Source organism: Pseudocitrobacter sp. CD920760, from assembly GCF_057782505.1.
On record NZ_CM173490.1, the window covers coordinates 2,575,105 to 2,630,787 of the forward strand.

Genomic DNA, 55,683 nt, shown 5'->3' on the forward strand with positions numbered 1-55,683 from the left:
ACTACTTGCTTTACTTCTCCATTGCACAATACTGTATGCATGACCAGTATTTATTGCGAGTGAATCAACATGTCTCTTTGGAGTGGAATTTTTATATTTAACAATATAATCATATTGTTAAATGACTTTTTGACGTATGAAAACTATAGAATACAAGATCCTGTATTTTGTCCTTTTTCTGCTCATGAAGACCTATGATCATGGGTGTATTTCCATCCCCAGCACAGGATTACGTCGAAAATGAACTGGATTTAAATGAGCTCTGTATACGTCGACGAGCCTCTACTTTTTTTGTACGCGCCAGCGGTTGCAGTATGCAGGAACCAGGTCTTTGTGATGGCGACATTCTGGTGGTTGATCGCGCTGAGGAAGCCATTCATGGCGATATTGTTGTCGTGGAAGTCGATGGCGAGTTTACCGTTAAACGTCTTCAACTGAAGCCCTGCCTTGCGCTTTTGCCTATGAGTCCAGCATTTCCAATTATTTATCCCGATGAATTGCAATTACTTGGTGTTGTTACGTGGTTTCTCAACTGCACTCGTACTCGACGGAGGTAACGATGCCAATGTTTGGTCTTGCGGATGTAAACTCATTTTATGCCAGTTGTGAGGCGTTGTTTCGCCCAGATTTGCGAGGCAAACCGATTGTTGTTCTTAGTAACAACGACGGATGTGTTATCGCACGCAATGCTGGTGCAAAAGCGTTAGGAATAAAAATGGGTGTGCCCTGGTTCCAGATTAAAAATCAGAGTTATAGGGAAAAGGTGCACGTTTTCAGTTCAAACTATGCGCTTTATCATAGCCTTAGTCAGAGAGTCATGAGCGCTCTTGAGGAGATTACACCGCGAGTTGAACAGTACAGCATCGATGAAATGTTTCTCGATTTGACGGGCATTGATAGTTGCGAAGATTTTGAACATTTTGGCCGACGCCTCAAAGCGCATGCCCTGAATACCGTTGGGCTACCCATTGGCGTTGGTATTGGGCAGACCAAAACCCTGGCCAAATCGGCCCAATGGGCCAGCAAGGAGTGGAAACAGTTTCGCGGCGTCCTGGCGCTCACACCGGATAATTCGAAACGCACCATGACGCTGCTGGAAAATCAGCCCGTAGAAGAGGTTTGGGGCGTGGGCAGGAAAATAGGCAAACGCCTTAATCTGATGGGTATTAAAAATGCTTTACAGCTTGCTCAATCCAGTCCGAGATTTATCCGGGAAAATTTTTCAGTTGTCCTGGAGCGTACCGTACGGGAACTGAATGGAGAGTCCTGCATTCCTCTTGAGGAGCTTCCGCCATCAAAACAGCAGATTATTTGCTCACGCTCCTTCGGTGAGCGCATCACGTCAAAAGCAGCCATGCAGCAGGCACTGTGTCTGTACGCGACACGTGCTGCCGAAAAGCTGAGAGGTGAACGCCAGTTTTGTCGACACATCGGCATATTTATAAGAACCTCACCCCACGCCATTAACGAAGTGTATTACGCCAATAGCGCTGGAGAAAAACTTGCCCTGCCGACCCAGGATACGCGAGACATTATTGAAGTTGCACTGCGTTCACTAGATCGCATTTGGCTGGATGGTCGGCGCTATATGAAAGCCGGTATCGCGCTTGATGATTTTACGCCGAATGGCGTAGCTCAGTTCAACCTTTTTGACGAGAACAAACCCAGAGAGAAAAGCGCCCAACTGATGAAGGTACTGGACGGCATCAATAAGTCCGGGTTGGGCAGTGTGTGGTTTGCGGGTCAAGGCGTAGATACAGCGTGGAAGATGAAGCGAGAAATGCTCAGCCCGGCGTGGACTACCTGCTGGAATGATATTCCGATAGCGCAAATAAAATGAAGAAACTCTCTATTAAAGAAAAGGTTAATAAAATCTTGCTTTTCTATTCCACATAAACGCGGATATGTCAGAACGCGTGATGACGACCCTGGAAGCGCTGGCCCCGAGAGTGGAAATCTACAGTATCGACGAAGCGTTTTGCGATCTTACCGGTGTCAGAAATTGTCGTGATTTAACCGATTTTGGTCGTGAAATTCGCGAAACAATCAGTAAGGGTATGCATTTGACTGTTGGTGTGGGGATCGCGCAAACCAAAACCCTCGCCAAGCTGGCGAATCATGCGGCAAAAAAATGGCAGCATCAAACGGGCGGCGTGGTTGATCTCTCCAGTCTCGAACGGCAGCGTAAACTGATGGCGGCATTTCCGGTCAGTGAAGTGTGGGGTATCGGGCGGCGGATTAGCAAAAAACTGGAAGCAATGGGCATTCACAGCGTACTGGATCTCGCGGATACAGACATCCGCTTTATTCGTAAACATTTTAGCGTAGTACTCGAACGCACGGTGCGCGAGCTGCGCGGCGAAGCGTGTCTTGAACTGGAAGAGTTCGCTCCGGATAAACAGGAAATTATCAGCTCCCGTTCCTTTGGCGCGCCGGTAACGGATTACGAAGATATGCGTCAGGCTATCTGCGAGTACGCCTGCCGGGCGGCAGAGAAGCTGCGTCTGGAACATCAGTATTGCCGGTTTATTTCGGCATTTATTAAAACATCGCCGTTTGCCGCCGGGCAGCCCTATTACGGCAACAGCGCATCGGTAAAATTGCTGACGCCGACGCAGGATAGTCGCGACATCATTAATGCCGCGACGCGCTGTCTGGAGGTTATCTGGAAAGAAGGGCGACGTTATCAGAAAGCGGGCGTAATGCTGGGGGATTTTTTCAGCCAGGGCGTTGCGCAGCTGAATCTGTTTGATGACAATGCGCCGCGCGCGGACAGCGAAGCGTTAATGAGCGTGTTGGATGCCATTAATCACAAGACCGGGCGCGGGACGCTCTATTTTGCCGGGCAGGGTATCGCGCAGCCGTGGCAGATGAAACGGGAATTGCTCTCGCCGCGCTATACCACGCGCATGTCAGATATTGTGTGTGTGCGGTAGTGAAAACAGCTCCAGGGCGATCGCTGCGTCCACATGCTGGTTAAAGGCGTCGTCATTAATATCCGTCATGCCCAGTGCGTACATGCCATCCAGACCGCAAACCAGCGCAATCAGCCGCCAGGCGATGTGCTCGGGGCTATCGCGCAGGGTAAACTCCTGCGCCGCGTGGCCCTGGCGGATAATCGCCGTGGTTTCGTCATGCCAGATATGCATGGTGAGAATATAGGCCGCCTTGATATCGGGATCTTTCGCCGCAATCAGCTGCGCTTCCCGCCAGAGGCGAATATAGGGCTCAAACCCGCCGTCATCGCTGCCAAGCATTGAGCATAAGCGTTCACGCCACGTGGCGTTTTCCGGCAACGGATTAGCATCCAGCAGGGTACGGGTTAAGCGAATAAACGCCTGGGCTTTGAGTTCGCCTGCCGAGGCAAAATGGTGATGGACCTGGCCTGTGGCAACGTTGGCTTCCGTAGCGATCCGCCTGACGGTCATTGCGGGGAAACCTTCGGCCAGCGCCACGCGCATCGCCGCCTGCATAATTTCTTCCCGTCGTTCGTCCTTACTCAGATAACCCATAATTTTTCATCCTCAATAACCGCGCAACGAGTTTAACAAAAAGCTGGACAGTTGTTCAACTTTCCGTAGGATCGCGTTCTGGACGGATGTCCAACTTTAATAAATGAGGGAGAGTTATGTTTCGTCAGTGGTTAGCGTTAGTGATTATCGTGCTGGTCTATATTCCGGTCGCCATCGATGCGACGGTGCTGCATGTGGCGGCACCGACGTTGAGTATGACGCTTGGGGCAAGCGGCAACGAGTTACTGTGGATCATTGATATCTACTCGCTGGTGATGGCGGGAATGGTACTGCCGATGGGGGCGCTGGGCGACCGCATCGGTTTTAAACGCCTGCTGTTGCTCGGCAGCGGATTGTTTGGCCTGGCGTCGCTGGCAGCAGCGTTTGCGCCCGATGCCGGTTGGCTGATTGCGGCGCGCGCCGTGCTGGCGATTGGCGCGGCGATGATCGTCCCGGCGACACTTGCCGGGATCCGCACGCTGTTTATCGATGCGCGTCATCGCAACATTGCGCTTGGCGTCTGGGCTGCGGTCGGTTCCGGCGGGGCAGCCTTTGGCCCATTGATTGGCGGCATGTTGCTGGAGCACTTCTACTGGGGCTCGGTGTTCCTGATTAACGTCCCTATCGTGTTGCTGGTGATGGCGCTTTCCGCGCGCTTCGTGCCGCAGCAGCCGGGCCGACGCGATCAGCCATTGAACCTGAGTCACGCCATTATGCTGATTGTGGCGATCCTGCTGCTGGTGTATAGCGCCAAGACCGCGATGAAAGGGCTGGTTACGCCGTGGGTTATCGGCGGGGCGTTCGTGACCGGCGCGCTGTTATTAACGATGTTTGTTCGTATCCAGCTTCGTGCGGTGAAGCCGATGATCGATATGCGTCTGTTCAGCCACCGCATTATTCTCAGTGGCGTGGTGATGGCGATGACGGCAATGATTGCGCTGGTCGGTTTTGAGCTGCTGATGGCGCAGGAACTGCAGTTTGTACATGGTTTCACACCGTTCGAGGCCGGGAAATTTATGCTGCCGCTGATGGTGGCCAGTGGTTTCAGCGGCCCGATTGCCGGTGTGCTGGTCGCGCGTCTTGGCCTGCGCACTGTGGCAACGAGCGGCATGGCACTGAGTGCACTGAGCTTCCTCGGGCTGTCGATGCTGGATTTCAGCACCCAACAGTGGCAGGCGTGGGGGTTGATGGTCTTACTCGGGTTTAGCGCCGCCAGCGCCTTGCTGGCGTCAACGGCGGCGATTATGGCCGCAGCGCCGAAGGAAAAAGCAGCGGCTGCCGGAGCGATTGAAACCATGGCGTATGAACTGGGCGCGGGGTTAGGCATTGCCGTCTTTGGCTTACTGCTGAGCCGCAGCTTTTCCGCGTCCATTATTCTACCGGAAGGGCTGACGGGCGATATCGCGGCGCGCGCCTCGTCATCGATTGGCGAAGCGGTTAAAGCGGCGCAAATCCTGACGCCGACGCTTGCCGAGGCCACGATTAATGCCGCACGTACCGCGTTTACCTTCTCGCACAGCGTCGCGTTAAGCAGTGCCGGGATGATGCTATTACTGCTGGCGGTTGGGATGTGGTTTAGTCTGGCAAAAGCAGGTAAATCGTAAGAGAAGAAGAGGCTGCCGACGAGATGTCGGCAGCTTTGCGTGACGCTGTCACTTATCGCTGAGATCGCTCAACAGCACGGCAATACTCCTGCCGCCAATGGTTTGCTCAAGGGCAATCTTGACCACAATGGTGAGTGGTACCGAAAGCAGCATCCCCACGGGCCCAAGCAACCATCCCCAGAAGATCAACGACAGAAAGACCACCAGCGTTGACAGCCCCAGCCCGCGTCCCATGATGCGTGGTTCGAGGATATTACCGAACAGCAGGTTGATCAGCAGATATCCTGCCAGCACAATCAGCGCCTGATAAAATCCGCCAAAAACCAGCACCTGTAAAATCGGCGGGATCGCCGCCAGCACGGAACCGATGTTAGGGATATAGTTCAGCGCGAAAGCGAGCAGCCCCCAGACAAACGCGAAACGTACGCCCAGCGCTTCCAGCATGCCCCACGCCACCAGGCCGGTCACCAGGCTTATTGCCGTTTTAAGCACCAGATAATGTGACACGCTGTCGATCGCCCGCTGGATCGCCGCCATTCCTTCTGTCGGTTTGACCATCAGTTGCTGGAGTTTGGCCGGAAGCTGCGGCACTTCCAGTAGCATAAACACCACGGTTAACAACAGAAGAAAAATCGACGACATCGCATTAGAGAGCTGCGTCAACAGGCTGGTGACAAAGGTCATCGCGGCATTGGGGTCGATATATTTAATCAACTCATCTGCTGAGACCGTCACGCCAAAGCGCTCCAGCCAGGGCTGAATATTTTGCAGCGGCACATGTAAAGAGGAGCGGTACTGTGGCAACGTGCGCGCCAGCTCGTTAAGCGAGGTGCCGAGTGACGCCAGCAGCAGGACGGCAACCATAATAATCAGGCAGATCAGTAAAGAGATAGCCAGCACGCGGGGAATGCGCCAGCGGGTCATCAGCTGTACGACCGGGTTAAGCACCACGGCGATAAACAGCGCCAGCACGAAGGGAACGATGATATCCGCCGCAAAACGAATACCCGTCAAAATGATGACCAACATGCCCAGCATGATGACAATTTTTAATCCATTAAGCGTAATGATGGGCTTGGCCATAAGGGTTCCTGAAAAAAGTGTACAACAAGCCTGAATATCATAATTGCGAACGGTCTGAGAAGGAACTCACTTAGATCTAATATTTATGGTAAAGATCTGAAAATATTTTGAGTTAATCAGAAGGTTGTGCTAAAAATTAGCTGTGTTTAACTACCGAGGACAATTTTTTTCCGCAACGAAGAGAAGCAATACCGCGGATAATTGTATTTTTATGGACAATCAGTTCAAAACTTTCATTTCCACTCACACCGCTGTTTTACCTACCTCCAGCTCGCTCTGTGCAGAGCAGCACTGGCGCAACGCGCTTTAGTCTATTTCTTCTGCCTGAACTGACGCCCGCCGTCAGGACTCATTACAACCTGGATTTTACGGTTTGCACTTCGCTGTGAGCCGCAACGGAATATATTCTCAAGCAGGAGAAATAACATGTTTTACTGGATTCTTTTATCCCTTGCGATCGTCGCTGAAATTATCGGCACGCTGTCTATGAAATGGGCTGCTGTCGGTCACGGTTCTGCTGGCTTTATTTTGATGCTGGTAATGATTGCCATCTCTTATATTTTCCTTGCCTTCGCGGTTAAAAAAATCGCGCTGGGTGTGGCCTATGCCTTGTGGGAAGGCATCGGTATTTTGCTCATCACGCTGTTCAGCGTCATGTTGTTTGATGAAGCCCTGTCGGCGATGAAGATTGCCGGTCTGGCGACGCTGGTCGCCGGGATTGTGTTGATTAAATCCGGTACCCGCAAAGTGAAATCTCAGCCGGTGGAGGCTCACCATGCAACAGTTTGAGTGGGTTCACGCCGCCTGGCTGGGGCTGGCAATCGTGCTGGAAATTATCGCGAATATCTTTTTGAAGTTCTCAGATGGTTTTCGCCGCAAATTCTATGGTGTGCTTTCGATCTCCGCAGTACTGGCCGCGTTTAGCGCGCTGTCGCAGGCGGTAAAAGGTATCGATTTATCCGTGGCCTATGCGTTATGGGGTGCCTTCGGGATTATGGCTACGCTGGCAGCGGGCTGGATCCTGTTTGGTCAACGCCTGAATAACAAAGGCTGGATGGGGCTTGGCCTGCTGATAATCGGCATGGTACTGATTAAAATGGCCTGATGGATGGGCGCTGCGTTTGCCAGGCCTACGAAATGCAAAAGTGTTGTAGGCCAGGTAAGCGTAGCGCCACCTGGCACAAAGATTACTCTGTCGCCAGCGCTTCCAGCTTGTCGCGAAAACCCGTCACCGAAATGGCACGGTTATCCGCGCGCCAGCGATCTTTCGGCCCCGGAGCGGAACTCTGTACCGCAATCAATTGCCAGCCATTATCTGTCTTTAACATTAATGGCGAACCGCTATCGCCCGGTAGCGTATCGCACTGGTGCGACAGCACCGACGTTTGCGCCCATCCGGTGACCACGCAGTTTTGATGGCTGTAGAGCGAATCAAGGTGATCTTCCGGGTAGCCAGATTGCGTCACTTTACGGTCCGCTGCCTTTAATGCGGCGGTGAGGGCGGCTTTATCACCCTCAAACAGCGGCAGCGGCGTAATTCCCCCCGGCGGATAACGCAAAATAATTAAGCCAAAATCCCACGGCGCGGCGGCAGACGGAACAATCCAGCCATCGCCATCGGGCTTCAGACGCTTGCCAAGCGAAGGATCAACGCGACCTTCAATACCGTGAATTTCATAACGCCAGACGCCTTTCTGGGACACAAAGCGTAGCGCGACAGCTTTATCCGGCTTGCCATTGGGGGGCGTCAGTAAACAATGTCCGGCGGTTAACGCCAGATGGGGCGAAATGAGGGTGGCGGTGCACAGGTTACCACTGACGGTTTCCAGTTGACCGATAGCATCCCAGGGGGAATCTGTTGCATCGGTCACAAGGGTGCGATCGTCCTGACCGAAAAACAGCATTTTGACATCTTTCGCGCTCATGCCGCTATCGCCGTCATCCGCATGTACAGCCATCGACAGCGCGCTCAACGATCCCAGTAAAACGAAAACAGCTCTACGCATATCACTCTCTGGTGGGGTAATTATGATTATAAAAAGTTAAACCCAATGTGATTACTATAGACGGGACAAATGAAAAGGGGGAGCAAAATCAGCGAACTACGCTCAGTAAAGGAAAAACCTTGTCGCAATCAGTGCGCAGACGATGAGTAAAGCCAGGATGAGCTCGAAACGATAGCGCCGCAACATCATTGCTCTCCAGGAAAAAATCGGCGCTGAAACAGCGCCGATTTGTCATCGGAACGATACGAACGGTGACGATTATGCAGCAGGCTGAGCGGCTGGTTTAGCGGCTTCGTGTTTTACTGCTTTTTTATGATGTTTTTTTGCTGCCTGCGCTTTCTGCTCAGCAGCAGCCGGTTTTGCGGCTTCATGTTTTTTGTGTTTCTTAGCGGCTTGCGCTTTTTGTTCTACCGGTTTGGTTGCTTCAGTTTTAGCGGCTTTTTTGTGGTGTTTTTTTGCAGCCTGCGCTTTTTGTTCAGTGGCGGCTTTCTGGTGTTTTTTGTGATGCATGGTTTTTGCCGGTGCAGCTTTAGCGGTTGCGGTAGCAGCCGGTGCCGGAGCGGCGGTAGTTTCAGCAGCGAATGCAGCAGATGACAGACCCATAGCAGCGGCAACAACCAGAGCTAATACTTTTTTCATTCTCATACCCTCGAATTGGTTTTTTCATTCAACCCCACTGCGGGGCCGTTGAAAGAACTATATCCCTGAGTTATCAGGCTTTCCGTGAGTGATTGGTATCGGCGTGTAACGGAATGTACAACGCCGGAGGAGAGCCCTCCGGCGTGAGGAGAATTACAGATAGCGGGCGGTTAAATGTTCGCGGAAATAGCGGCTGTTCAGGTCTTCGCCAGTCGCCTGCTGAATAAGCTGCGAGGTACCGAAGCGGCTACCGTGCTGCCAGATATTCTGGCGCAGCCACTCGAACAACGTGCTGAAATCACCGCTGGCAATACGTGATTCGAGATCTGGCATTGCATTACGCGCGGCGTGCATCAACTGTGCAGCGTACATCGCCCCCAGCGTGTAGGACGGGAAATAACCGAAGCCGCCGTCGGTCCAGTGAATATCCTGCATACAACCATCGCGGTAGTTGCCTTCCGTCGAGAGCCCCAGCCAGTGACGCATTTTTTCATCCCACAGGGCGGGAATATCATCCACTTCAATTTCGCCATCAATCAATGCGCGTTCAATTTCGTAACGCAGGATCACGTGCGCCGGGTAACTCACTTCGTCGGCATCAATACGAATAAAGCCCGGTTTCACGCGCTGATTCCAGGCAACAAAGTTTGAGGCCTCAAACGCGGGCTGCGGGCCAAACTGTTCAACAACCGCCGGAAGCAAATGCTGAAGGAAGGCATCGCTGCGCGCCAGTTGCATCTCAAAGAACAGACTTTGCGATTCGTGGATGGCGGTAGAACGTGCATACGATACCGGCTGCCCCAGCCAGTTACGCGGCAGATTCTGCTCATAGCGCGCATGCCCGGTTTCGTGAATCACGCCGAACAGCGCGCTTAACAGGTCATGCTCATTATAACGGGTGGTGATGCGGACATCTTCCGGCACGCCGCCGCAGAAAGGATGCGCGCTGACGTCCAGACGACCGGCGTTAAAATCGAAGCCGAGGCGCTTCATCGCTTCCAGCCCTAACTGGCGCTGATTTTCAACCGGAAACGGGCCTTGCGGGGCGATCAGCGTTTTGCTGGCCTGTTTTTTTACCGCGCTGATTAACAGTTTTGGCAGCCAGGATTTAAGATCGCCAAACAACACGTCCAGACGAGCGCTGGTCATGTCGGGCTCAAAAATATCCAGCAGCGCATCATAAGGTGAGCAGCCTTTGGACTGCGCACGGATACGCGCTTCTTCCCGGCTGAGTTTGACCACTTCTTTTAAATTTTCCGCGAAGCCCTGCCAGTCGTTGTTCGGGCGCTGTGTCCGCCAGGCGTGCTCGCAGCGGCTACCTGCCAGCGATTTGGCTTCTACCAGGCTTTCCGGCAACAGGGCGGCCTGCTGATAATGACGCGCCATTTCACGCAGGTTTGCCTGTTCGAGATCGTTAAGATTTTCCTGTTCCGCGTTGCGCAGCCACTCAGCAACCTGTTTATCGGTCAGAATCTGGTGCTGTAACACGCCAAGTTCAGCCAGCGCTTCGCTACGCGCGTTGCTGCCGCCTGGCGGCATCATGGCAAACATATCCCAGCCAGCGATGGCGGAAAGGTGTGAAAAACGGGAGAGACGCTGGAAGGTGCGGGTGAGGTGTTGGTAGTTTTTGTTTTCCATAGTGCCCTGTTTTCTATGAAGGAGAAGGCGGCAGGCGCCGATAGATTCAGATCTATCACAGGGCGGTAAGCGGGCGCAAAAAATTCGCGCCCGTCGCCATCAATGCAATCGTTTATGCAGCAACGTTCCGACCAGTAGCGCCGCGACCAGCAGCAGAGCGATAAACGCGCCGACGCCATTCCAGCCGTAACGATGCCAGAACACGCCGCCGAGCGTCCCGGCGATGCTGGAACCCAGGTAGTAGCTGAAGAGATAAAGCGATGAGGCCTGGCCTCTGGCGCGACGCGCGCGCGGGCCAATCCAGCTGCTGGCGACCGAGTGCGCGGCAAAGAAGCCGGCGGAAAACAGCAACATGCCGGGGAAGATGACCCACAGCGGCGAGAAGAGCGTCAGCAGCAGGCCGAGCAGCATAACGCCGGTGAAGAAGATCATCACCGGGCCGCGACCGTAGCGGGCGGTCATCATGCCGGCTTTCGGTGAGCTCCAGGTCCCCGTGAGATAAGCGACGGAGAGCAGGCCAACCACGGCCTGATTCAGCGACCAAGGGGAGAGCATCAGGCGGTAGCCAATATAGTTAAACAGGGTGACGAACGCGCCCATCAGCAGGAAGCCTTCGACAAACAGCAGCGGCAGGCCGCGATCGTGCCAGTGCAGACGGAAATTAAGCAGCAGCGTTTTCGGACGCAGGGAGGAAGGGCGGAAATGGCGCGATTCCGGGAGGATCTTCCAGAACATAATTGCCGAGGCCAGCGCGAAGGCGCTGATCACCGCCAGAGCGATACGCCAGCCGAAGAAATCGGTGAAAACCCCGGTGAGCAGGCGTCCGCTCATTCCGCCAATTGAGTTACCGCTAATATAGAGGCCCATTGAGAAGGCGACGAAACTCGGGTGGATCTCTTCACTGAGGTAGGTCATGCCGACCGCCGCCACGCCGCTGAGCGATAAACCAATCAGCGCACGCATGACGAGAATGCCGTGCCAGCTGGTCATCATCGTGGAGAGCAGAGAGCAGCACGATGCCAGCAGCAGCGCCGTTACCATAACCTGTTTGCGGCCAATGGCATCGGAAAGCGGCCCGGTAAAGAGTAGCCCAATCGCTAACATCGCCGTGGAAATTGACAGTGAAATACTGCTTCCCGCAGGCGAGATACCAAACTCATGTGACAGCACCGGCAGAATCGGCTGAACGCAGTAGAGCAGGGCGAAGGTCGCCAGCCCGGCGGAGAAAAGTGCGAGGGTAACCCGAATAAACTGAGGTGTGCCGCGAGTAATAAACTGGTTCGGCCTGGATGGGGCATTGTCGCGGACGTCGATAGCCGGTTCGTTGTCTGCGGTGGTTGTACGGCTCACGGGAAGATCCTTGCGTAAAAACAAAAGGTAATAGCGACACAGGTCACATAATTAGAGTAGGAAATCGCGAATATTCTGTCTAATATATTAATAATCTCAATTGATATGTAACAAATATGAATATCGAGCTGCGTCATCTGCGCTACTTTATTGCGGTAGCGGAAGAGCTACATTTTGGTCGCGCCGCTGCCCGGCTTAATATTTCTCAGCCTCCGTTAAGTCAGCAAATTCAAATACTTGAACAGCAAATCGGCGCCCGTCTGTTTGCTCGCACCAACCGCAGCGTTAACCTCACGGCGGCGGGAAAGCAGTTTCTTGCCGATAGCCGACAAATCATGCTGCTGGTTGATGAGGCCGCCGCCCGCGCGGGGCGTTTACATCATGGCGAAACGGGCGAGTTGAATATTGGCTTTACCTCGTCGGCCCCCTTTATTAAGGCGGTGTCCGATACGCTCTCGACCTTTCGTCGTCGCTATCCCGATGTCCATATCCAGACGCGCGAAACCAATACCCGTGAGCAGATTTCGCCGCTAACCGAAGGTTCGTTAGATCTCGGTTTGATGCGAAATACGCAGCTTCCTGACACGCTGGTGTGGGAGGTGATCCTGCATGAGCCGCTGCTGGCGATGATTCATCATGAGCATCCGTTAGCGAATCAACGCGCCGTGAGCCTGACAGAGCTGGCCGATGAGCCTTTTGTTTTTTTCGATCCGCACGTGGGAACGGGGCTGTATGACGATATCCTGGGCCTGCTTCGCCGCTATGGCGTGACGCCGCGAATGACGCAGGAAGTGGGCGAGGCGATGACCATTATTGGCCTGGTGGCATCCGGGCTCGGAGTGTCGATTCTCCCGGCGTCGTTTCGGCGTGTGCAGCTGATGGAAATGCGCTGGGTGCCCATCATTGAAGAAGATGCCGTTTCAGAAATGTGGCTGGTGTGGTCTAAACATCATGAACTTAGTCAGGCTGCCCAACGCTTTAAGCAACAGCTGCTGGCTGCGGCAAAGATAAGCATTTCTGACGAAAAAGCATGAAAAAATGTGCGGCAAATCACAAGGCTAAGGAAAAATTTGGCGTACCCCATTGAAGTCCTTCACCATAGCCCTGAGATTATTTCGAAGCGCGAAAATAAAGGGAGTCTACGGTGGTAGCGGACAGTCAGCCAGGCCATATCGATCAAATAAAGCAGACCAATGCGGGCGCGGTGTATCGCCTGATTGATCAGCTTGGCCCGGTGTCGCGTATCGACCTCTCCCGGCTGGCGCAGCTGGCGCCGGCCAGTATTACCAAAATTGTGCGTGAAATGCTCGAAGCGCATCTGGTGCAGGAAACTGAAATTCAGGAACCAGGCAGCCGAGGGCGTCCAGCCGTCGGTTTGATGGTGGAAACGGAAGCCTGGCACTATCTGGCGTTGCGTATCAGCCGGGGTGAAATTCACCTCGCGCTGCGCGATCTCAGTAGCAAGCTGGTGGTAGAAGAGCGGCTCGAGCTGGCGCTTCAGGACCCACAACCGCTTTTGAACCGCATTATCACGCAAATCGATCAGTTCTTTATTCGCCATCAGGGCAAGCTGGAGCGTTTAACGGCTATCGCCATTACGCTTCCCGGCATCATTGATACGGAAAGCGGGATCATTCATCGGATGCCGTTCTACGAGGACGTGAAAGAGATGCCGCTGGGTGAAACGCTGGCGGCGCATACGGGCGTACCTGTTTATATTCAGCATGATATCAGCGCATGGACCATGGCCGAGGCGCTGTTTGGCGCATCACGTGGGGCGCGGGATGTCATTCAGGTGGTGATTGATCATAACGTGGGCGCGGGGGTGATCACCGACGGCCGTCTGCTTCATGCGGGCAGCAGTAGTCTGGTGGAGATTGGCCATACGCAGGTCGATCCTTACGGAAAACGTTGCTACTGCGGTAACCACGGTTGCCTGGAGACCATCGCCAGCGTAGAGAGCGTGCTGGAGCTGGCGCAGGTGCGAATGCATCAGTCGATGAGTTCGATGCTGCACCAGCAGCCGCTGACGGTGGAGTCGCTGTGCCTGGCGGCGGTCAAGGGCGATTTACTGGCGAAAGATATCATCACCAGCGTCGGTACCAACGTCGGGCGCATCCTGGCCATCATGGTGAATTTATTCAATCCACAAAAAATACTTATCGGTTCGCCGTTTAATCAGGCTGCCGATATCCTCTTCCCGGCGATCAGCGACTGTATTCGTCAGCAGTCACTTCCGGCTTACAGCAAGCATATCTCCGTTGAACAGACCCAGTTCTCAAACCGTGGCACGATGGCCGGGGCGGCGCTGGTCAAGGATGCGCTCTATAACGGATCGCTGCTGATTCGACTGTTACAGGGTTAACATTTTTTCACTGTCGCGCAAAAAATTGCGCTATCTCAAGCCGGGTTTCTGGTTCATCACGTAGACTTTCACCACTTTAAATTATTTCTGGTCTGTATATTTCACCGGCATAACTGTGGAGTTAGTAATGCTTAACCGTTTCTTTATTACTGGTACTGATACTTCTGTCGGCAAGACGGTGGTTTCCCGTGCGCTACTGCAGGCGCTGGCAGCCAGCGGGAAACGAGTAGCCGGGTACAAACCTGTGGCAAAAGGCAGCAAAGAGACCCCTGAAGGGCTACGCAACAAAGATGCGCTGGTGCTGCAAAGCGTGTCGTCGCTGGAACTGCCTTACGATGCGGTGAACCCGATTGCCCTGAGCGAAGAAGAAAGCAGCGTCGCGCATAGCTGCCCAATCAACTACACGCTGCTGTCAAACGGGCTCGCCAGCCTGAGCGAGAAAGTGGACAACGTGGTCGTTGAAGGGACAGGCGGCTGGCGTAGTCTGATGAATGACCTGCGCCCGCTTTCTGAATGGGTGGTTCAGGAGCAATTGCCGGTCGTGATGGTGGTCGGGATTCAGGAAGGGTGCATCAACCATGCGCTGCTGACGGCCCAGGCCATCGCAAACGACGGCCTGCCGCTGATTGGCTGGGTGGCTAACCGTATTAACCCGGGCCTTGCACATTACGCGGAAATCATTGATGTGCTGAGTAAAAAACTGCCCGCGCCGCTGATTGGTGAGCTGCCGTATCTGCCGCGCGCCGAGCAGCGTGAACTGAGCCAGTACATCAATTTATCCATGTTGAGCAACGTGCTCACGGTAGATCGAATCCTGGCGTAAGGTTCGCGACAGCACTGACGCCAGTACACAGGCAATCAATAAACCGGGCAGTACGCTATATTGCCCGGTCATTTCACAAATCATCAATGTCGACATGATCGGCGCATGCGTGGTTGCCGCCAGCAGCGTTGCCATGCCGCTCATCCCCAGTAAGACAGCCATTGACGGCTGATCGGGCAGCCAAATCCCGCACAGCTGCGCAAACAGCATGCCCACTGCCATTCCCAGAAACAGCGTTGGCGTAAACACGCCGCCCGGCGCGCCGGAGCCGCTACTGGCGAGGATCGCTAATAGTTTACAAATGAATATCCCTGAAATAGCGGCAAGCAACGGCGGGGACAGCAGCGAGGCATGGACCACGCTGTAACCATTTCCCCAGACCGCGGGCGTCAGTAGCGACAGCAGGCCAACAATCAACCCGCCGAGCGCCAGTTGCCAGGGCGGAGAGAGTTTCAGGCGCACAAAGAGGCTGTGTGTGGCATTCATTAACCACATCAATAACGGGCCACATACGCCCGCCAGCAGACCGGTGGCGATAATCAGCGCATAGGCCGTTACGTTGAGCGCGTGCGGCAGATTGACAACGTAGAGCGGTTCGCTGCCGCCACCGATCAGATGCGTGGTCAGCAATGCGACAACGGCAGACACCACGACCGGGCCAAGCGAGGCCAGAATCAATGTGCCAAACAGAATTTCGGCGATAAACAGGCTACCCGCCAGCGGTGCGTGGTAGGCGCTCGCCATCCCGGCGGCAGCCCCACAGGCAATCCATAATTTCCATTCGTCGCGTGCGGTAAATCGCTGAGCAAACCACGACGCTGCCAGTGCCGCCAGCAGGATCATCGCGCCTTCACGGCCAATGGCGCTACCGCTGACCACCACCAGTAACGATGCCAGTGATTTGACCAGGCTGGCGCCATAATCAAATTGCCCGTCGGTGCGCAGCGCTTCCATGTAGTCCGTGGGCGCGTGAGGCCGTTGTTGATTCAAACGCTGCCAGCCCCACAAGAGCATTCCCGCCGCAAATCCGCCAAGAGCGGGCGTCAGCACGCGCCGCCAGGCGGAAAGCCCCGTCGCGGCATTGACCAGGCTGCCGGTGTCATTGCTGAGAAACAGCCACTCCAGAAACAGCATGGCATGACGAAACCCTGCCACCGCCAGCGCGGCGAGCATACCGGTGATGGCGGCAAACAGCAGACGACGAAGCATAGTGCGCAGATCGGGATAAGCGTGAAGACGTTGCATGAGCGGTTTCAACACAAAGAAGTTCAGGCGGCTATTTTGCGGGGAAAGCAGGGGAGATGCAAAAGCTGTGGGTGCGGATCCCCCTCACCCTAACCCTCTCCCTGTACAGTCCGGGGACATAGTGAACACTTGTTCGGGGACATGGTAGACACTTACAACTAAGGCATAAGAACCCGTTTATGGAGTCGCTTATGCCCTGGGATGCGAGAGATACCATGTCATTACGTTCCGAGTTTGTTCTGTTCGCCTCGCAAGAGGGGGCGAACATCCGTTCCCTCTGCCGTCACTACGGCATTTCTCCCGCCACTGGCTACAAGTGGCTTCGCCGCTGGGCTGAGGAAGGCACATCCGGTCTTCTGGACCGTCCCCGAACGCCTCATTATTCTCCCAACCGCTCGCCCGACGACATCACTGACCTGCTGCGCATCGCCCATGCCCGTCATGAGCGCTGGGGCGCCCGCAAGATAAAGCGCTGGCTCGAAGACCAGGGACACCGTATGCCCGCCTTCAGCACCGTCCATAACCTGATGGCCCGTCACGGTCTGCTACCGGGCACGGCTCCGGGCATTCCGGCCACAGGGCGCTTCGAACATGACGCGCCGAACCGGCTCTGGCAGATGGATTTTAAGGGTCACTTCCCCTTCGGCGGGGGCCGCTGCCATCCGCTCACCCTGCTGGATGACCACTCCCGTTTCTCCCTGTGTCTGGCACCCTGCACCGATGAACGCCGTGAGACCGTGCAGCAGCAGCTGGTCAGCGTGTTTGAACGCTACGGGCTGCCAGACCGGATGACGATGGACAACGGCTCGCCGTGGGGCGACACCGGTACCTGGACGGCACTTGAGTTGTGGCTGATGCGCCAGGGCATCCGGGTGGGGCATTCCCGGCCATATCATCCGCAGACACAGGGCAAGCTGGAACGTTTTCACCGCAGCCTGAAGGCGGAAGTGCTGCAGGGTAAATGGTTCACAGACAGCGGTGAGCTGCAGCGTGCTTTCGACCACTGGCGTACGGTGTATAACCTTGAACGGCCCCATGAAGCACTGGGTATGGCCGTTCCGGCCTCGCGGTATCAGCCGTCTGTGCGGCAGTACAGCGACAGCATTACGCCACCGGAATATGATGAAGGGGTGATGGTGAGGAAGGTCGATATCAGCGGGAAGCTGAGCATAAAAGGTATCAGTCTGAAGGCAGGCAACGCGTTCAGGGGAGAGCGGGTCGGGCTGAAGGAGACGCAGGAGGATGGCTGCTATGAAGTGTGGTGGTACAGTACAAAAGTGGGGGTGATCGACCTGAAGAAAAAGTCGATCACCATGGGTAAAGGATGTTAAAAAGTGTTCACCATGTCCCCGAACACCTGTCTACCATGTCCCCGGACCGTACACTCCCACAGGGAGAGGGGACCGTTCGTGCCAGTGGTTAAGTGTGTACGGTTTTCTCCCTCTCCCTGCGGGAGAGGGCCGGGGTGAGGGCTTAGTTCTCGCTATAAATATTCAGCGCCCGACGCGTACGCCCGGAGCTGAGGTAATCGGCAATATAATCCTGCGAAATCTCGCCGTTATAGCGCCCCTCTTCATCGACAATCGGCATCCAACTGGTATTGCTCTCATAGAGTTTCGACAGCACCACGCGCAGGTTATCTTCCGCCTTACCGGTGACGCGGAACGGGTGGATGAGATCAGAACAGACGCCGCTCGCCTGACGCGCTTCGCGACGTTTCACAAACCCGAGCGGTTTGCCTTCCTCATCCACCACGGTCAGCGCGCGAATGTCGTTGTCATCCATGATGCCGAAAGCTTCAGCAAGCGGCGTAGAGTTGCGGGCGGTAATCGTCGGTTGCTGGTCGGTGACGTCGCCCGCCGAGACTAACAGCAGGCGCTTCAGCGTACGGTCCTGGCCGACAAACGAGCCGACAAATTCATTAGCCGGTTTTGCCAGCAGCTCATCCGGGCTGGCGCACTGAATAATACGCCCCTGACGGAATACCGCGATACGGTCGCCCAGTTTCAGCGCTTCATCGATATCGTGACTCACCAGCATGACGGTTTTCTTCAGTGCTCGCTGCATCTCGAGGAACTGATTCTGAATCACTTCACGGTTAATCGGGTCGACCGCGCCGAAAGGTTCATCCATCAGCAGTACCGGCGGATCCGCCGCCAGGGCGCGGATCACGCCAATACGCTGCTGCTGACCGCCGGACATCTCTTTGGGGTAGCGATGAAGGAATTTTTTCGAATCCAGCGCCACCATTTCCATCAGTTCCTGCGCACGGGTTTTGCAGCGGGCTTTATCCCATCCCAGCATGCGCGGTACCACGGTAATGTTCTCTTCAATGGTCATGTTCGGGAACAGGCCGATTTGCTGGATAACATAGCCAATATTGCGACGCAGCGTCACCGTGTCCATCTCATCGGTATTTTGCCCGTTGATGAGAATGGTCCCGCTGCTGGGTTTAATCAGGCGGTTGATCATCTTCAGGGTGGTGGTTTTGCCGCAGCCGGAGGGCCCCAGCAGTACACACATTTCACCTTCTGGCACATTCAAGTTCACGTTATCGACGGCCTTTAATGGTTGACCGTTTTTCTGTGAAAATTGTTTAGTGAGGTTTTCCAGTTTTATCATTATCGTATCCCCTTCGGTGTCAGAGCGATTTGCAGGCGGTGCAGCAGCCAGTCGAGCACAATCGCCAGTAAGCAAATCATCAGTGCGCCAGCAATCAGCATGCGGATATCACTTCCACCGATGCCGTTCAGTAACAGTAATCCCAGCCCGCCTGCGCCAATTACGGCAGCAATCGCCATCACGCCGATGTTCATCACCACGGCGGTGCGAATACCGCCGAAAATCACCGGTAATGCCATCGGAATTTCTACCCAGCGCAAACGCTGCCAGAAGGTCATGCCGATTCCGCGCCCCGCTTCGCGCAGGCCAGGCGGCAGGGCGTCCAGCGCCGTATGCGTGTTGCGCACAATTGGCAGCAGGGAATAGAGGAAAACGGCGGTGACGGCAGGCAGCACGCCAATCCCGTGACCGATCAGCGAAAACAGCGGGATCATCAGGCCAAACAGGGCGATAGACGGAATGGTTAACAGCAGCGTCGCGACGCTCAGTACCGGCGTGGCCAGCCATTTGTGACGCACGATGAGAATGCCGAGCGGGACGCCAATAATAATCGCAAGACCCACCGCCAGCGCCACCAGCCACAGATGCTGAAGGGTGAGCGTGGCAAGGTAGCCTGCGTTGTCCATCATGTAATGCAACGTGTCCATAAGCGCTCCTTACAGCATGCCTTTGTCTTGCAGGAATTTACGGGCTACCTGCTGCGGGGTTTGATGGTCGATATCCACCTGCGCGTTAAGCGTGGCGATCACGTCGTTATTCAACTGGCCGGAGAGGGTATCCAGCGCTTCTTCAAGGCCCGGATTGGCCTCCAGCACGTCTTTGCGCACCACCGGTGTCACGGCGTAGCTCGGGAAGAAACCTTTGTCATCGTCCAGCACTTTCAGGTCAAAACCTTTCACGCGACCATCGGTGGTATAGATAAGCCCGGCATCGACAAAACCATCGCGTACCGCGTTATAGACCAGACCCGGGTCCATCTGGCGGATCTGCGGGCGATCGAGCGGCATATTGTAGGCTTCCTGCAACGGCTTCATGCCGTCACTGCGCCCGGCGAATTCAAGGTCCAGCCCCAGACGCCAGTTTTTATCCGGGTCGGTCTGGCGGATGTGCTCAATCTTCTCCACCATCTGCGACATGGTGGTAATGCCTTCCGCTTCCGCACGTTTACGCTGCATGGCGAAGGCATAGGTATTGTTCATATCTGCCGGCTTAAGCCACACCAGGCCCAGTTTGGCGTCCAGCCGTTTTACCGTGTCGTAAGACTCCTGCGGGCTCATCCGTTTGTTGATGTGGTTAAAGATAATCAGTGAGGTACCGGTGTACTCCCATGTCATATCAATCTGTTTGTTGATCATCGCATTGCGCGAGATAACGGTGGCAATGTTGGTTTGTGGCTGAACCTGGAATCCTTTCTTTTGCAGATACTGCACGGTCATCGCCGATAAAATATGCTGTTCGGTAAAGCTCTTGGTGGCCAGGGTAATCGGCGCAGCCTGCACGGTTCCGGCAAACAGTAACGTTGCGCTAAACCACCCCAGCAGCTGTTTTTTAAATGTCATGTCATGCTCCTTATGTTCAGGCTGTATGGGGGCTGAGTACGCGGCCAAGCCAGGCGAGCAGGGAATCAAGGATCAGGGCAAAAAGGGCGGTAGCCGTGGCGCCTAAAATCAGCGTTGGGAAATCGTTAAGGTAGATCCCCGGGAAAATCAGTTCGCCGTAGCTGCTGGCTCCAATCAGGAAGGCGAGCGGAGCAGTACCGACGTTGATCGCGGTTGCGATGCGAATGCCTGACAGCATCACCGGCCAGGCGTTGGGGAGTTCGACCTGCCAGAGCCGTTGTAACTTCGTCATGCCGATTCCGTTGGCAGCTTCAATCAGCGAAGGCGGAACCGACTTCAGGCCGGAATAGGTGTTACGCACAATCGGCAGCAGCGAGGCGAGGAAAAGCGCCACGATAGCGGGTATATCACCAATCCCGATGACCACCATCGCCAGTGCCAGTACTGCCAGCGGCGGCAGCGTGTTACCGACGTTGAAAATCTGCATCACATATTCGGCGATACCCTTTGCCGCCGGACGGCTTAACAGGATACCGCTGGGAATACCGACCAGCAGGGCAAAGAACATTGAGATAAAGACGAGTTTAAGGTGTTGTTGACCCAGGTAGATCAGGTCAACCTGACGGGCTTTTATTGTGTCCAGTCCGATGCCCCAGACGAGGAGCGCCAGTACCAGAACAATCGCGCCAGTAAAGCCCAGAAAGCGCATAAGGGGGGAAGCCTGCATTGCTGTGTTTCTCCCTGTTATAGGTTTTTATTAACGCGTCATATTCAAAGTGACGCATTTGACCTATAGCAATGGATGAGCGGGCATTCCAGAAACAGGGGGATTTATCTTGCTCAGCTTTTCAGCGAAATCAGTAGGTTGGCTATACGGGAGAACGGCTTGCGGGGGATGTATAGAATAGTCTTAAAAGTAAAACCCAGAAGTGACGTTGTCACAATTAGTCGTGGCCGGATAAGGCGTTTTACGCCGCTATCCGGCACGACGGACATTATCGGTACAGCGTTTTCACAGCAACCGGAATCAATAACTGAGACTGCCACTGCGCCAGCGTCTGTTGCGCTAATTCGCCCAACGCTTGATAAAACGGGTGTTCTGCGTTAGCGACAAACTCTTCCAGAAAACGCGTGGACCACGGGAAGAGATGCCAGGCCAGCAGTTGTTCGCACAGGACGTGCTGCTCATTTTCCGCCAGCCAGGCGGCCAGCAGCAGCAGGGAGCCAAAGTGATCTTCCGGCTCGTTTTGCTGCATATCGAACTGGATGCCGTTTTCACGCATCCACTGGCGCAGCGCCAGGGTCGAGTCGCCAAACAGCACCGATTCGCGGTCCAGCCAGACGGAACCCCACGGTGGAGAAGGCAACGCATACGGGCCGACAAACAAGCGCTGCCAGGCTTCAGACAACGTTTCTTCGGCATCCGCGTTAAATTTTGCGCTCAGTGGCTGCAACACCTCTTGCGGCAAGGGCCACTGGGTCAGCCATTCCGTGCCTTTCAGCGCCTCAACCAGCGGCGCGGCTTCCGGGCTTTCTGGCGGCAGATAAAACAGCGCGCCGAGCACCCGGGCGGTCATGGGAAATGCGTCGTGTTGGGTAAAATCAGTCATTCAAACCATCCTAAAAAGTGCGGGTTGCCCCGCACCAGTTGTGTCATCCGTTAACCTGCAACGGCCATACCCACGGTCATGTGCAGGCCGTAGAAAAGACCACGGCCAATCAGTTCGCCAGCCAGCACCAGGAGGAGCCCCAGCAACAGGCCAAACACAGCCGGTTCTTTGCGACGTACCAGCGGGCAAATCCAGCAGCCAAGACCCGCAGCAACCAGCACGATACGCCAGACCTGCAGGCTGCCGTAGTCCGGTACCAGCGCGCTGGCCTGCTGTACGGAGCTGTGAATGTCGCCGAGCGAAATACCCTGCAAAACAATCACTGCAATGCTCACCAGCAGGGCGAGAACGCTGACTGCCGCAAAGGTGACTCCGTTAAACATCACGCGTGCTGCACGCAGCAGCAGGGCGGCAAACAGCGGGCCGCTGACAAAGGCCGTCAGGAAGAAGGCCAGCGTCGTATAGCCATTATACCAGGTTGGCACGGTATCGATCTGATAAACACGGGTCATTGCCCAGATAAATACCAGCCCCAGCACCATGCTCACCAGCAACCAGAGTTTGCCCAGCGCTTCCGGCATTTTGCCCAGCACGGCCACCAGCCACCAGAATCCGCCGACGGCGAAGAAAATCGACCCGGCGGCAATTTCATTACTCAGCGCAGACGCGCCCACGCGGTTCAGGGAGTTAAACGCCCGCAGCGGTGAACCGAGGTGCATAATCGACGCCAGAAAACCGACGCCCATCACCAGCCATAAAAAGAACATACCGCGCACCAGACGTTGACGCGCGGCAGCATCGTCTTTCAAGGCGAACCAGCCGAGCCCGCTGACAATCAGCGCCCCAGCAACGCACTGGCCCAGTACGGTGAAGAGTACCAGCGGCCATTCATGCCATCCATTTCCCATTTCAGACCTCCTTTGGGTTTGCCAGATAACCGGTGGTATCGCCGGTCGGGCGCGCGTTAGCGTTAGGTTTAATCACAATGTTCGGTTTGGTGAAGTGTGCGGACGGCAGCGGCGCGACAGCCGCCAGGTTGCCGTGTTTTTTGCGCAGTTCGTCGATCGGGCCAAAGTCCAGCGCGCGCAGCGGGCAGGATTCAACACAAATCGGCTTTTTGCCATCGGCGACGCGGTCATGACAGCCGTCGCATTTGGTCATATGACCTTTCGCCGCATTGTATTGCGGTGCGCCATACGGACACGCCATGTGGCAATAGCGACAGCCGATGCAAACATCTTCATCGACAACAACGAAACCATCTTCGCGTTTGTGCATCGCGCCGCTTGGGCACACCTTGGTACACGCCGGATCTTCGCAGTGATTGCACGAGATGGAGAGGTAATAGGCAAAGACATCCTGATGCCAGACACCGTTATCTTCCTGCCAGTTGCCGCCCGCGTATTCATAAATGCGACGGAAGCTGACATCGGGGCCCAAATCTTTGTAATCCTTACACGCCAGCTCGCAGGTTTTGCAGCCTGTGCAGCGGGCGGAATCAATATAAAAGCCGTACTGGGTTGTCATCGGTTACTCCTTATACCTTTTCAACCTGAACCAGATTGCTGTGAGACGGGTTGCCTTTCGCCAGCGGTGATGGACGGTGAGAGGTGAGAATGTTGATGCTGCCGCCGTGATCCAGGCGATCGCCGAACATATCAGCCTTCAGCCACGCGCCTTGCCCGATGGCGGTGACGCCAGGCAGGATGCGCGGCGTGACTTTCGCCGGGATCAGCATTTGGCCATGCTGGCTGGAGACACGAACGGTATCGCCATTGGCAATGCCGCGCGGCTGCGCATCGACCGGGTTGATCCAGATCTCCTGCGGGCAGGCCTGTTGCAGCACGTCGATATTGCCGTAGCTGGAGTGGGTACGCGCTTTATAGTGGAAACCGGTTAATTGCAGCGGATAGGTTTTGCGCGCCGGGTCGCTCACGCCATCAAAGCCGGGTGCATAGGCCGGCAGCGGGTGAATAATTTCATCCTCTTTCAGCTCCCAGGTTTTAGCGATATCGGCCAGTCGTTCAGAGTAGATCTCGATTTTTCCTGATGGCGTTTTCAGCGGATTCGCCGCCGGGTTGTCACGGAAATCGCGGAAGGCAACATAGTGTTCTTCCGGGCATTTTTTCTTGAAGATGCCGAGGGTTTTCATCTCCTCATAGGACGGCATTTCCGGATTCCGCTCTTTGGTTTTGGCATGCAGGTACTGAACCCATTCATGCTGTGAGCGGCCTTCGGTGAAGGTTTGATACACATCCGGCCCAAGACGTTTGGCGATTTCGGAGAGGATTTCATAAATCGGACGGCGTTCGAACTTCCGGCTGGTTGCGGGTTGACCAAGAATGACGTAACCCATGTTCCCGGCGGATTCATGAGATATCAGATCTTCCTGCTCGGTCGGCATCAGGTCAGGCAGCAAAATGTCGCAATACTTCGCCGACGCCGTCATGAAATGCTCGATGCCGACAATCATTTCGCACTTGCTATCATCCTGCAAAATCTCATGGGTGCGGCTGATATTACCGTTCTGGTTGATAAGCGTGTTGCTGGCATAACACCACATGAACTTAATCGGCACGTCGAGTTTATCTTTCCCGCGCACACCGTCGTGGATGGCGGTCATTTTCTCGCCGTGGTCGATAGCGTCCGGCCAGGTGAAGACGGAGATTTGCGTTTTCACCGGGTTATCGAGCATCGAGAACCACTCCACGCCGAGATCCCAGGTACCTTCACGCACGCCGGAGTTCCCGCCATTGATACCCACGTTACCGGTCAGCACTGACAGCATGGCGATGGCGCGTGAGTTTTGCTCACCGTTGGAGTGACGCTGCGGCCCCCAGCCCTGACAGATATAGGCCGGTTTGGCGCTGCCGATTTCACGGGCCAGCTTAATGATTTTATCCACCGGGATACTGGTGATTTGCGCCGCCCATTCTGGCGTTTTCGCGATGCCATCCGGGCCATCGCCCAGAATATAGGCTTTGTAGTGCGCATTTTGCGGGGCGCTGGCAGGCAGCGTTTTTTCGTCGTAACCGACGCAGTATTTATCGAGGAATGGTTGATCAACGAGGTTTTCAGTGATTAACACCCAGGCGATCGCTGCGGCCAGCGCGCCGTCGGTGCCAGGGCGAATCGGCAGCCACTCATCTTCACGTCCGGCCGCGGTGTCGTTATAGCGCGGGTCGATGACGATCATGCGGGCATTAGAGCGCTCGCGCGCCTGTTCCACATAATAGGTGACGCCACCACCGCTCATGCGCGTTTCCGCCGGGTTGTTGCCGAACATCACTACCAGTTTGGTGTTGGCGATGTCGTCCGGGCTGTTGCCGTCATTACTGCCGAACATGTAGCTCATGGCGGCGCTGATTTGTGCGGTACTGTAACTGCCATAACGGCTCAGGTAACCACCACACGAGTTCATCAGGCGATAAGGCACGTTAGAGTTGGTGATGTTGCCGCCGTCAACGCCGGTGCCGTAGAGCACGTGCACCGCTTCGTTACCGTAATCTTTCAGAATGCGTTTCAGGTTATCGCCGATGGTATCCAGCGCTTCATCCCACGAAATACGCTCGAATTTGCCCTCACCACGCTTACCGACGCGTTTCATCGGATATTTCAGGCGATCCGGGTGATTCATTCGGCGACGAATCGAGCGCCCGCGCAGGCAGGCGCGAACCTGATGGTTGCCGTAGATATCTTCGCCGGTGGTGTCTGATTCCACCCAATAAACGCTGTCGTCCTTGACGTGAAGCCGTAACAGGCAGCGGCTGCCGCAGTTAACGGTGCATGAACTCCAGACCGCTTTTTCCTCCACGGGCGCCAGTTTATCCGCTGCATTTGCGATGCGGGTAAATGGCAGTGTGAAGGCGCTGCTGGCGGCGGCCAGGCCGCCTATCGCGGAGGTTTTCACCAGATTTCGGCGGCTAATCTTCGCCGTCATAAGCGCCTCAGGCGCGATGATTTTCATAGTGACTCACTTATTTGCTTTTCCATAATTAAAACGCCCGAGCCAAAAGACACTCGGGCAAAACGCGTTATACCTTTTCGACTTGTACCAGATTGGTGTGCTGTGGATTACCTTTCGCCAGCGGGGAGGGGCGCTGAGTGGTGAGGGTGTTGACGCAGCCGCCGTGGTCGATTTTATCGCCCGCCATGTTGGCGTCATGCCACGCGCCCTGGCCCATGGCGCTGACGCCAGGCAGAATGCGCGGGGTGACTTTTGCGGGAAGACGCACTTCACCACGATCGTTAAAGACGCGCACCATATCGCCGTTGGCAATCCCGCGTGGCTGGGCGTCGACTGGGTTAATCCACACTTCCTGACGGCAGGCGGCCTGTAATACATCTACGTTGCCGTAGCTGGAGTGCGTGCGGGCTTTATAGTGGAAACCGAATAGCTGAAGCGGGAACTGGCTGCGTTTCGGGTCGTCCCAGCCCTCGAAGGTGGAGGCATAAACGGGAAGCGGACTGATGACCTCATCTTTTTGCAGCTCCCAGCTGTTGGCGATTTTCGCCAGACGGCTGGAGTAAATCTCAATTTTTCCGGACGGCGTTTTCAGCGGGTTAGCTTGCGGATCGTCGCGGAAGGCTCTATAGGCAACAAAATGGCCGTTCGGATCTTTACGCTTATAAATCCCCATTTTTTTCAGCGCATTATAAGAGGGTAGCGCAGGGTCTTTGGCTTCCATTTTAGCGTAAAGATAGCGTAGCCAGTCTTCCTGAGTGCGCCCTTCGGTGAAGCGCTGGTGGATATCCGGGCCCAGACGCTTTGCTACTTCACTGGTGATCCAGTAGATAGGCTTACGCTCAAATTTTGGCGTGGTAGCTGGCTGGATGAAAATCAGATATCCCATATTCCCGGCGTAATCGTTGGGAATAATGTCTTCCTGTTCAACGGTCATCAGGTCGGGCAGAAGAATATCGGCATACTTCGCCGATGAGGTCATGAAGTTCTCGATAACCACGATCATTTCGCACTTCGACTCATCCTGCAAAATTTCATGGGTGCGGTTGATGTCAGAGTGCTGATTAGTGATGGTGTTGCCCGCGTAGTTCCAGATGAACTTAATCGGTACATCAAGCTTATCTTTACCGCGTACTCCATCGCGCAGGGCGGTCATTTCCGGGCCGTGGTCGATAGCGTCCGTCCAGCTAAAGCAGGAGATTTGCGTTTTCACCGGGTTTTCCGGCAACGGCATACGTTCGATGGTAATGGTGTAGGTTGATTCACGCGCGCCGCTGTTACCACCGTTGATGCCTACATTACCGGTGAGGATAGGCAGCATAGCGATTGCCCGAGAAGTGAGCTCACCGTTAGCCTGACGCTGTAAGCGGGTTTGGCGGTGCCAATTTCGCGGGCGAGCTGAATGATACGCTGCGCCGGAATGCCAGTAATCTGCGAAGCCCACTGCGGCGTTTTGGCGATACCGTCCTCGCCCTGGCCGAGAATGTATGCCTTATAATGGCCGTTCGCAGGCGCATCTTCTGGCAGCGTTTTCTCGTCATAACCGACGCAATACTTATCGAGGAAAGGCTGATCAACCAGATTTTCGTTAATCAACACCCAGGCGATACCCGCCACCAGCGCAGCGTCAGTACCGGGGCGAATGGGGATCCACTCATCTTCTCGGCCCGCAGCGGTATCGGTATAACGAGGATCGATAACGATCATGCGCGCATTTGAGCGTTCACGCGCTTGCTCAAGAAAATACGTAATCCCGCCGCCGCTCATCCGCGTTTCCGCCGGATTATTGCCGAACATCACCACCAGTTTGGTGTTTTCGATGTCGGAGGTGCTGTTGCCTTCGTTTGACCCGTAGGTGTAAGGCATTGCCGCCGCGATTTGTGCGGTGCTGTAGGTGCCGTAGTGGCTGAGAAAACCGCCGTAGCAGTTCATCAAGCGGGCGACTAACGAGGCGTAGGGCGAAGAACGGGTAATATTACCGCCGACGATCCCGGAGGTGTAGTTGATATACACCGCTTCGTTACCGTATTCATGCACCACTTTTTTCAGGCTGTTGCTGATGGTATCCAGCGCTTCATCCCAACTGATGCGCTCAAATTTGCCTTCGCCGCGCTTGCCTACGCGCTTCATGGGGTAATTGAGACGATCCGGATGATTGATTCGGCGGCGAATCGAGCGCCCACGCAGACAGGCGCGCACCTGGTGATCGCCATACACATCGTCACCGGTGTTATCCGTTTCAACCCAGTACACTTCGTCATCGCGCACGTGCAAACGCAAAGCGCAGCGGCTGCCGCAGTTGACGGAGCAGGCGCCCCAAACGACTTTATCTTCGGGCTGATTCGCGGAGGAAACGGCCGCGGCGGCAGGGCGTAAGGCAAAAGGAAGAGATAATCCCCCAGCGACCAGGGCCAGTGAGCCTGCAGCTGAGGATTTGATAAGCGTCCGTCGGCTAATCCCGGCGGGAGATTCCGTTGTTGACATCGCTCACTCCATTATTATTTTGTCTAATTAATTTCAATGCGAAATTAAATACCGGCTAATGGTGAGCAAATCATACATATTAAGGGGTAGGAAAGAATTATCCCTGGTCAAACCAGGGATAATATTTGATGACGGAGGCGAAGTTATTGGGCGTCGCTGGATGGGGCGTTATCGCTGCGGGTATAGATGATTTTAAAGGTATCGTTGGCGCAGTGGCCGACAACCTGAGCGCCTGACTGATCGGCCTGATCGTTAGGCACGATATCCAGTGAAAATGCGCTTTCGGCAACGCCGTTGTTGATGATTTTTTGTTGAATATCACTCCTGACACGTTCACATGAGTCAGGTGCAGCCAGCGCGGGCGCGGCGGCTCCGGCCAACAGTAACGCGAGTAACCAGCGTGAAGATCTCATGGCAATCTCCTTTTTGAAATGTAAATCAAGTATAGCAAAGCTAGTGTAAATAACTGTATTTGCTAATATGGTTGAGAAAATTCCCCAAAAAGGATCCCGGCGTGAAGAGACTTCTGTTGCTGACCCCATTTATAGCGCTACTTGCAGCCTGCGATAAAAATGACTCGCCGGCCGCATTTTCCCCGGAAATGGCGAGCTTTTCTAATGAGTTCGATTTCGATCCTCTACGCGGGCCGGTAAAAGACTTTAGCCAGACGCTAATGAATGAGAAGGGCGAGGTGGCAAAGCGGGTTAGCGGGCAGATGTCCGAAGAGGGCTGTTTCGACGTGCTGGAGTTTCACGATCTGGAAAATAACACCGGCGCGACGCTGGTACTGGATGCCAACTACTACGTCGACGGCATGACCCAGGAAAAACGCGTGCGGTTGCAGGGAAAATGTCAGCTGGCGGAATTACCGTCCGCGGGTGTTGCCTGGGAAACAAACGACGATGGCTTTGTGGTGAAATCACTCAGCAAAGAACGTGAAGTGAATTATCAGTATGACGGCGAAGGGTATCCGCTGGGTAAAACGTCGCTCACCAAAGGAAATACGCTGGCGATATTATCTACCCCATCAGACGATCCGCGTAAAAAACTCGATTACACCTCCGTCAGCCTGCTGAACAAGCAGCCGGTTGGCAACGTTAAACAGAGTTGTGATTATGACCGGCATGATAATCCGGTTAGCTGCGACCTTGAGGTGATTGATATGAGCGTGAACCCGGCGGTCACGCTCCGTTATACGATTAAAAACGTGATTGATTATTACTGAGCCGTCGGCTTCAGCAACCCAGGAGCCGGTGTCTTGTGCATCGCCATATATTGATGCTGGAACAGACACATGCGGATGGTGTTGCGGTACTCGCCGTTGATAAAGAATTCGTGAATCAGCTCGCCCTCCACCATAAAACCGAGTTTGCGGTAGATGTGAATCGCTTTTTCGTTTTCTTTATCGACAATCAGGTAAAGCTTATACAGGTTAAGCACCGTAAAGCCGTAGTCCATCGCCAGTTTTGCGGCTTTCGAGGCTAACCCTTTACCCTGATGTTCCGGCGAAATAATAATCTGGAATTCCGCGCGGCGGTGAACGTGGTTAATTTCGACTAATTCGACCAGGCCCGCTTTCTCACCGTTGCACTCCACTACAAAACGACGTTCGCTTTGATCGTGAATGTGCTTGTCATAGAGATCGGAGAGTTCAACAAACGCTTCGTAGGGCTCTTCAAACCAGTAGCGCATGACGCTGGCGTTATTATCGAGCTGGTGGACAAAGCGGAGGTCTTCGCGTTCGAGCGGGCGAAGTCTGACGTTACTGGCGTCACTCATGTGAAATCCTTTCAGGCTGACTATGGGATAAAAAGGGGAAAAGGGCGCAAACGCGCCCAACAACTATGGGTTAACAACTAGGGGTTAACGACGCGGCCCGTGCGACGGTCAAGGCAGCGCAGGGTATTCGGTTCCCAGTACGCGTTCACGTTAGCGCTCTGCTGGCATTTATCGCGTGAATCGAAAGCGGCATCTTCTTTATCCCACTCTTTCTCAACGCGATTATTGACCTTATTACGCAGCGTACGGGTATCGTTCCACTGTTCTTTATCCATCGCCGCATCCTGACGTGTCTGAGCGTTATCACCCGATTCAATAATCAGTTTGCTGGTATTAGCAGAGGCTGACGCCGTATACATAATAGCGCTCAGCGCCAGCATCGCCGTCAGGCACAGGCGTTTGCCAGATGTCATATTCATTGCAGATTCCTTTGGCGTAACTAAAACTGAGATGAGTTTACTACAACTCGTTTCGGTGGCATACCCACGGGAAAAACAGGGTCGCCTTCAGCGGATTATCCCGTATCATCGTTAAACCAATCTTAAAGCTGCGACGATAATGTTAAAAACATCCTTACTTTTCTTTGCGACGGCACTGTGCGAAATCCTTGGCTGCTATCTACCCTGGTTATGGTTAAAACGCGGTGCGACACCCTTGCTGCTTATTCCAGCCGCACTGGCGCTGGCGATGTTTGTCTGGCTGTTGACCCTGCATCCTACCGCCAGCGGGCGAGTCTATGCCGCGTATGGCGGTGTGTATATTCTCACCGCGCTTATCTGGCTGCGGGTGGTGGATGGCGTCAAACTCTCAATGTATGACTGGGCAGGCGCGGGCGTGGCGTTCTGCGGCATGCTGATTATTGTCGCGGGATGGGGGCGGGGGTGATTCGTAAGCCTTTACCGTAGGCCGGATAAGGCGAACGCCGCATCCGGCATGAAGTTCTACGCTTAGCCAACAATCCCAACCGAACCAGGCACCTATTTTTGTGATCGTGATAGTCATTTTTTGATCGTTATACTTGTATGGTAGTAGTTCAGTTGTGTAACTTAGCGCCATTAACCGATGAGATGTAAGGATTGAAGATGAAGATCACAGGAGCTGAAGTTTTTGTTACCTGCCCAGGACGAAATTTTGTCACGTTGAAAATCACCACGTCTGAGGGCCTTGTAGGCTACGGCGATGCCACGCTGAACGGGCGTGAGCTTTCCGTTGCCTCATATCTGAAAGATCACCTGTGCCCACAGTTGATTGGCCGTGATGCGCACCGCATCGAAGACATCTGGCAGTTTTTCTATAAAGGCGCGTACTGGCGTCGTGGCCCGGTTACGATGTCGGCGATTTCCGCTGTGGATATGGCGTTGTGGGATATCAAAGCAAAAGCCGCAAATATGCCGCTGTATCAGTTGCTGGGTGGTGCATCGCGTGAAGGCGTAATGGTTTATTGCCACACCACGGGTCACACCATCGATGACGTGCTGGACGATTATGCACGCCACAAAGAGATGGGTTTCAAAGCGATTCGCGTGCAGTGCGGCGTGCCGGGCATGAAAACGACTTACGGCATGTCGAAAGGAAAAGGGCTGGCTTACGAACCTGCAACCAAAGGGCAATGGCCAGAAGAGCAGTTGTGGTCAACAGAGAAGTACCTCGACTTCACACCGAAGCTGTTTGATGCCGTACGCAGCAAGTTCGGTTTTGACGAACACCTGCTACATGACATGCACCATCGCCTTACGCCGATTGAAGCCGCGCGCTTCGGTAAAAGCGTGGAGGACTACCGCCTGTTCTGGATGGAAGATCCCACTCCGGCAGAGAATCAGGAATGTTTCCGCCTGATTCGTCAGCATACGGTAACGCCAATTGCAGTTGGTGAAGTCTTTAACAGCATTTGGGACTGTAAGCAGCTGATTGAAGAGCAGTTAATCGATTATATCCGCACCACAATCACCCATGCCGGGGGGATTACGGGTATGCGTCGTATTGCTGATTTTGCGTCACTCTATCAGGTACGCACGGGTTCGCACGGCCCATCCGACCTGTCACCGGTATGCATGGCCGCGGCACTGCATTTTGACCTGTGGGTGCCAAACTTTGGCGTTCAGGAATATATGGGCTATTCCGAGCAAATGCTGGAAGTCTTCCCGCATAACTGGACCTTCGATAACGGCTATATGCATCCGGGCGAGAAGCCAGGGCTGGGTATTGAGTTTGATGAAAAGCTGGCGGCGAAATACCCGTATGATCCTGCGTACTTGCCTGTAGCGCGACTGGAAGATGGCACTCTGTGGAACTGGTAAGGAAGGAATAAAAAATGAAAAGTATTGTTGTTCAACAACCCAATGAACTTGTCATTGAAGAACGTCCACTGCCTGTTCCTGGTGTGGGGGAAGTGCGTGTAAAAATCAGTCTGGCAGGTATTTGCGGCTCAGATAGCCATATTTATCGTGGGCATAATCCTTTCGCGAAATATCCACGCGTCATTGGCCATGAGTTTTTTGGTGTTATTGATGCCGTAGGTGAAGGGGTAACCGATAAATATCACGGGCAACGTGTATGCGTCGATCCGGTTATCAGTTGTGGTCATTGTTATCCCTGCTCAGTAGGTAAGCCTAATGTCTGTACATCATTGGTTGTTCTCGGCGTGCATCGTGATGGTGGATTCAGTGAATATGCTGTTGTCCCAGCGAAAAATGCCTGGGTTGTGGCCCCGACGATTGCCGATCACCATGCGGTTATGGTCGAGCCCTTTACTATTGCGGCGAATGTCACCGGCCAGGTGGAACCACGTAAAGAGGATATCGCGCTGATTTATGGTGCCGGGCCTATGGGGCTGACAACGCTACAGGCATTAAAAAATGTTTACCAGGTCAAGCAAGTGATTGTGGTTGACCGAATTGATGAACGATTAGCGATGGCTGAAAAGAATGGTGCAGACTGGGTAATCAATAACAGTACGCTGTCATTGCCGTCGTTACTTGAAGAGAGGGGAATCAAGCCGACGCTGATCGTTGATGCCGCCTGCCATCCTTCAATTTTACAGGAGGCCATTACGCTGGCTTCACCCGCGGCACGGATCGTGCTCATGGGGTTCTCGAGCGAGCCATCCACCGTTGTTCAGCAGGGGATTACCGGGAAAGAGATCTCTATTTATACCTCAAGACTTAATGCCAATAAATTTCCTGTTGTACTGGAGTGGCTGGAAAAGGGACTTATTGATCCTGATAAATTAATTACTCATCGGTTTAATTATAAACAAGTAATTGAAGCCATTGAGTTATTCGAGAAAGATCAAAAATCGTGCTGCAAGGTTCTATTAACCTTCAACTAATAACAATAATTAATATGCGATTAAGTTGTACGCATCCTAACGTTTAGAGATGAACGCTATGACTCAAATAAAACATGAAAGAACAACCTCTGATCTCGTAAGAGCTGCTCTATCCGGATGGCTCGGGACCGCTCTGGAGTTTATGGATTTCCAGTTATATTCACTGGGCGCAGCACTCGTGTTTCACGAGATATTTTTCCCGGAGCAATCGGCGGCAATGGCGTTGATTCTGGCGATGGGTACCTATGGCGCCGGATATATCGCGCGCATAGTAGGTGCTTTTATCTTTGGAAAAATGGGCGACAGGGTGGGTAGAAAGAAAGTCCTGTTTATAACTATCACGATGATGGGCATTTGTACGACGCTGATTGGCGTGCTGCCGACTTATGCGCAAATCGGTATTTTTGCACCGGTATTATTGGTCACACTGCGTATTATTCAGGGGCTGGGAGCGGGAGCGGAGATTTCTGGTGCAGGAACGATGCTGGCCGAGTATGCGCCTAAAGGCAAACGCGGAATTATCTCTTCGCTGGTGGCGATGGGGACAAACTGTGGCACCTTAAGCGCGACGGCAATTTGGGCATTTATGTTCTTTGTCCTGGATCGTGAAGAACTGGTGGCATGGGGCTGGCGTATTCCGTTCCTCGCAAGCGTCGTCGTTATGATCTTTGCTATCTGGCTGAGACTCAATCTTAAAGAAAGCCCGGTATTCGAAAAGGTTAATGATGCAGATCTCACCCCTACCAAAGCCGTATCAGATGAGAATACTGTGGGGGCAATGTTCCGCAGTAAATCATTTTGGCTGGCGACGGGACTGCGTTTCGGTCAGGCGGGAAATTCTGGGCTGATTCAGACCTTTCTTGCAGGATATCTCGTACAAACGCTGTTATTTGATAAAGCCATTCCCACCGATGCACTGATGATAAGTTCGGTTCTGGGATTTTTGACAATACCACTTTTGGGCTGGCTGTCCGATAAATATGGCCGGCGGATCCCGTATATACTGCTGAGTTTATCCGCGATGATTCTGGCTTATCCTATGCTGGCTATCATTGTCGATAAAAGCTATAGCGTGAGTATGATTATGGCCTCCATCATCATTATTCATAATTTTGCCGTGCTGGGATTATTTGCTCTTGAAAACATCACGATGGCAGAGATGTTCGGTTCGAAGAACCGGTTTACACGAATGGCGATTTCAAAAGAGTTAGGGGGACTGGTTGCTGTTGGATTCGGTCCGCTTCTGGCGGGGATCTTCTGCAACATGACAGGATCATGGATGCCGATTGTGATTATGATTATTTGCTATTCGCTCATCGGCTTTATTTCTGCGCTACTCATGCCAGAAGTTCGCGACCGTGATTTAAGCATTCTGCATGATGCTGCTGATGTCACTCTGGCGGAGAAGCAACGAGCAGCCGGGCAGATGATCTGACAATAAAAGCACACTGCTTACGCGGTGTGCTTTTCTCAAAGCCCTAATCCTGTCACACAACTTAAAAATCATGTCATACCAATCGCCAATAAGTTAACTCAAATCAAAAACACGCCAAATGAACTCGTTAATCTAGTATGGCAATCAACGTTCTCTACAGTGAGTCAAAAAGATGCAAAATAAGCTATTAACCGCTAAGGCAACTCTCCCGACCTTTGATCGCAGCAAACTCGTGCCGCGCATTGTCCATCTTGGCTTTGGTGCTTTTCACCGCGCCCATCAGGCTATCTATGCAGATATCCTTGCCACGGAGCACGGCAGTGATTGGGGTTACACCGAAGTTAACCTGATTGGCGGCGAGCAGCAGATTGCTGATCTGAAGAACCAGGACAATTTATACACCGTGGCAGAGATGTCTGCCGACGCATGGACTGCGCGCGTAGTTGGCGTGGTCAAAGAAGCCCTGCACGCGCAGGTCGACGGTCTGGAAACCGTGCTCGCGAAAATGTGCGAACCGCAGGTGGCGATTGTCTCTCTGACGATCACCGAAAAAGGCTATTGCCACTCTCCGGCGACCGGGCAATTGATGCTCGATCATCCATTTATCGCCGGAGATATCGAAAACCCGCATCAGCCTAAATCTGCGCCGGGCGTCATTGTTGAAGCACTGGCGCGTCGTAAAGCCGCGGGGCTGCCAGCATTTAGCGTGATGTCTTGCGACAACATGCCGGAAAACGGCCACGTGATGCGCAATGTCGTTACTGCCTATGCCCGCGCGGTGGATGCAGACCTGGCGGCGTGGATTGAACAGAACGTGACGTTCCCGTCTACCATGGTTGACCGTATTGTTCCGGCGGTCACTGCCGATACGCTGGATAAAATTGAACAACTGACTGGCGTGCGCGATCCGGCAGGCGTAGCTTGCGAACCGTTCCGTCAGTGGGTGATTGAAGATAACTTCGTTGCGGGCCGCCCGGAGTGGGAAAAAGCAGGAGCGGAACTGGTCTCAGACGTTATTCCGTTCGAAGAGATGAAACTGCGCATGCTTAACGGCAGCCACTCCTTCCTGGCGTATCTGGGTTACCTGGCGGGTTATCAGCATATCAATGACTGCATGGGTGATGAGAACTATCGCCGCGCGGCACACGACCTGATGCTGAAAGAGCAGGCCCCGACGCTGAAAGTTCAGGGTGTGGATCTCTCTCGCTATGCCGACCTGCTGATTGAGCGTTATACCAACCCGGCGCTGCGTCACCGCACCTGGCAAATCGCGATGGACGGCAGCCAGAAATTGCCACAGCGTATGCTGGATTCCGTCCGTTGGCACCTGGTGCATAACAGCAGCTTTGCGCTGCTGGCGCTGGGTGTTGCTGGCTGGATGCGCTATGTTGGCGGCGTGGACGAGCAGGGCAACGCTATTGAAGTGTGCGATCCGCTGCTATCGGTGATTCAGGCGACCGTTGCGCAAAGCGAAGAGGGTGAAGCTCGCGTCAAAGCGTTGCTGGGTATCGAGGCTATTTTCGGTAAAGAACTGCCGCATGAAGCGAAATTTGTTGAGCAGGTAACGAAGGCATATCTGTCACTGCTGGCGAAAGGTGCGAAGGCGACGGTTGCGGAATTTGCCAACGCCTGATGCGGTAATTTGCCCGGTGGCGTGATGCTTACCGGGCCTACGGATAGGCACTTTCTTCGTAGGCCGGATAAGCGCAGCGCCATCCGGCAAAATGCAGGCACAATATTTCAATTGGGGAATATAACGCAGGCAGGAACATCATTTCCGGGCGGCCTCAGAACAAGGCCACCCGAATTACACCACTAATTAGTGCATGCCGAGACGAATAAGCTCAATCGGCTCGAACTGTCCGTCACAACCATCAATCTCAACTGTTTTGCTGCGGCGCACCTGGGCAGGTGTCATACCGTCTGCTTTAATCGCCTTGATGGTGCCGGTTTTCCCGGTACCATTAATCATTACACGGCTGCCAGTAGTAATTGCATTGCGGTTACGATCGTAAGTCATCATGGTGTTCTCCTTTCTTTCATATCGAAGCCGGTTACAAAATGGGATGTGGCAACGACGGGTTCTATAAATACGCCTATCCATAAAAAATTAAATTGTTTTTGATCAATTACACGTTTTTTTTAGGGAAAGGGTGGGCCTATACATATCTACAGGTTAGTTAAGAGTAGCTGAAGTAATGGACGAACCTTTGCAAAGGTAAATAGTTTAACGCAGAAATCATTGTGGATTCGTTTAGTTTAAATATGGCATTGTTACCTTGCTGCAATAAAGTTCCTCTGGAATAAGGAGATTGGGCTATGTACAAAAAAATATTGATGCCTGTAGATGTATTTGAAATGGATTTGAGTGACAAAGCATTGCGCCACGCGGCCTGGTTGGTGGGTGAAGAGGGGGAGATCACGTTGGTTAATGTACTGCCCAACAGCAGTCGTTCGTTATTACGCGGATTTGCCTCTGATATCAAAAAATTTAATGCGTTTATGTCGAACGAGTCGGAAATAAAAATGAAGCGTCTGATGAAGATGCTGGATATTCCCGCTTCGAGGCTGCGTACCGAAGTCCGGTTTGGCAATATTCGTGATGAGATTATCGCGATGAGCAAAACGGAAGGTTACGACGCCATCGTTATCGGCTCTCGCAGCCCCGGCGGTACAACCCACTTGCTGGGTTCCAATGCCGAGTCGATTCTGCGTCATGCCGCGATACCGACCATGGTCGTCAGAGAGTCCTGAACAACATAAAAGCCTTCACCCCTGTGTGAAGGCTTTCTGTTACTCCTCGCTAAACCAGTCGAGTTTTTCCTGCCGAATTAACTGCACAGATTCACTAATTTCCTGCAAATGCTGCGTCATCGCTTTTTCCACTAAATCCGGATCGCGTTTTTCCAGTGCATCAAATATATCGTGGTGCTGCGCCAGCAGCATATCCGGGGAAGAAACGTGGTCGAGGCTCATATAGCGAACGCGGTCGATCGCCGCTTTAATATTCTCGATGGTATCCCATGCCAGCTGACAGTCGGCAATCATCGACAGCAACTGGTGAAATTCATCATCAAGCTGGAAGAAATCATTGTGCTGGAGCCGGTCGATGGCAATTCGCTGCTGGTGAAGATTTTGTTCCAGCTGATAGAGCTGTTTATCGGTGATCATGGTCGCCGCCCGACGCGCCACCGCACACTCAATTGCCTGACGTACAAAACAGCCGTTACGCACCTGCGACAGTGAAATTTTATTCACATAGCTACCGCGCTGAGGGCGAATTTGAATCAGGCCATTTTCCGCCAGCTTAATAAACGCTTCGCGAACAGGCTGGCGTGAAACGTCAAAGCGCATCGACACCTCTTTTTCAGAAAGCGGCGTTCCCGGGGGAATCAAACAATGCACGATATCGCGGCGTAAAATGCGATAAATTTGCTGGTTGACGGGCTGTGTTGGGTTCAGTTGTGTTTCGGCGGCCATTGACTCATTCTTATTCGCTGATTTTGGCCTCTATTTTACGCTTTTTTTGCTGCTGAGCCCATACCCGACGGGCGTCGGGTAGGGCTAAAAACATCAATTTTGACGGTGAACGCTCAGGCCTGCGTAAGTCTGGCTAACCGGCATCATTTCAACAGTGTTGATGTTGACATGTTTTGGTAGCGTCGCCACCCACCAAACCGCTTCGGTCACATCTTCTGGCGTCAGTGCATTCGTGTTTTCATAGGTTTTACCTGCTTTCGCATCGTCACCTTTGAAACGCACATTGGAGAACTCGGTACCGCCGACCAGGCCCGGTTCGATATCGGTTACGCGAACGGCAGTGCCGTGCAGATCGGTGCGTAAATTCAGGCTGAACTGACGCACGAACGCCTTGGTTGCGCCATAGACGTTACCGCCTGCATATGGCCAGCTTCCGGCGGTGGAACCAATGTTGATAATATGGCCGCGATTGCGCTCAACCATTCCCGGCAACACGGCGCGGGTCATGTACACCAGGCCTTTGTTGTTGGTGTCGATCATGTTTTCCCAGTCTTCTACGCTGGCTTTGTGCGCCGGCTCCATGCCCAGTGCCAGCCCGGCGTTGTTCACCAGAACATCAATCGCCTGCCACTCAGCGGGCAACTGGCTGAGCGCTTCTTCGATTGCGGCACGGTTGCGCACGTCCAGTTGCACAGTTAACACGCTATCGCCAAGTTCCTCTTTTAACACCTGCAGGCGCTCCTGGCGGCGTCCTGTGGCAATCACTTTGTGCCCATTGGCGACAAAACGACGCGTAATGCTTTCACCAAAACCTGCCGTTGCCCCGGTAACCAGTATGATCATCTCTCTGTTCCTCAACGCTTTTTGTGTGTTATTACGATAGCACGCTCTTTTCCATCGCGGGAAGTGATTGCGGTCTTTCCGGGGGTTGCCTACTCTAAGGGAAAGTCATCTCAAGGAGTCGAACATGTTGGCCACCAACCCATTCTTTGCCGCCAGTACGCTGCCGTATCAAGCCCCCCCGTTTAATTTGATCAGTGACAGCGACTATCGTCCGGCATTTAACGAGGCCGTGAAACGTAAACGCGAAGAGATTGGCCACATCGCACAAAACCCGGAACCAGCAAACTTTGAGAATACGTTCATTGCGCTGGAGAAAAGCGGCGAATTGCTGACCCGCGTGACCAGCGTTTTCTTTGCGATGGCTGCGGCACATACAAACGATGAAATTCAGCGTCTGGATGAGCAATTTTCGGCAGAGCTGGCTGAGCTTTCAAACGATATCTATCTTAATGATGCGCTGTTCAGCCGCGTAGAAGCGGTCTGGCAGTCACGTGATGAATTGTCTCTGGATGCGGAATCACGTCGTCTTGTTGAGGTCATCTATCAGCGCTTTATTCTGGCGGGCGCCACGCTGGGCGCGGATGAAAAAGCGCAGTTAAAAGCGCTGAATACGCAGTCCGCCACGCTCAGTAGCCAGTTTCATCAGCGCCTGCTGGCGGCCACAAAAGCGGGGGGACTGGTCATCGAGGAACCTATTCAGCTTGATGGCCTGAATGCGGAGGAGTTAGCTGCTGCATCGGTCGCGGCACAGGATCGCGGGCTGCATAACAGCTGGTTGCTTCCCCTGTTGAATACGACCCAACAACCGTTTCTGGCGTCTTTGCGCGACAGGCAAACGCGCGAAAAGCTGTTTAAAGCCGCATGGTCACGTACGGAAAAGGGCGATGATAATGACACACGCGAGCTGGTATTAAAGTTGGTAGACATTCGCGCAAAACAGGCCGCATTGTTAGGTTTTGCGGATTACGCCAGCTGGAGTATGGCCGATCAGATGGCGAAAACGCCGGATGCGGCGCTGCATTTTATGCGCGAAATCGCTCCCGCAGCCAGGGCGCGCGCCGAGCGAGAACTGGCCGATATTCAGCAGGTTATTGATTCTCAGCCTGCGCCGTTTGCGGCGCAAGCCTGGGACTGGCTCTATTACGCTGAACAGGTTCGCCGCGAAAAATACGCGATTGATGAAGCGCAGATCAAACCCTATTTTGCACTCGATCGTGTGCTGATTGAGGGTGTGTTTTGGGCGGCCAGCCAGCTGTTTGGTATTCGCTTTGTCGAACGCTTCGATATTCCGGTTTATCATCCGGATGTACGCGTTTGGGAGATTTTCGCCGAAAATGGTGAAGGTATTGCGCTGTTTTACGGCGATTTCTTCGCGCGAGACAGTAAAAGCGGCGGGGCGTGGATGGATAACTTCGTTCAGCAATCAACGCTGCTCAATACGCGTCCGGTGATTTACAACGTTTGTAACTATCCAAAACCGGCCGCCGGCAACAGTGCGCTGATCGCCTGGGATGACGTCATTACCCTGTTCCACGAATTTGGTCATGCGCTTCACGGTCTGTTTGCCAGCCAGCGCTACGCCACACTTTCCGGTACCAGTACGCCGCGTGATTTTGTCGAGTTCCCGTCACAAATCAACGAACACTGGGCCAGCCATCCACAGGTGTTTGCCCACTATGCCCGCCATCATCAAACCGGTGAGCCGATGCCGGAAGCCCTGTGCGACAGCATGTTCCGTGCCGCGAAGTTCAATAAAGGCTATGACATGACGGAACTGCTGAGCGCGGCGTTGCTGGATATGAACTGGCATACGGTGACCGCGCAGTCTATACCGGAGAACGTGGCGCAGTTTGAAGCGCAGGCCTTACAGCAAGAAAATCTGCATCTCGCTGCGGTACCACCACGTTACCGTAGCAGCTATTTTGCCCATATCTTTGGCGGAGGTTACGCCGCTGGCTATTACGCCTATTTATGGACACAAATGCTGGCCGATGACGGCTATCTTTGGTTTGAAGAGCAGGGCGGTTTAAGCCGCGAGAACGGTGAACGCTTCCGTCAGGCGATATTGTCGCGCGGTAATAGTAGCGATTTAGAAGCGCTGTACCGCGACTGGCGCGGGCACGATCCGCTGATTGAGCCGATGCTGAAGAATCGTGGGTTGAGTGAGTAGTACGGCCCCTCACCCCGACCCTCTCCCTGGGGGAGTGTACGGTCCGGGGACATGGTAGACAGGTGTTCGGGGACATGGTGAACACTTTTTAACATCCTTTACCCATGGTGATCGACTTTTTCTTCAGGTCGATCACCCCCACTTTTGTACTGTACCACCACACTTCATAGCAGCCATCCTCCTGCGTCTCCTTCAGCCCGACCCGCTCTCCCCTGAACGCGTTGCCTGCCTTCAGACTGATACCTTTTATGCTCAGCTTCCCGCTGATATCGACCTTCCTCACCATCACCCCTTCATCATATTCCGGTGGCGTAATGCTGTCGCTGTACTGCCGCACAGACGGCTGATACCGCGAGGCCGGAACGGCCATACCCAGTGCTTCATGGGGCCGTTCAAGGTTATACACCGTACGCCAGTGGTCGAAAGCACGCTGCAGCTCACCGCTGTCTGTGAACCATTTACCCTGCAGCACTTCCGCCTTCAGGCTGCGGTGAAAACGTTCCAGCTTGCCCTGTGTCTGCGGATGATATGGCCGGGAATGCCCCACCCGGATGCCCTGGCGCATCAGCCACAACTCAAGTGCCGTCCAGGTACCGGTGTCGCCCCACGGCGAGCCGTTGTCCATCGTCATCCGGTCTGGCAGCCCGTAGCGTTCAAACACGCTGACCAGCTGCTGCTGCACGGTCTCACGGCGTTCATCGGTGCAGGGTGCCAGACACAGGGAGAAACGGGAGTGGTCATCCAGCAGGGTGAGCGGATGGCAGCGGCCCCCGCCGAAGGGGAAGTGACCCTTAAAATCCATCTGCCAGAGCCGGTTCGGCGCGTCATGTTCGAAGCGCCCTGTGGCCGGAATGCCCGGAGCCGTGCCCGGTAGCAGACCGTGACGGGCCATCAGGTTATGGACGGTGCTGAAGGCGGGCATACGGTGTCCCTGGTCTTCGAGCCAGCGCTTTATCTTGCGGGCGCCCCAGCGCTCATGACGGGCATGGGCGATGCGCAGCAGGTCAGTGATGTCGTCGGGCGAGCGGTTGGGAGAATAATGAGGCGTTCGGGGACGGTCCAGAAGACCGGATGTGCCTTCCTCAGCCCAGCGGCGAAGCCACTTGTAGCCAGTGGCGGGAGAAATGCCGTAGTGACGGCAGAGGGAACGGATGTTCGCCCCCTCTTGCGAGGCGAACAGAACAAACTCGGAACGTAATGACATGGTATCTCTCGCATCCCAGGGCATAAGCGACTCCATAAACGGGTTCTTATGCCTTAGTTGTAAGTGTCTACCATGTCCCCGAACAAGTGTTCACTATGTCCCCGGACTGTACAGGGAGAGGGTTAGGGTGAGGGGGCAGTTTGCCTAAAGCGATATCCCCGAAAACGACATAAACCCCAGCGACATCAACCCGGCGGTAATAAACACGCTGCCCAGCCCGCGCAGGCCTTTTGGCATATTGGCGTATTTCAGCTTCTCGCGAATGCCCGCCAGAGCCACCAGCGCCAGCATCCAGCCGAGGCCGCATCCGGCGCCGTAAGTGATGGACTCGCCGAATGTGTACTCACGCTGCACCATAAAAATGGTCGCACCAAAGATGGCACAGTGAATGGTCAATAACGGCAGGAATGCGCCCAGGGTGTGATGCAAGGCGGGCAGAAAGCGATCCAGCACCATTTCCAGGATCTGCACCAGTGCCGCCAGTACGCCAATAAAGGTGATGAAATCGAGAAAACTCAGATCCACCCCCTCAATTAGCGCGTTCTCCCTCAGCAGATGGGTATAAATCAGATTGTTGATGGGCGTCGCCACGGTAAGCAGGGCTGTAACCGTAAGACCAAGACGAAAGGCGATATCGATCTTTTTAGAAATCGCCAGAAACGTGCACATCCCCAAAAAGAAATTGAGCGCCATGTTTTCAACAAACACCGCCCTGATAAAAATATTTAAATGAGATTCAAACACGACAACCTCCCTGTAGTGTTATTCACCCGCATTATAATTTATCTGACTGTGTATCAAATGTTTTTTATTTTTGATGTCTGTTTTTGTGATGGTAACACAAAAAAAAAGCCCGCACAGGGGAAGGCGGGCTAAATCTGACAATGAATTATGCATTCTCGTCATCAATCCTGAAGGAAGATAACGCTGGCTATCTTACGCAAGATGCATTTCACGACAACCCGACATATTCGGTAGGTGTCTGCTGTTGATATCTATGTCTTTAGCATTCGTGCATTTCCTCACACCGTCTTTACAAATAAGCGCATTTATTGAAGTAACTCGCCATTCAGGCTGTTACTATTGCTTTGTAACTTGTTGAGTTAACGGATTAAATTTCGACAATCTGCCGGAGGGTAGTATGAAAAAAAGTATGCGTAAAATTCGCCGTGGAATCACCTGGTCAAACACGCCTGAAAATCAAAACTTGCAGGAATCACGGTCCGGCAGAATGTGGGCGGATCGCACAGCCTGCTGTAAAAGCAAAAAAGGCTGGAAAACAAATACGCTGAATGACGTATTTGTCGTTTAGCTTTCATTGAGGAAGCCAGTGCTAGGATGATTTTAGCAACAGTCGTCGTTATCACGGATGTCTACGAATGACTGTACTAACCAAAAACACAGATCTATCCATGCAAGCATTTTACCGTCAGTTATCTGACGGTTTTTTTTGCCTGAAATAATATTATTCACCGCTGGCCGTGAATTTTTTCCGCCAGGCAAGTGGGCTGCTTGCCAGATGCCGCTGGAAATGGCGACGCAGAGTCTTACCATTTACAAACCCTGCTTGCTCAGCCACGCTTTCCATACTGATGCGCGTCGTCACCAGATAATGCTGGGCCCGGCGAAGGCGTTCGTCTAACAGCCAGCGGGCCGGTGTTTTTCCGGTTGATTCCTGAAATCGGCGTAAAAACGTACGTTCACTCATACCCATACGCTGCGCCAGCGAGGTCACCGTATGGTTTTCAGCAATATTCTGGTGCAGATAATCAAACAGCGAGCCCAACCGCAGGCTTTCGCGATCGCGCGCGACCGGGCGCTCAATCTGTTGTTTTTGCGTGCCATCACGATGAGGCTGGACTACCAAACGACGCGCAACAACATTCGCGGCATCGAGGCCAAAATCGAGTCGCACGACGTGCAAACAGAGATCTATCCCCGCGGCGCTGCCAGCTGATGTCATGACGTTATCCTGTTCCAGATAAAGCACATCATCAACCACACTGATAGCGGGATAACGCTGCTGGAGCTTCTCAGTATAACGCCAGTGGGTTGTGGCCTTTTTACCGTCCAGCAAGCCAGCCGCCGCCAGTACAAAAACGCCGGAGCAAATAGAGATAATTCGGCAACCACGGGCATGAGCCTGACGCAACGCCTCACAAAGCGCGTCGGGAACCGGCGTTTCCACGCCACGCCAACCCGGCACCACAATCGTGTCAGCATCCTTTAAGCATTCTAAACCGCCATCCGTCATCAAACGAATGCCGCCGAGGGCGCGCATTTCGCCGTCATCCACGGCGGCGACGGCAAAGCGATACCAGTTGTCGCCCATCTCCGGACGCGGAAGGCCAAAAATTTCGACCGCCACGCCAAATTCAAATGTACAGAGCCCATCGTAAGCCAGTACGACCACCAGGGGAGAATCAAAGATTGTCATATTCTGGCTGTTTTCTGTCAGAAATGCGGGCGGCTTAAGGGGTAATGCCATGTTTATACTCGCGTTAGTGGATACCGCAGACGCGGTGACAACACAGTGTTAACACAGACCAGGAGATGTGACTATGAGTTATGTAAGTGAATTTGCCGTGGCTCCGGCCGAAGACGCGATACGTCATTTTCGCCAGCGCTTAAGTATGGAAACAGACTGTGCCGATGTGCACGCCGCCATGCGTAATCAGGATGTGGATTTTGTGCTTTTGCATGCCGTTGGCAGCCCGGAAATGTTTGCTGAGCGGCATATTCCCGGCGCGCTTCATCTACCTCATCGACAGATGACGGCAGAGCGGATGGCTGCGTGGCCACAGGAGACGTTGTTTGTGGTCTATTGCGCGGGCCCGCACTGTAACGGCGCTGACCAGGCGGCGCTTAAACTGGCGTTACTGGGGCGTCCGGTGAAACTGATGATAGGCGGGATGACAGGTTGGCAGGATGAAGGATATGAGTTTGCCTGCACGCCTCAGCACGCGGAAACCGCGCGCTGAGGATGACGCTTACAGCGCGGTGAGCGCTTTACGCCTGCCGCTGGCGTTCATGCCTTTCAGCACCAACGCCCAGGCGACGACGATCGCGGCGATTAAAATCAGGAACAGCGAGGCGGGCGGCATGTGCGTGAGAATTTGCCCTGTGAGCATGGGGTTCATTGCCGCGCCCATCCAACCCAGCGCCTGTGCTGAGAAGTAGCTGGCTTTCATGCCCGGCGGGGCGATGTTATCAATCAACATGTATTCGCCGGGTGCATAGATAACCTCGCCAATCGTAAACACCGCCGCCGCGAGTCCCCAGTAAATCAGATTGTTGTCGGAATACATAAAGCCGACCAGCCCCAGCACAAAGCAAACGGTGCCCAGCGTCATGAGTGGGCGCAGGTTTCTGGTGCTGAGTCGGCGGCCCACCGCATACTGGAGTGAGACGACAATGGCGGCATTCACCGGCAGGATCACCGCGATCACTTTCTCTGCGAAGGTGCTGTCTGCCACCGCCAGAACATATTGCGACAGGCACGAGGCAAACGACCCGCCTACGAAGGAGGCAAGCAGGCCCGATAGCGTGAACCATAACAAGGCTTTGTCATGCAGTAATACAGACGGGTCCCACGCTACCGGCGTTTGTTCGCTTTCACTGGCGAGTAACCGTTGCACGTAGCGTTGAATCAGCACCAGCGGCAGTGCTGCGCATACGGCAGCCAGCAGGAAGGGCAGGTTGATGCTGTACATCACCAGTAGCGTGCCGAGCGGTGGCCCGACCGTCCAGCCGATATTGAGAATGGTGTAGTTGAGCGAGAAGATCCGCGCTTTTTCCGTTGATGACAGAGCGTCGGAGAACCAGGCTTTCAGGACGGTAGCGAACACCGAATAAGAGCAGTTGATCAGTGCAAAAAACAGCACCACCAGGGTGACGCTATTCACCAGCGGAATAGCAACAAACCCGGCGATAAACGCAACGATCGCCAGCAGCATGTAGCGTTTCTTGTCAAACTTATCCGCGAGGATGCCAAAGCCAAGGCTAAAGATGACGCCGATGGTCAGCGCGATGGTCATGGCATAGCCGATGGTATCGACCGTCATTGCATACTTGCGCGTGAGGTAGATAGTCATAAAAGGAAGTGTTGCGCCACGCCCGATGGTCAACAGGAGCGACGATGCCAGCAGCGCACCGGTGGAGCGCCGTAAAGTTGGATTCATTGTTCTGCCTGACGATTTGTTATGTTTTCGTTGTGATGTGCCTTTTCAGAAATATCATGCCAACGCGCACTTGTATACCAGCGCACAGAGGCCGTCTGCACATTTTACCCTGCCAAAAATAATGATCTGTTCGATCTTGCTATTTTTAGTTATGTTGAATCTGTTTACATAATTTTAATAAATAATTGAGGCAGGGTATGACACGTAAAGATGGGCTACTGGCATTGCTGGTGGTGGTGGCGTGGGGCATCAACTTTGTGGTGATCAAAGTGGGCCTGCACAATATGCCACCACTGTTGTTAGCGGGATTACGCTTCTTACTGGTGGCGTTTCCGGCCATCTTTTTTGTGGCAAGGCCGAAAGTTCCCCTTCACCTGTTGTTGGGTTATGGCCTGACGATAAGCTTTGGTCAGTTTGCCTTTCTGTTTTGCGCGATTAAATTTGGTATGCCTGCCGGGCTGGCCTCACTGGTGCTGCAGGCGCAGGCGTTCTTTACCATCATTCTCGGTGCGTTTGTGTTTGGCGAACGGTTACAGGGCAAGCAGGTAGCCGGGATTTCTCTGGCGGTATTTGGTGTACTGGTGCTGATTGAGGGGAGCCTGAATGGCCAGCATGTTGGCTTGTTAGGTTTTATGCTCACCCTGGCGGCGGCGCTAAGCTGGGCCTGTGGCAATATCTTTAATAAACGCATCATGCAGCATGAATCAAGACCGGCGGTGATGTCGCTGGTGGTGTGGAGTGCGCTGATCCCGATTATTCCGTTTATGCTCAGTTCGCTTATTTTTGACGGCCCGTCGCTAATGGCGCAAAGCCTGTTGGCTATCGATCTCACCACGATTTTGTCGCTGGTCTATCTGGCGTTTGTGGCGACGATAATCGGCTATGGCATCTGGGGAACATTACTCGGGCGTTATGAAACCTGGCGCGTGGCACCGTTGTCGTTGTTGGTTCCGGTTGTGGGGCTGGCAAGCGCGGCGTTATTGCTCGATGAAACCTTATCGGCATTACAGCTTTTGGGGGCGGTGCTGATTATGGCGGGCTTGTTTATAAATGTCTTCGGATTGCGTCTACCCGGTATGCGGGCGGCGAGGGGATAAAGCAACGCCCCGCATGTGCGGGGCGGACACAAATCAGAGGCCACGCTGGTTGTAGTACGGCACACCCAGTTCGTCTGATTTGTCGCTACCGGCATCCATATGATTAAAATCGAACGGCGACTGTTGGTTAGCCGACGGCATAATCATGGTGTCTCGGGCGTTGTGTTGCGTAGGTGTCAGGGTTTGCTCCGCATAACTCTGGCTGGAAACCAACGCCATAATAGCGAAGGCAGCGGAGGCGAACAGTTTCATGGTATTCCTCGATACGTCTTGTGCAGGCGATTAATAAGTACAGTGATTAAGCGGGAAGAGATAACGAGACTCTCCGTGCATATTGGTGACGCGATACTTGTGCGGCGGCACATCGAAATAGTTTTTAAAGGTTCGCGTCAACGTCTGCTGTGATTCAAAACCGTAGCGTTCTGCCAGGTAAAGTATCGGCTCATTGCTCTCTTTTAACTTCTGGGCAATCTCGGTCAGTTTGCGGGTGCGAATGTACTGACCTAAAGAGTGTCCGGTTTCCTTTTTAAACATCCGTTGCAGGTGCCATTTGGAGTAACCCGAGCGCTCTGACACTTTTTCCAGCGACAGGGGCGATTCAAGGTTATCTTCGATCCAGTCCAAAATGCTATGAATGGTGATAGCGTCAGTGTTGCGTCTGGACATCGTCTTACCTCTTTCTGTTTACGGCAAAATCTTTTTTAACAGAAGCTCAAGCGTTGCAACTTCGTTTGCCGTTAAGTTTTTTGTTAATTCCTGGTGCAGGTCCTGCCCAACAAGCTGATGACATTTCTCACAAATTTCAGCGCCTTCTGGCGTTAACTGGATAAGTACGCCTCGTTTGTCATGCGGATTCGGCAAACGGGCAATCCAGCCCCGGCAAAGCAATCGGTCAAGCATTCTGGTAAGCGCGCCCAGATCGACCGAAAGGATTTTCTTCAGCTCTACCGGTGTAATGCTGCCTTTGCAGCGGATAGAGCAGAGGACCCTGAACTGTGAGGAAGTAATGTCTTCAGGCGATAGATGCTCGTTGAGTAAGCGATCTTTTTTCTGATTAACCATGTGAATCAAATGCCCAAGCGGGATGATTTCATTGAAGAGGTCGCTTGTGATGTTCACAATGGTTGCCCTGGCAAGTACTTTAGTTGCGGTGGATATTATTTCTCACGCAATCATAAGTCAACTGAATGGATTGAGGGATGCCACGATTTGCTAAAACGCTGAACAGAGAATATCCAACTACAATTAAGAGGAAATTCTGTACAACGGGGTGACATAGCAAGAGATGCTGCGAAAACGCTATACTGCATCGCGTAGACTGCGAACTTATTCGTAAAACAGAGAAGGCTAGTATCTCATATGATTGAACTTTTTCAGGCAATCGGGCTTGGTCTGGTGGTGCTTTTACCGCTGGCAAACCCGCTCACAACCGTGGCGCTTTTTCTCGGATTAGCGGGAAATATGAACGCGGCAGAACGTAACCATCAGGCACGTATGGCGTCTATTTATGTCTTCGCCATTATGATGGTCGCCTACTATGCTGGCCAACTGGTGATGAATACATTCGGTATTTCTATACCTGGACTGCGTATCGCCGGGGGATTGATCGTCGCGTTTATCGGTTTCCGCATGCTTTTCCCGCAGCAGAAAGCCCACGAATCACCGGAAGCGTCCAGCAAATCAGAAGAGCTGGAAGATGAGCCGACCGCCAATATTGCGTTTGTGCCGCTGGCGATGCCGAGCACAGCAGGGCCGGGTACCATCGCGATGATTATCAGTTCTGCATCGACGATTAAACACGGGGTCAGTTTTCCTGAATGGGTGGTACTGATTTCGCCGCCCATTATTTTTGCGCTGGTGGGGATTATTCTGTGGGGCAGCCTGCGCAGTTCCGGGGCGATTATGCGTTGGGTCGGGAAAGGCGGCATTGAAGCCATTTCGCGCCTGATGGGATTCCTACTGGTGTGTATGGGCGTGCAGTTTATTATTAACGGCGTGGTGGAAATCATTAACACCTGGCCGGGCGCGTAATGCAGGGAGCCGGGATTATCCCCGGCTCCAGAACCATCACGAGCGGTGCGCCTGCTCTTCTAATGACGCGGCAGGCCAGCGGCGGAATATTATTACAGCCCAAATCAACGCCGCAACGGCTGGAACCGCCCCGACGTAACCGATTGAAGCCATTGAAATGTGGCTGCTTATCTGACTTCCAAGTAACGCACCTGCGCCAATCCCAATATTAAAGATCCCGGAAAACAGCGACATCGCCACGTCGGTGGCATCCGGCGCCAGCGACAGCACTTTCACCTGCATTCCCAGGCCGATAATCATAATCGCAATTCCCCAGAACACGCTCAATACCGCCAGGTGGCTGGCCTGGTGAGAGGCGGGCAGCAGCAGCAGCAGGCAAACCAGCAGCAGACCAATGGCGCTGGTGATGAGGCCAGAAGCGTGCAAATTACCCAGTTTCCCGAACAGAATGCTGCCGATGATGCCCGCGCCGCCAAGGATCAGCAGCAACATGGTGGCGAAATTTCCACTCAGTTCGGCAACGTTTTGCACAAAGGGTTCGATATAGCTATACGCGGTGTAATGGGCGGTCACCACGACCACGGTCAGCAGATAAATGCTGACCAGCGCCGGGCGACGGAACAGCACAGGCAGACTTTTCAGAGAACCCGAATGCTCGCTCGGCAGTTTGGGCAGCAGTTTAATCAGCGCCACCATGGTCAGCAGCGCACCCATACCAATGGCAAGGAAGGTGGTTCGCCAGCCAAAATATTGCCCTACGATGCGGCCAATCGGAATGCCAAAAACCATTGCCAGCGCGGTACCGGTGGCAATCAGGCTCAGCGCCTGAGCCCGTTTTCCGGCTGGTGCCATGCGGATGGCCAGAGACGCGGTGATCGACCAGAACACGGCATGGGCAAACGCGATACCGATACGACTGACGACCAGCACGGTAAAGTTCCAGGCAAAGAAAGAGAGAATATGGCTGGCGATAAACAGCACAAACAGGCCAATCAATAACTTACGGCGTTCCATCTGGCTGGTCAGCAGCATAAACGGCAGTGACATCAGCGCGACTACCCATGCATAGATAGTCAGCATGATACCGACCTGCGCCGTCGTCATCCCAAAACTGTCGGCGATATCGGAAAGCAGGCCCACCGGCACAAACTCGGTGGTATTAAAGATGAAGGCCGCGATGGCGAGCGTCACCACCCGAAGCCATGCGATGTGGCGCGAGACTGTGTTCGTTGTCATAGAATTTTCTGGGGTAGTTTGGAAAGGATGAGACGTGCGATCTTAAAGCCATTGTTGGTTGAATGACAATCGTTTTGTGATTCAGATCTCATTTTGTATCTATTCAATCAATGGTATTGCCCATGATTTTTTTCTCATCAGACTGCCGCAGTCTGCAGATTTGTGTCATTTTAACGATTGAACAGCGACAGGAGATCACAATGCGGGAAATTGATATTTATCTGGTGGATGCGTTCAGTGAGCGTCCGTTTGAAGGAAATGCCGCAGCGGTGTGTGTTCTTGAGAGCTGGTTGCCCGATGCATTATTACTGAAAATGGCCCAGCAGCATAATCAGTCAGAAACCGCATTTGTGGTCCAGCAACCGAGTGGTTTTGAGCTGCGCTGGTTTACCACCCGCCAGGAAGTCAACCTGTGTGGGCACGCGACGCTTGCCACGGCGCACGTTATTTTTCAGCAACTGCATTACCCGGAACGCACAATTCGCTTTGAAACCGCATCAGGTCAACTGACGGTCACGCGCGATGGCGAATGGCTGACGCTTGATTTTCCGGTAGGCGAGACGCAACCCGCGACACCGCCTGCCGAGATGCTTGCCGCGCTGGGGATTACGGAGTATCTGAATGCACGTAAAGGCCGCGCCTGGGTTATTGAACTGGAGAGTCGTCAGCAGGTTGAGGCGGTAACGCCCAATATTAGCGCCATGATCCCCGGAGAACACAAAGTGGCGATTACTGCACGCGGCGACGGCGCGTATGATTTTGTCAGCCGATTCTTCTCGCCGGGTGAAGCGGTATGGGAAGATCCGGTAACCGGCTCATCGCATACTATGCTCATTCCCTACTGGGGCGAAAAACTGGGCAAAACGCAAATGCTGGCGCGTCAGGTTTCCGCACGCGGCGGCGATGTACGCTGCGAATGGCAAGGGAATCGGGTACTGATGGGCGGGAAAGCGTCCCTTTATTTGAAAGGAACGCTTTTTTTGCCTGAGGTTAGTCTTTAAGTATTCGAGGTTCATCCAGCAATTCAATAAACGCCTCTAACTGGCGGCTTTTCGCACCACGTCGCCAGACCAGCCAGGTCGTCAGCCAGCGCCATTTCTCTGCCAGCGGCCAGGCCTCGACCTGATGATGTCCGGGCATACTTTCCAGCATACTGCGCGGCATCAACGCCAGACCGGCACCGGCTATCACGCAGGCCAGCATTCCATGATAGGACTCCATCTCATGAATTCTGCCGGGCGTTGCGTGATCCGCCTGAAACCAGCTCTCGAAATGGCGACGATAAGAGCAATTGGCCCGAAAAGCGTAAATACTCGTGCCGTTGACGTCGCTGGCGCGGGTAATTTTAGGGTGCCCATTCGCCGCGACGATCATCATCTCTTCCTGATAAACCGGCATGCCTTCCAGGCCTGGATGCATCACCGGACCGTCAACAAAGGCCGCACTTAACGAGCCTTCTAAAACCCCGTCGATCATGGTTCCGGAAGGGCCGGTCGCCAGATCAAACTGAATTTTCGGGTACCGCTGGTTATAACGCGCCAGCGTTTCCGGAATACGAACGGCGGCGGTGCTTTCCAGCGCGCCAAGGGAAAATAAACCCTGCGGTTCATCTCCGGCGACCACCATACGGGCTTCATCGACCAGCGCGAGGATCTGCTGGCTGTAGCGCAGAAAACTGTGCCCGGCGGGGGAAAGACGCAGACGCTGGCTCTCGCGGATAAACAGTTCAACGCCCAGATCTGCTTCCAGTTGGCGAATACGGGTGGTGAGGTTCGAGGGAACGCGATGCACAACCTGCGCGGCCTGGGTAATACTGCCGGTTTGTGCGACGGCGTTGAACATCTCAAGCTGCGTCAGGTCCATGGTATTCTCAATTTGTGAATGGTGAGCTTAATATTATTCAGTTTTCATAAAGACAACAAGCGTCCAGAATGACAGCATCACATCACCGGATAAGAGAGAAGAGAATGACTTCACCTGCAACTCACGCGATTTCCATCAACCCGGCTAATGGCGAAACACTGTCGGCGTTGCCGTGGGCGACAACCGCACAGGTCGATGAATCTATCGCCCTTGCCGACGCTGGCTATCGCCAGTGGCGTAATACATCCGTCACTGCGCGCGCAGAGGCATTACGTGCTGTTGGCCGCGTTCTGCGTCAACGTGGCGAAGAGATGGCACAAATGATGTCACGCGAAATGGGCAAACCGATTGCTCAGGCTCGCGGAGAAGTCACGAAATCGGCCAGCCTTTGCGACTGGTATGCCGAGCATGGCCCGGCGATGCTGAACACCGAATCCACGCTGGTGGAGGATAACAAAGCCGTTATTGAATATCGTCCCCTGGGGCCGATTCTGGCAATTATGCCGTGGAACTTCCCGCTGTGGCAGGTGCTGCGCGGCGCGGTGCCGATTCTGCTGGCCGGGAATAGCTATCTGTTAAAACACGCGCCTAACGTTATGGGTAGTGCCGAATTGATCGGCAAGATCTTCAACGAAGCGGGACTTCCTGTGGGCGTTTTCGGCTGGGTGAATGCCACCAATGATGGCGTGACGCAGGCGATTAACGACGTACGTATCGCCGCTGTGACAGTAACGGGAAGCGTACGTGCAGGTCGTGCGATTGGCGCTCAGGCTGGTGCCGCACTGAAAAAATGCGTTCTTGAGCTGGGCGGCTCCGATCCCTTTATTGTGCTGAACGATGCGGATCTCGATATCGCGGTGCAGGCGGCCGTTATCGGGCGTTATCAGAATACCGGGCAAGTTTGCGCTGCGGCGAAACGCTTTATCGTCGAAGCCGGGATCGCGGATGCCTTTACGCGCCGATTTATCGCGGCAACCGAGCAACTGAAAATGGGCGATCCGCTGGATGAGCAAAACTATTTAGGCCCAATGGCGCGCTTTGACCTGCGTGATGAACTGCATCAACAGGTTCAGGCAACGCTTGCTGAAGGCGCGATCCTGCTGTTAGGCGGCGAAAAGATGGCCGGAAACGGTAACTTCTACGCGCCGACTGTACTGGGTAACGTCACGTCTGAGATGACGGCATTTCGTCAGGAGATGTTCGGCCCGGTCGCGGCAATTACCGTGGCGCGCGATGCCGACCATGCTCTTGAACTGGCAAACGACAGTGAGTTTGGTCTTTCCGCGACCGTTTTTACTGCCGATAACGCGCAGGCGCAACGCTTTGCCGAACAGCTCGAATGCGGCGGGGTATTTATCAACGGTTACAGCGCCAGTGACGCGCGCGTGGCTTTCGGCGGCGTGAAGAAAAGTGGATTTGGTCGAGAACTGTCGCATTTTGGTTTGCATGAGTTCTGCAACGTACAAACGGTGTGGAAAGACCGTCGATAATCTCGACAAAGGATTATTGATCAACGCGTAAACAGGGAAGGCGCGGCGTAAGATGGTTGTGGGTGCTTGAGGCTATCTGTCTCAGGCATTTGCAGGATGGCAGATAGAGAAAAGCCCCGAGTGATTTTTCAATCAACCCGAGGCCCCCTATATGTCAGCACATGTAGAGTGCCTCTTACAGACCGTAAGGTCAAGGAAAAGAGCGCGATGAAACAGTACAAAGGGATGTTACTGGCCCTGGTCATCATCTGTGTTTCCGCCAATGTGGCGGTGCTGGTCATGAGAAAAGATCTCTGTGAGGTCCACATCCGAACTGGCCAAACGGAGGTTGCTGTTTTCACAGCGTGCCGAACCATGTAAGAGCACCGGCGGGGAGCGATCCCCGCCACTCTTTGTGTGTCAGGCATATCCACAACGCACCCAATTTTTCCTCAGCCCGCTTCGTGCGGGCTCAGATTGCTGACAAAGTGCGCTTTGTTCTTGCCGGATGCGGCGTAAACGCCTTATCCGGCCTACAAAATCGTGCTAATTCAATATATTGCAGAATCCTTGTAGGCCTGATAAGCGTAGCGCATCAGGCAATTTCGCGTTTGTCATCAGTCTCGGCTTTCTTATGTTTCATCCATCATGCTCTGTTATACTTGCAGGCCGGAAATAGCCTGCGGGCAAGGAGTAGTAAGTGACTACGGTCATCGATAATGACATGCTGGCGTCGATTTTAGCCGACGTCAGGCCGCTGATTGGGCAAGGTAAAGTGGCGGACTATATTCCGGCACTGGCCCAGGTGAGCGGCAACAAGCTGGCGATTGCCATCAGCACGGTGGATGGCCAGCACTTCTCGGCGGGTGATGCCGACGAACGTTTCTCCATTCAATCCATCTCGAAAGTGCTCAGTCTGGTGGTGGCGATGAACCACTATTCGGAAGACGAAATCTGGCAGCGCGTTGGGAAAGATCCCTCCGGTCAGCCCTTTAATTCACTGTTACAGCTGGAAATCGAGCAGGGTATTCCGCGTAACCCGTTCATTAATGCGGGCGCCCTG

The 55,683-nt window shown here is 53.7% G+C and carries 57 protein-coding genes and 2 pseudogenes (1 of these 59 only partly in view); 27 read left to right on the forward strand and 32 right to left on the reverse strand.

Features of this window, described 5'->3' with window-relative positions; genetic code table 11:
- Positions 1-194: 194 nt before the first annotated feature.
- The 3 genes and pseudogenes from umuD to umuC (AC1MKH_RS12150) form a co-directional block, all read left to right on the forward strand.
- Positions 195-557 (forward strand): translesion error-prone DNA polymerase V autoproteolytic subunit, encoded by a 363-nt coding sequence (umuD, locus tag AC1MKH_RS12140; protein WP_126065267.1) that lies wholly within the window; start codon positions 195-197, stop codon positions 555-557.
- A gap of 8 nt (positions 558-565) precedes the next feature.
- Positions 566-1,840, forward strand: coding sequence for a translesion error-prone DNA polymerase V subunit UmuC (gene umuC / locus AC1MKH_RS12145; RefSeq protein ID WP_126065269.1), 1,275 nt, complete (start codon positions 566-568; stop codon positions 1,838-1,840).
- Positions 1,841-1,886: 46 nt separating this feature from the next.
- Positions 1,887-2,936 (forward strand): annotated as a pseudogene (gene umuC / locus AC1MKH_RS12150) (translesion error-prone DNA polymerase V subunit UmuC); the annotation flags it as partial.
- Here the strand turns inward: umuC (AC1MKH_RS12150) and AC1MKH_RS12155 are convergent.
- On the reverse strand, positions 2,913-3,512 hold the full coding sequence (locus tag AC1MKH_RS12155) for a TetR family transcriptional regulator (protein WP_276221318.1): 600 nt from the start codon (positions 3,510-3,512) through the stop codon (positions 2,913-2,915). The pseudogene umuC (AC1MKH_RS12150) and the gene AC1MKH_RS12155 sit on opposite strands and share 24 nt — an antisense overlap.
- Positions 3,513-3,628: 116 nt before the next feature.
- On the opposite strand from AC1MKH_RS12155, the gene AC1MKH_RS12160 reads away from it, so the two are divergent.
- Positions 3,629-5,116: an MFS transporter gene (locus tag AC1MKH_RS12160; protein ID WP_276221316.1), complete on the forward strand. Its 1,488-nt coding sequence runs from the start codon at positions 3,629-3,631 to the stop codon at positions 5,114-5,116.
- Between the two features lie 48 nt (positions 5,117-5,164).
- Here AC1MKH_RS12160 and AC1MKH_RS12165 read toward each other — a convergent pair whose 3' ends face one another.
- Positions 5,165-6,199 (reverse strand): AI-2E family transporter, encoded by a 1,035-nt coding sequence (locus tag AC1MKH_RS12165; protein ID WP_276221314.1) that lies wholly within the window; start codon positions 6,197-6,199, stop codon positions 5,165-5,167.
- A gap of 211 nt (positions 6,200-6,410) precedes the next feature.
- Between AC1MKH_RS12165 and AC1MKH_RS12170 the strand changes: the two genes are divergently transcribed.
- The 3 genes from AC1MKH_RS12170 (at position 6,411) to mdtI (ending at position 7,304) form a co-directional block, all read left to right on the forward strand.
- A complete protein-coding gene (locus AC1MKH_RS12170) occupies positions 6,411-6,509 on the forward strand; it encodes a protein YdgV (RefSeq protein WP_442961958.1) in 99 nt (32 codons plus the stop codon).
- Positions 6,510-6,625: 116 nt separating this feature from the next.
- On the forward strand, positions 6,626-6,988 hold the full coding sequence (gene mdtJ / locus AC1MKH_RS12175; protein ID WP_108474201.1) for a multidrug/spermidine efflux SMR transporter subunit MdtJ: 363 nt from the start codon (positions 6,626-6,628) through the stop codon (positions 6,986-6,988).
- Positions 6,975-7,304 (forward strand): multidrug/spermidine efflux SMR transporter subunit MdtI, encoded by a 330-nt coding sequence (gene mdtI, locus AC1MKH_RS12180; RefSeq protein WP_149463837.1) that lies wholly within the window; start codon positions 6,975-6,977, stop codon positions 7,302-7,304. The genes mdtJ and mdtI overlap by 14 nt, the downstream gene beginning before the upstream one ends.
- 82 nt (positions 7,305-7,386) lie before the next feature.
- Here mdtI and AC1MKH_RS12185 read toward each other — a convergent pair whose 3' ends face one another.
- The 5 genes from AC1MKH_RS12185 to AC1MKH_RS12205 form a co-directional block, all read right to left on the reverse strand.
- Positions 7,387-8,205: a trypsin-like serine peptidase gene (locus AC1MKH_RS12185; protein ID WP_276221309.1), complete on the reverse strand. Its 819-nt coding sequence runs from the start codon at positions 8,203-8,205 to the stop codon at positions 7,387-7,389.
- 102 nt (positions 8,206-8,307) lie between these two features.
- Positions 8,308-8,394: a small membrane protein YdgU gene (gene ydgU / locus AC1MKH_RS12190; RefSeq protein WP_456154103.1), complete on the reverse strand. Its 87-nt coding sequence runs from the start codon at positions 8,392-8,394 to the stop codon at positions 8,308-8,310.
- Positions 8,395-8,463: 69 nt separating this feature from the next.
- Positions 8,464-8,844, reverse strand: a complete 381-nt coding sequence (gene asr / locus AC1MKH_RS12195; RefSeq protein ID WP_276221308.1) for an acid resistance repetitive basic protein Asr — start codon at positions 8,842-8,844, stop codon at positions 8,464-8,466.
- Between the two features lie 153 nt (positions 8,845-8,997).
- Positions 8,998-10,482, reverse strand: a complete 1,485-nt coding sequence (locus tag AC1MKH_RS12200) for a carboxypeptidase M32 (protein ID WP_276221306.1) — start codon at positions 10,480-10,482, stop codon at positions 8,998-9,000.
- Positions 10,483-10,581: 99 nt separating this feature from the next.
- Entirely contained in the window at positions 10,582-11,832 is a 1,251-nt protein-coding gene (locus AC1MKH_RS12205) for an MFS transporter (RefSeq protein ID WP_276221304.1), read from the reverse strand.
- Between the two features lie 116 nt (positions 11,833-11,948).
- On the opposite strand from AC1MKH_RS12205, the gene AC1MKH_RS12210 reads away from it, so the two are divergent.
- The 3 genes from AC1MKH_RS12210 (at position 11,949) to bioD (ending at position 15,020) form a co-directional block, all read left to right on the forward strand.
- The gene (locus AC1MKH_RS12210; protein WP_276221302.1) at positions 11,949-12,866 is read left to right on the forward strand and encodes a LysR family transcriptional regulator; all 918 of its coding nucleotides are present in this window, start codon (positions 11,949-11,951) and stop codon (positions 12,864-12,866) included.
- A 110-nt stretch (positions 12,867-12,976) separates the two neighbouring features.
- Positions 12,977-14,197: a sugar metabolism global transcriptional regulator Mlc gene (gene mlc / locus AC1MKH_RS12215; protein WP_276221300.1), complete on the forward strand. Its 1,221-nt coding sequence runs from the start codon at positions 12,977-12,979 to the stop codon at positions 14,195-14,197.
- A 127-nt stretch (positions 14,198-14,324) separates the two neighbouring features.
- Complete coding sequence (bioD, locus tag AC1MKH_RS12220; protein WP_108474210.1) at positions 14,325-15,020, forward strand: dethiobiotin synthase; 696 nt, start codon at positions 14,325-14,327, stop codon at positions 15,018-15,020.
- Here the strand turns inward: bioD and clcB are convergent.
- On the reverse strand, positions 14,973-16,265 hold the full coding sequence (gene clcB / locus AC1MKH_RS12225) for a voltage-gated ClC-type chloride channel ClcB (RefSeq protein ID WP_276221295.1): 1,293 nt from the start codon (positions 16,263-16,265) through the stop codon (positions 14,973-14,975). The genes bioD and clcB overlap by 48 nt on opposite strands.
- 191 nt (positions 16,266-16,456) lie before the next feature.
- Between clcB and AC1MKH_RS12230 the strand changes: the two genes are divergently transcribed.
- Positions 16,457-17,596, forward strand: a complete 1,140-nt coding sequence (locus tag AC1MKH_RS12230; protein WP_442961959.1) for an IS481 family transposase — start codon at positions 16,457-16,459, stop codon at positions 17,594-17,596.
- 142 nt (positions 17,597-17,738) lie between these two features.
- Here the strand turns inward: AC1MKH_RS12230 and osmV are convergent, their stop codons facing one another.
- From osmV to AC1MKH_RS12280, 10 genes and pseudogenes are all read right to left on the reverse strand, one after another.
- On the reverse strand, positions 17,739-18,887 hold the full coding sequence (osmV, locus tag AC1MKH_RS12235) for an osmoprotectant ABC transporter ATP-binding protein OsmV (protein ID WP_276224049.1): 1,149 nt from the start codon (positions 18,885-18,887) through the stop codon (positions 17,739-17,741).
- A complete protein-coding gene (gene osmW / locus AC1MKH_RS12240; protein WP_015964466.1) occupies positions 18,887-19,534 on the reverse strand; it encodes an osmoprotectant ABC transporter permease OsmW in 648 nt (215 codons plus the stop codon). Before osmW ends, osmV begins: the two co-directional genes overlap by 1 nt.
- Positions 19,535-19,543: 9 nt before the next feature.
- On the reverse strand, positions 19,544-20,446 hold the full coding sequence (gene osmX / locus AC1MKH_RS12245; protein WP_276224052.1) for an osmoprotectant ABC transporter substrate-binding protein OsmX: 903 nt from the start codon (positions 20,444-20,446) through the stop codon (positions 19,544-19,546).
- Positions 20,447-20,462: 16 nt separating this feature from the next.
- On the reverse strand, positions 20,463-21,173 hold the full coding sequence (osmY, locus tag AC1MKH_RS12250; protein WP_276224054.1) for an osmoprotectant ABC transporter permease OsmY: 711 nt from the start codon (positions 21,171-21,173) through the stop codon (positions 20,463-20,465).
- Positions 21,174-21,441: 268 nt separating this feature from the next.
- Positions 21,442-22,056 (reverse strand): Tat proofreading chaperone DmsD, encoded by a 615-nt coding sequence (gene dmsD, locus AC1MKH_RS12255; RefSeq protein ID WP_276224056.1) that lies wholly within the window; start codon positions 22,054-22,056, stop codon positions 21,442-21,444.
- A 50-nt stretch (positions 22,057-22,106) separates the two neighbouring features.
- On the reverse strand, positions 22,107-22,964 hold the full coding sequence (locus AC1MKH_RS12260) for a dimethyl sulfoxide reductase anchor subunit family protein (protein WP_276224057.1): 858 nt from the start codon (positions 22,962-22,964) through the stop codon (positions 22,107-22,109).
- A gap of 1 nt (position 22,965) precedes the next feature.
- Complete coding sequence (locus tag AC1MKH_RS12265; RefSeq protein ID WP_276224060.1) at positions 22,966-23,583, reverse strand: DMSO/selenate family reductase complex B subunit; 618 nt, start codon at positions 23,581-23,583, stop codon at positions 22,966-22,968.
- A 10-nt stretch (positions 23,584-23,593) separates the two neighbouring features.
- The gene (gene ynfF / locus AC1MKH_RS12270; protein ID WP_276224062.1) at positions 23,594-26,023 is read right to left on the reverse strand and encodes a selenate/tellurate reductase subunit YnfF; all 2,430 of its coding nucleotides are present in this window, start codon (positions 26,021-26,023) and stop codon (positions 23,594-23,596) included.
- 67 nt (positions 26,024-26,090) lie between these two features.
- Positions 26,091-28,504: pseudogene (ynfE, locus tag AC1MKH_RS12275) on the reverse strand (selenate/tellurate reductase subunit YnfE).
- Between the two features lie 143 nt (positions 28,505-28,647).
- Positions 28,648-28,917: a DUF1161 domain-containing protein gene (locus AC1MKH_RS12280; protein WP_108474221.1), complete on the reverse strand. Its 270-nt coding sequence runs from the start codon at positions 28,915-28,917 to the stop codon at positions 28,648-28,650.
- Positions 28,918-29,018: 101 nt separating this feature from the next.
- Between AC1MKH_RS12280 and AC1MKH_RS12285 the strand changes: the two genes are divergently transcribed.
- Positions 29,019-29,729 carry a YnfC family lipoprotein gene (locus AC1MKH_RS12285; protein WP_276224065.1) on the forward strand — a complete coding sequence of 237 codons (711 nt, stop codon included), beginning with the start codon at positions 29,019-29,021 and terminating at the stop codon, positions 29,727-29,729.
- Here AC1MKH_RS12285 and speG read toward each other — a convergent pair.
- Positions 29,723-30,283 carry a spermidine N1-acetyltransferase gene (gene speG / locus AC1MKH_RS12290; RefSeq protein ID WP_015964455.1) on the reverse strand — a complete coding sequence of 187 codons (561 nt, stop codon included), beginning with the start codon at positions 30,281-30,283 and terminating at the stop codon, positions 29,723-29,725. The two genes, AC1MKH_RS12285 and speG, sit on opposite strands and share 7 nt — an antisense overlap.
- A gap of 77 nt (positions 30,284-30,360) precedes the next feature.
- Positions 30,361-30,702 carry a DUF1283 family protein gene (locus AC1MKH_RS12295; protein WP_276224068.1) on the reverse strand — a complete coding sequence of 114 codons (342 nt, stop codon included), beginning with the start codon at positions 30,700-30,702 and terminating at the stop codon, positions 30,361-30,363.
- Between the two features lie 139 nt (positions 30,703-30,841).
- On the opposite strand from AC1MKH_RS12295, the gene AC1MKH_RS12300 reads away from it, so the two are divergent.
- The 5 genes from AC1MKH_RS12300 to AC1MKH_RS12320 all read left to right on the forward strand — a co-directional run bounded on the left by AC1MKH_RS12300 (position 30,842) and on the right by AC1MKH_RS12320 (position 36,679).
- Positions 30,842-31,168 carry a YnfA family protein gene (locus tag AC1MKH_RS12300; RefSeq protein ID WP_015964453.1) on the forward strand — a complete coding sequence of 109 codons (327 nt, stop codon included), beginning with the start codon at positions 30,842-30,844 and terminating at the stop codon, positions 31,166-31,168.
- Positions 31,169-31,365: 197 nt separating this feature from the next.
- Positions 31,366-32,580 carry a starvation-sensing protein RspA gene (gene rspA / locus AC1MKH_RS12305; RefSeq protein WP_276224070.1) on the forward strand — a complete coding sequence of 405 codons (1,215 nt, stop codon included), beginning with the start codon at positions 31,366-31,368 and terminating at the stop codon, positions 32,578-32,580.
- Positions 32,581-32,594: 14 nt separating this feature from the next.
- A complete protein-coding gene (locus tag AC1MKH_RS12310) occupies positions 32,595-33,611 on the forward strand; it encodes a Zn-dependent oxidoreductase (RefSeq protein ID WP_276224071.1) in 1,017 nt (338 codons plus the stop codon).
- Positions 33,612-33,669: 58 nt separating this feature from the next.
- Positions 33,670-35,046, forward strand: coding sequence for an MFS transporter (locus AC1MKH_RS12315; RefSeq protein WP_276224074.1), 1,377 nt, complete (start codon positions 33,670-33,672; stop codon positions 35,044-35,046).
- A 172-nt stretch (positions 35,047-35,218) separates the two neighbouring features.
- Positions 35,219-36,679, forward strand: coding sequence for a mannitol dehydrogenase family protein (locus tag AC1MKH_RS12320; protein WP_276224075.1), 1,461 nt, complete (start codon positions 35,219-35,221; stop codon positions 36,677-36,679).
- A gap of 186 nt (positions 36,680-36,865) precedes the next feature.
- Here AC1MKH_RS12320 and ydfZ read toward each other — a convergent pair whose 3' ends face one another.
- Positions 36,866-37,069 carry a putative selenium delivery protein YdfZ gene (gene ydfZ / locus AC1MKH_RS12325; protein WP_276224078.1) on the reverse strand — a complete coding sequence of 68 codons (204 nt, stop codon included), beginning with the start codon at positions 37,067-37,069 and terminating at the stop codon, positions 36,866-36,868.
- A 296-nt stretch (positions 37,070-37,365) separates the two neighbouring features.
- Between ydfZ and AC1MKH_RS12330 the strand changes: the two genes are divergently transcribed.
- Positions 37,366-37,800 carry a universal stress protein gene (locus AC1MKH_RS12330; RefSeq protein ID WP_327622016.1) on the forward strand — a complete coding sequence of 145 codons (435 nt, stop codon included), beginning with the start codon at positions 37,366-37,368 and terminating at the stop codon, positions 37,798-37,800.
- A gap of 39 nt (positions 37,801-37,839) precedes the next feature.
- Here AC1MKH_RS12330 and AC1MKH_RS12335 read toward each other — a convergent pair whose 3' ends face one another.
- Both AC1MKH_RS12335 and ydfG read right to left on the reverse strand, forming a co-directional pair.
- Positions 37,840-38,526, reverse strand: a complete 687-nt coding sequence (locus AC1MKH_RS12335; RefSeq protein ID WP_276224080.1) for a GntR family transcriptional regulator — start codon at positions 38,524-38,526, stop codon at positions 37,840-37,842.
- Positions 38,527-38,619: 93 nt separating this feature from the next.
- Entirely contained in the window at positions 38,620-39,369 is a 750-nt protein-coding gene (gene ydfG, locus AC1MKH_RS12340) for a bifunctional NADP-dependent 3-hydroxy acid dehydrogenase/3-hydroxypropionate dehydrogenase YdfG (RefSeq protein ID WP_276224082.1), read from the reverse strand.
- A 124-nt stretch (positions 39,370-39,493) separates the two neighbouring features.
- On the opposite strand from ydfG, the gene dcp reads away from it, so the two are divergent.
- Positions 39,494-41,539, forward strand: coding sequence for a peptidyl-dipeptidase Dcp (gene dcp, locus AC1MKH_RS12345; protein WP_276224085.1), 2,046 nt, complete (start codon positions 39,494-39,496; stop codon positions 41,537-41,539).
- 88 nt (positions 41,540-41,627) lie between these two features.
- On the opposite strand, the gene AC1MKH_RS12350 is transcribed toward dcp, so the two are convergent.
- Together AC1MKH_RS12350 and nqrE are read right to left on the reverse strand one after the other, a co-directional pair.
- Complete coding sequence (locus AC1MKH_RS12350) at positions 41,628-42,767, reverse strand: IS481 family transposase (RefSeq protein ID WP_442961959.1); 1,140 nt, start codon at positions 42,765-42,767, stop codon at positions 41,628-41,630.
- Between the two features lie 120 nt (positions 42,768-42,887).
- Positions 42,888-43,436, reverse strand: a complete 549-nt coding sequence (gene nqrE / locus AC1MKH_RS12355; RefSeq protein ID WP_488452166.1) for an NADH:ubiquinone reductase (Na(+)-transporting) subunit E — start codon at positions 43,434-43,436, stop codon at positions 42,888-42,890.
- A gap of 448 nt (positions 43,437-43,884) precedes the next feature.
- On the opposite strand from nqrE, the gene AC1MKH_RS12360 reads away from it, so the two are divergent.
- Entirely contained in the window at positions 43,885-44,055 is a 171-nt protein-coding gene (locus AC1MKH_RS12360; RefSeq protein ID WP_015964441.1) for a hypothetical protein, read from the forward strand.
- A gap of 153 nt (positions 44,056-44,208) precedes the next feature.
- Here the strand turns inward: AC1MKH_RS12360 and ftrA are convergent, their stop codons facing one another.
- Entirely contained in the window at positions 44,209-45,201 is a 993-nt protein-coding gene (ftrA, locus tag AC1MKH_RS12365) for a transcriptional regulator FtrA (protein ID WP_442961952.1), read from the reverse strand.
- 103 nt (positions 45,202-45,304) lie between these two features.
- Between ftrA and AC1MKH_RS12370 the strand changes: the two genes are divergently transcribed.
- Complete coding sequence (locus AC1MKH_RS12370) at positions 45,305-45,724, forward strand: rhodanese-like domain-containing protein (protein ID WP_276224090.1); 420 nt, start codon at positions 45,305-45,307, stop codon at positions 45,722-45,724.
- Between the two features lie 9 nt (positions 45,725-45,733).
- Here the strand turns inward: AC1MKH_RS12370 and ydeE are convergent, their stop codons facing one another.
- Positions 45,734-46,924, reverse strand: a complete 1,191-nt coding sequence (ydeE, locus tag AC1MKH_RS12375; RefSeq protein ID WP_327622011.1) for an efflux MFS transporter YdeE — start codon at positions 46,922-46,924, stop codon at positions 45,734-45,736.
- 197 nt (positions 46,925-47,121) lie between these two features.
- Here ydeE and eamA point away from each other — a divergent pair, with 197 nt between their 5' ends.
- Positions 47,122-48,021: an O-acetylserine/cysteine exporter gene (gene eamA, locus AC1MKH_RS12380; RefSeq protein WP_276224095.1), complete on the forward strand. Its 900-nt coding sequence runs from the start codon at positions 47,122-47,124 to the stop codon at positions 48,019-48,021.
- A 33-nt stretch (positions 48,022-48,054) separates the two neighbouring features.
- On the opposite strand, the gene marB is transcribed toward eamA, so the two are convergent.
- Genes marB through marR form a run of 3 tightly spaced genes read right to left on the reverse strand, consistent with a single transcriptional unit; the run spans position 48,055 to position 49,140 of the window.
- Positions 48,055-48,273, reverse strand: a complete 219-nt coding sequence (gene marB, locus AC1MKH_RS12385) for a multiple antibiotic resistance protein MarB (protein WP_015964436.1) — start codon at positions 48,271-48,273, stop codon at positions 48,055-48,057.
- 30 nt (positions 48,274-48,303) lie between these two features.
- Entirely contained in the window at positions 48,304-48,687 is a 384-nt protein-coding gene (marA, locus tag AC1MKH_RS12390; RefSeq protein WP_108474241.1) for an MDR efflux pump AcrAB transcriptional activator MarA, read from the reverse strand.
- A gap of 18 nt (positions 48,688-48,705) precedes the next feature.
- On the reverse strand, positions 48,706-49,140 hold the full coding sequence (gene marR, locus AC1MKH_RS12395; protein WP_149463491.1) for a multiple antibiotic resistance transcriptional regulator MarR: 435 nt from the start codon (positions 49,138-49,140) through the stop codon (positions 48,706-48,708).
- Positions 49,141-49,380: 240 nt separating this feature from the next.
- Between marR and AC1MKH_RS12400 the strand changes: the two genes are divergently transcribed.
- On the forward strand, positions 49,381-50,052 hold the full coding sequence (locus tag AC1MKH_RS12400; RefSeq protein WP_276224099.1) for a MarC family NAAT transporter: 672 nt from the start codon (positions 49,381-49,383) through the stop codon (positions 50,050-50,052).
- A gap of 36 nt (positions 50,053-50,088) precedes the next feature.
- Here the strand turns inward: AC1MKH_RS12400 and AC1MKH_RS12405 are convergent, their stop codons facing one another.
- Positions 50,089-51,288 (reverse strand): sugar transporter, encoded by a 1,200-nt coding sequence (locus tag AC1MKH_RS12405; protein ID WP_276224101.1) that lies wholly within the window; start codon positions 51,286-51,288, stop codon positions 50,089-50,091.
- A 200-nt stretch (positions 51,289-51,488) separates the two neighbouring features.
- On the opposite strand from AC1MKH_RS12405, the gene AC1MKH_RS12410 reads away from it, so the two are divergent.
- Positions 51,489-52,289 (forward strand): PhzF family phenazine biosynthesis protein, encoded by an 801-nt coding sequence (locus tag AC1MKH_RS12410; protein WP_276224103.1) that lies wholly within the window; start codon positions 51,489-51,491, stop codon positions 52,287-52,289.
- Here AC1MKH_RS12410 and ptrR read toward each other — a convergent pair.
- Positions 52,279-53,151 (reverse strand): putrescine utilization regulator PtrR, encoded by an 873-nt coding sequence (ptrR, locus tag AC1MKH_RS12415; RefSeq protein WP_276224105.1) that lies wholly within the window; start codon positions 53,149-53,151, stop codon positions 52,279-52,281. The genes AC1MKH_RS12410 and ptrR overlap by 11 nt on opposite strands.
- Before the next feature lie 104 nt (positions 53,152-53,255).
- Here ptrR and sad point away from each other — a divergent pair, with 104 nt between their 5' ends.
- The 3 genes from sad to glsB all read left to right on the forward strand — a co-directional run.
- On the forward strand, positions 53,256-54,641 hold the full coding sequence (gene sad / locus AC1MKH_RS12420; protein ID WP_276224107.1) for a succinate-semialdehyde dehydrogenase: 1,386 nt from the start codon (positions 53,256-53,258) through the stop codon (positions 54,639-54,641).
- 207 nt (positions 54,642-54,848) lie between these two features.
- Positions 54,849-55,001 carry a Hok/Gef family protein gene (locus AC1MKH_RS12425; protein ID WP_253897738.1) on the forward strand — a complete coding sequence of 51 codons (153 nt, stop codon included), beginning with the start codon at positions 54,849-54,851 and terminating at the stop codon, positions 54,999-55,001.
- Positions 55,002-55,344: 343 nt separating this feature from the next.
- Positions 55,345-55,683, forward strand: partial view of a glutaminase B gene (glsB, locus tag AC1MKH_RS12430; RefSeq protein WP_488452167.1) — the 5' portion only. The gene runs 564 nt beyond the window's last position; the window shows 339 of its 903 coding nt (coding positions 1-339); the start codon lies at positions 55,345-55,347; its stop codon lies beyond the right edge, outside the window.

Excerpts from the sequence above, each read along its gene's own strand:
- AC1MKH_RS12335 (WP_276224080.1), bottom strand. The coding sequence starts at position 38,526 with ATGGCCGCCGAAACACAACTGAACCCAACACAGCCCGTCAACCAGCAA.
- AC1MKH_RS12360 (WP_015964441.1), top strand. The coding sequence starts at position 43,885 with ATGAAAAAAAGTATGCGTAAAATTCGCCGTGGAATCACCTGGTCAAAC.
- umuC (WP_126065269.1), top strand. The coding sequence starts at position 566 with ATGTTTGGTCTTGCGGATGTAAACTCATTTTATGCCAGTTGTGAGGCG.
- ynfF (WP_276224062.1), bottom strand. The coding sequence starts at position 26,023 with ATGAAAATCATCGCGCCTGAGGCGCTTATGACGGCGAAGATTAGCCGC.
- AC1MKH_RS12370 (WP_276224090.1), top strand. The coding sequence starts at position 45,305 with ATGAGTTATGTAAGTGAATTTGCCGTGGCTCCGGCCGAAGACGCGATA.
- AC1MKH_RS12400 (WP_276224099.1), top strand. The coding sequence starts at position 49,381 with ATGATTGAACTTTTTCAGGCAATCGGGCTTGGTCTGGTGGTGCTTTTA.
- AC1MKH_RS12185 (WP_276221309.1), bottom strand. The coding sequence starts at position 8,205 with ATGCGTAGAGCTGTTTTCGTTTTACTGGGATCGTTGAGCGCGCTGTCG.
- bioD (WP_108474210.1), top strand. The coding sequence starts at position 14,325 with ATGCTTAACCGTTTCTTTATTACTGGTACTGATACTTCTGTCGGCAAG.
- AC1MKH_RS12310 (WP_276224071.1), top strand. The coding sequence starts at position 32,595 with ATGAAAAGTATTGTTGTTCAACAACCCAATGAACTTGTCATTGAAGAA.
- mdtJ (WP_108474201.1), top strand. The coding sequence starts at position 6,626 with ATGTTTTACTGGATTCTTTTATCCCTTGCGATCGTCGCTGAAATTATC.
- osmW (WP_015964466.1), bottom strand. The coding sequence starts at position 19,534 with ATGGACACGTTGCATTACATGATGGACAACGCAGGCTACCTTGCCACG.
- AC1MKH_RS12295 (WP_276224068.1), bottom strand. The coding sequence starts at position 30,702 with ATGAATATGACATCTGGCAAACGCCTGTGCCTGACGGCGATGCTGGCG.
- ydfZ (WP_276224078.1), bottom strand. The coding sequence starts at position 37,069 with ATGATGACTTACGATCGTAACCGCAATGCAATTACTACTGGCAGCCGT.
- AC1MKH_RS12210 (WP_276221302.1), top strand. The coding sequence starts at position 11,949 with ATGAATATCGAGCTGCGTCATCTGCGCTACTTTATTGCGGTAGCGGAA.
- sad (WP_276224107.1), top strand. The coding sequence starts at position 53,256 with ATGACTTCACCTGCAACTCACGCGATTTCCATCAACCCGGCTAATGGC.
- dcp (WP_276224085.1), top strand. The coding sequence starts at position 39,494 with ATGTTGGCCACCAACCCATTCTTTGCCGCCAGTACGCTGCCGTATCAA.
- eamA (WP_276224095.1), top strand. The coding sequence starts at position 47,122 with ATGACACGTAAAGATGGGCTACTGGCATTGCTGGTGGTGGTGGCGTGG.
- osmX (WP_276224052.1), bottom strand. The coding sequence starts at position 20,446 with ATGACATTTAAAAAACAGCTGCTGGGGTGGTTTAGCGCAACGTTACTG.
- mdtI (WP_149463837.1), top strand. The coding sequence starts at position 6,975 with ATGCAACAGTTTGAGTGGGTTCACGCCGCCTGGCTGGGGCTGGCAATC.
- AC1MKH_RS12160 (WP_276221316.1), top strand. The coding sequence starts at position 3,629 with ATGTTTCGTCAGTGGTTAGCGTTAGTGATTATCGTGCTGGTCTATATT.
- AC1MKH_RS12265 (WP_276224060.1), bottom strand. The coding sequence starts at position 23,583 with ATGACAACCCAGTACGGCTTTTATATTGATTCCGCCCGCTGCACAGGC.
- asr (WP_276221308.1), bottom strand. The coding sequence starts at position 8,844 with ATGAAAAAAGTATTAGCTCTGGTTGTTGCCGCTGCTATGGGTCTGTCA.
- AC1MKH_RS12425 (WP_253897738.1), top strand. The coding sequence starts at position 54,849 with ATGAAACAGTACAAAGGGATGTTACTGGCCCTGGTCATCATCTGTGTT.
- AC1MKH_RS12320 (WP_276224075.1), top strand. The coding sequence starts at position 35,219 with ATGCAAAATAAGCTATTAACCGCTAAGGCAACTCTCCCGACCTTTGAT.
- AC1MKH_RS12230 (WP_442961959.1), top strand. The coding sequence starts at position 16,457 with ATGCCCTGGGATGCGAGAGATACCATGTCATTACGTTCCGAGTTTGTT.
- AC1MKH_RS12165 (WP_276221314.1), bottom strand. The coding sequence starts at position 6,199 with ATGGCCAAGCCCATCATTACGCTTAATGGATTAAAAATTGTCATCATG.
- AC1MKH_RS12280 (WP_108474221.1), bottom strand. The coding sequence starts at position 28,917 with ATGAGATCTTCACGCTGGTTACTCGCGTTACTGTTGGCCGGAGCCGCC.
- rspA (WP_276224070.1), top strand. The coding sequence starts at position 31,366 with ATGAAGATCACAGGAGCTGAAGTTTTTGTTACCTGCCCAGGACGAAAT.
- osmY (WP_276224054.1), bottom strand. The coding sequence starts at position 21,173 with ATGCAGGCTTCCCCCCTTATGCGCTTTCTGGGCTTTACTGGCGCGATT.
- ydfG (WP_276224082.1), bottom strand. The coding sequence starts at position 39,369 with ATGATCATACTGGTTACCGGGGCAACGGCAGGTTTTGGTGAAAGCATT.
- AC1MKH_RS12200 (WP_276221306.1), bottom strand. The coding sequence starts at position 10,482 with ATGGAAAACAAAAACTACCAACACCTCACCCGCACCTTCCAGCGTCTC.
- AC1MKH_RS12330 (WP_327622016.1), top strand. The coding sequence starts at position 37,366 with ATGTACAAAAAAATATTGATGCCTGTAGATGTATTTGAAATGGATTTG.
- AC1MKH_RS12315 (WP_276224074.1), top strand. The coding sequence starts at position 33,670 with ATGACTCAAATAAAACATGAAAGAACAACCTCTGATCTCGTAAGAGCT.
- dmsD (WP_276224056.1), bottom strand. The coding sequence starts at position 22,056 with ATGACTGATTTTACCCAACACGACGCATTTCCCATGACCGCCCGGGTG.
- AC1MKH_RS12155 (WP_276221318.1), bottom strand. The coding sequence starts at position 3,512 with ATGGGTTATCTGAGTAAGGACGAACGACGGGAAGAAATTATGCAGGCG.
- nqrE (WP_488452166.1), bottom strand. The coding sequence starts at position 43,436 with ATGGCGCTCAATTTCTTTTTGGGGATGTGCACGTTTCTGGCGATTTCT.
- umuD (WP_126065267.1), top strand. The coding sequence starts at position 195 with ATGATCATGGGTGTATTTCCATCCCCAGCACAGGATTACGTCGAAAAT.
- AC1MKH_RS12410 (WP_276224103.1), top strand. The coding sequence starts at position 51,489 with ATGCGGGAAATTGATATTTATCTGGTGGATGCGTTCAGTGAGCGTCCG.
- ydeE (WP_327622011.1), bottom strand. The coding sequence starts at position 46,924 with ATGAATCCAACTTTACGGCGCTCCACCGGTGCGCTGCTGGCATCGTCG.
- AC1MKH_RS12405 (WP_276224101.1), bottom strand. The coding sequence starts at position 51,288 with ATGACAACGAACACAGTCTCGCGCCACATCGCATGGCTTCGGGTGGTG.
- AC1MKH_RS12170 (WP_442961958.1), top strand. The coding sequence starts at position 6,411 with ATGGACAATCAGTTCAAAACTTTCATTTCCACTCACACCGCTGTTTTA.
- marB (WP_015964436.1), bottom strand. The coding sequence starts at position 48,273 with ATGAAACTGTTCGCCTCCGCTGCCTTCGCTATTATGGCGTTGGTTTCC.
- ptrR (WP_276224105.1), bottom strand. The coding sequence starts at position 53,151 with ATGGACCTGACGCAGCTTGAGATGTTCAACGCCGTCGCACAAACCGGC.
- AC1MKH_RS12300 (WP_015964453.1), top strand. The coding sequence starts at position 30,842 with ATGTTAAAAACATCCTTACTTTTCTTTGCGACGGCACTGTGCGAAATC.
- marA (WP_108474241.1), bottom strand. The coding sequence starts at position 48,687 with ATGTCCAGACGCAACACTGACGCTATCACCATTCATAGCATTTTGGAC.
- ydgU (WP_456154103.1), bottom strand. The coding sequence starts at position 8,394 with ATGATGTTGCGGCGCTATCGTTTCGAGCTCATCCTGGCTTTACTCATC.
- clcB (WP_276221295.1), bottom strand. The coding sequence starts at position 16,265 with ATGCAACGTCTTCACGCTTATCCCGATCTGCGCACTATGCTTCGTCGT.
- osmV (WP_276224049.1), bottom strand. The coding sequence starts at position 18,887 with ATGATAAAACTGGAAAACCTCACTAAACAATTTTCACAGAAAAACGGT.
- speG (WP_015964455.1), bottom strand. The coding sequence starts at position 30,283 with ATGAGTGACGCCAGTAACGTCAGACTTCGCCCGCTCGAACGCGAAGAC.
- AC1MKH_RS12260 (WP_276224057.1), bottom strand. The coding sequence starts at position 22,964 with ATGGGAAATGGATGGCATGAATGGCCGCTGGTACTCTTCACCGTACTG.
- AC1MKH_RS12350 (WP_442961959.1), bottom strand. The coding sequence starts at position 42,767 with ATGCCCTGGGATGCGAGAGATACCATGTCATTACGTTCCGAGTTTGTT.